Raw genomic sequence first — 53,230 nt, forward strand, 5'->3', positions numbered from 1 at the left:
CTTACGAGCGTATGCCGCAGCTCGACGGCACGCGCAAATGGCACTGCGTAAAATCGCAAGATACAGAAAATAAAGAGAAAATATATGATTACCTGACTCGAAGAGGTGGGCAGGACCCCGATCTCTGGATCGTCGAGTTGGATATCGCAGACGGCGAACGCTTCATCGACCCGAATTAAGATTCCTGATTGACTTGCAAGCTTTGCAAGTTAAGGGGCCGTCGCAGAGGCGTAGGCGGCCTGGAAGGCATTTCGGTCTTTCGGGCTAGCACGCAGACGGGGAATCGTCGGCAGGTCCGAGCGTGATCCGGATGCTCCAGATCGCAAGGAGCGTTCACGGTCAGATCTGTGTCTGAAGGTTCACCGCATTTGACCAAGGCAAAATGCGAAGCAAAGTTCAGTGGGCGAGCGCGATGGCGCTGGCCGCTACGGCGTTTACCGCTTTGTTGAGCGCCCAGGGTTCGGGCGCAGAGGCCTCGGACATGATTCCGAGTCCCGCCAAACAGGAACCCGCAGTGGAGTTCGTTTCCAAGCCCGTAGTACAGCCTCTCGCAACTGACGAGGACGCTGGCACGGACGAGACCAGCGAATCATCTGCAACCGATATGCAGCCGACGGCCAGTTCCTTGCTGCAGCTCGTTTCCGAACAGAGCATGCCGGGCAAGCTCGGCCGAGAAATGCGCTGCCTTGCCGGAGCTATCTATTTCGAGGCCCGCGGGGAGACCCTTGAAGGTCAGCTGGCCGTGGGCCGCGTGATTGTGAACCGTGCCGCCTCTAGTCGGTTCCCCGACAGCTATTGCGGCGTGGTCTATCAGCGGTCACAGTTCTCTTTCGTGCGGGGCCGCTCGATGCCGAAGATACGCGAGCGCTCCGAGGCATGGCGCCGGGCCGTGGCCATCGCGCAGATTGCGAAGGCGGATAGCTGGGTCAGCCCGGCCAAGGGCGCGCTCTTCTTCCACGCGGCACGCATTTCGCCGAACTGGCGCCTCACGCGCGTGGGGCGCATCGACAATCACATTTTCTACCGTTGATGAACGGGCGGGGCGGCCGATTGGTTCCTCGCCCCGACAATCAGTCGCGCAGCTGAACCCAGACCGGCGCGTGATCGCTGGCCTTTTCCCGGCCGCGATGCGACTTGTCGACGCCGCAGGCTACGAGTCGATCAGCGAGTTCGGGTGAAAGCAGCGCGTGGTCGATGCGAAAGCCGTGGTCGCGCTGCCATGCACCGGCCTGGTAGTCCCAGTACGTCCACACCCCGCCGCGGGGATTGTGTGTCGCCAGGGCATCGGTCCAACCGTCTCCCAGCAGACGGAAATAGGCATCGCGCGATTCCGGCTGCATCAGCGCATCGGCGGCCATGGCCTTGGGCGACCAGACGTCGTGGTCCGTGGGGATCACGTTGTAGTCGCCGGTGACGATGGCAGGGACCTCTTCTGCCTTGATGGTATGCATCCTGCGGCGCAACCGCTCCATCCAGCGCAGCTTGTAGTCGAATTTCGGGCCGGGCACCGGGTTGCCGTTGGGCAGGTAGATGCAGACCACGCGCAGGCCGAAAACGTCGGCTTCCAGATAGCGCGAGTGATCGTCCTCGGGTTCGCCGTCCAGACCGCGCTGCACTTCAACCGGCTGTTCGCCGTCGGCAAGGATGGCGACGCCGTTGAAGCTCTTCTGGCCGTGCCAGATGCCCTTGTACCCGAGCTTTTCGAACTCGGCGATCGGGAAGCCTTCGTCCTGGGACTTGATTTCCTGCAGGCAGGCAACCGCGGGCCGGGTCTCTTCCAGCCATTCGAGCAGTCGGGGCAGGCGTGCCTTCACGCCGTTGATATTGAACGACGCGATTTTTCTCACACCGAGAAACTCGACCCGCATCCGCAGCCGGCAGCGGCGTTCGGGTTCTCGACCCGGAAAGCGGCACCGCCAAGCGATTCGACGAAATCGACGACGCAGCCATCAACGAGATCGAGGCTCATCGGATCGACAACGAGGCGGACGCCATCGGTCTCCGCGACAAGATCGTCGCAATCGGGGGCATCGGCCAGTCCGAACTTGTACTGGAAGCCCGAGCACCCGCCGCCTTCCACCGAAAGACGCAGGATTGCCGGCTTGCCCTGCTTTTCCGCAATTGCCGCGACACGGGCGGCTGCCGACGGGCTGAGAGTGATGCTTTGTTGGTCCATGGCCCGGATGTAAGCGCCTCTGCTCCACGCGGCAAGGCGGGAGGGCAGCTTGTGGGCCAGCGATCGGGCGGCGTCAGGCCGTCCTGATGTAGTCGCGCATGGCGGCCGCTTCCGACTCCATGGCATCGATCCGGTATTTCACCAGATCGCCGATCGACACGAAACCAATCATTTTTTCGTCTTCCACGACCGGAAGGTGGCGGATGCGCCGCCGGGTCATCAGAGCCAGTGCACTGAGGACCGGAGTGTGCGGTCCCACGGTCACCGCTGGCTTGGTCATGACGTCCCCGACGGGCATGTCGAGCATGTCGGGGCCGAATTCGCGCAGCCGGTAGATCACGTCACGTTCCGAGAACATGCCGGCGATCGAGCCGTTTTCCATGACCGGCAATGCGCCGATACGGCGTTCGGCCAGAATGGCGGCAGCGTCACGCACGGTGGTGGAGACGTCGCATGTTAGAGTGGCGTCGCGACCTTCGATGAGGCGCCCAATGGTCATCTTCGAACTCTCCCTGTTTGTGCTTGAACCTGACCGCAGGATCAGACTTGCGCAAAATACCACAAGCCCCGCAGATCCGCCACTTCGTCCCGCATTGCGCGCGTCGTGTCAGGATGGACTTGCGAGGCAGGCCGATAATCCTCACATGGGGGGCATGGTCCCCCGCTCGCCTCTCGACGATCCGAAGAACGCTGCGCACGCCTGGGCACGGTATTTACGCATCATGCGGTGGATGATGCTTGCCACGGTGGGGCTCGTGGCAGTGGCGGTGATCGTGCTTTACCGCTCCAACGGGATGGTCTCGGTGCATTTCTATATCGCCACCGCTCTGGGGATCGGTTTCACGATGCTTCTGACGTCGGCGCTGATGGGCCTGGTGTTTCTTTCGAGCGGAACCGGACACGACGATTGCATTGTCGATCCGCTGGAGGAAGAGGACTCTCTGAGGTAGCCGCGGTCCGGCTCAGTCCTGCTTAGGCCTGAGGCGATATTCCTCGACGGGCTGGCCGCCGATAAGGTGCTGCTGGATGATCTGTTCGAGCGCGTCTTCGTCGCAGGAATGGTACCAGACTCCGTCCGGCCAGACGACTGCCACCGGTCCTGCGGCGCAAATGCGCAGGCAATCGGCCTTGGTCCTTGCGACGCCGCCCCGGCCATCCAGTCCCAATTGCTTGAGGCGTTTCTTGAGATATTTCCACGCCGCTCGGCCCTTTTCGGGAGAGCAGCATTCGCCTTTCTGCGGCTCGGCACAGATGAAGATGTGCCGGTGAATGCCATTACCGCCAGCCTTGGCGAGGGCATCCTGCGCCCTTACGATGTCGGAGGCTGAATTTGTCACGGCCTCAGCATCCAGGGTTTTACCGCAGCGGCAAAGCTTTCGGGTAGCGCGGCCGGGCCTTCAGCGCCGACAGTCACCAGAACCGTGCGGGCGAAGACGACAGGCCTTCCGTCCTGTGTGACGACTTGCACCACCTGGTGGCTGGTACGGCCGACCCGTTCCATGGCGCAGGCGATCTCTACGCTGTCTGGATAGGATGCTTCGCCGAGATATTCGATGGCCACGCTCGCGACCATCGACGTCTTGCCCACCAGGAGGTCGCGATAACCGCAGGCGTGGTAGAAACGGACGCGCGAATCTTCCAGCAGACCTGCCATGGACACGTTGTTGATGTGCATGTTGACGTCGAGGTCGCCGAACCGCGGCTCCGACCGGCATGTGAAGGGATAGCGCGCAGGATCGAGCAGCGCAGGATCGGGTTTCGCCATGAATAGCGACGTAGGCAGGGCCGACCCGCAGGTCCAGCCTGGAATCGTATTGCTCAGCCCTTCTTGCCGACGATCCGGGAAATCTCGGCGGCCACGAGACGCTCGACCAGCGGCGGCAGGTTCTTGTCGAGCCACTCCGCCAGTGCCGGACGCAGCAGTTCGCGCGTCAGGTCCTCCAGCGAGGTTTCGCCGGAACGGACGATCCGGGGGGGCGCACTCGGTTCGGACAGCATGGCGAGTGCGGCAAGCGATTCGCGCATCGAATCGCGCACCTGGTCCCCGATCAGCGAGGGCTCTACTTCCGTTTTACCGGAATCTTCATTTACCTCAGCCGTTTCCGGCAACTCGAAGACGTCGTCTTCGGGCTCCGCCCCGGGGAACGGATTTTCTTCGATCACGCCGACGTTGGCGCGCCGTTGACGTTCGACGCGCGCTCCGGCCCGGTTGTCCCGGGCTATCACTTGCTTGATCGACTGGAGAATTTCCTCGACCGAAGGTTCGTCGTTCTGATGCATTCCAACTGTCCCCCTGATGCATCCTGAAAGGACGCATGCACGCCTCGCCCCGATTCGGGGACGGCGGTTACTGTTCCGGAATGTCTCCGTCCTGCACCGGCGTGTCAACGGTGCGCGTGGAGCGGGCGACTGGAGCCGGGTCGCTGTCCCAGTCGAAGATCTTGCCGCGCACCCGTTTGTAGTTGAGTTCGGGGTCGTAGAGGATGTCGCTGTCGAGATTCAGGTCGCGCGCTTCGGCCCGGCCCATTGCGGCCAGGAGGTTGAAGCCGGCCACGTAGGCATTACGCCGCGCGGTCACGAGCTGCACCTGGGCGTTGAGCGATTCCTGTTCGGCATTGAGGATGTCGAGGATCGTGCGGTTGCCGACGGAATTTTCCGCGCGAACGCCTTCGAGACTGAGGGCTGCCGCATCGACCGCGACTTTCGAGGACCGGATGACATCGTTCGCGGCGATCCATGAGGAATAGGCGGATCGCACATCCGCGATGACCGCGCGTTCGGTGGCGATCTCGTTTTCGAGCGCGGCCGAAGCCTGCGCCTGCGCCTGGCGACGCTGGGCGGCGGGTAGGCCGCCCTGGAAAATGGGAATCGAGATCTGCGCTCCGGCCTGCCCCGTGGTCTCCCTTTGCGAAAAGGCAGCCGAACTCGGTCCGCCGAGCGTATTGAAATAGTTGTTGTAGCCGCCAGACGCATAGAGGCTGACGCGGGGAAGGCGCCCAGCACCGGCCACGTCGATGTCCTTCTTCGCGGCCCGGGTTTGTTCGCGTGCGGCGATGAGGTCCGGGTTGTTGTCGAGCGCGATGTCGACGGCTTGGTCCGGCGACGACGGCAGGTTGGGCAGTGGCGGCGGTGCGGCCAGATCGTCCGGTGCCTTGCCGACGAGCCGGATGTAGGCTTCGCGCGCGGCAGCAAGGTTGGCTTCCGCAGCGCGAGCGTCGCTCTGCGCGAGAGCGAGGCGGGACTGCGATTGGGCCACGTCTGTGCGGGTCACGTCACCGATTTCGAACCGGTCGCTGGTCGCCTGCAAGTTCACGCTGAGCACATCGACGTTCTTGCGGTTCAGGCCGACGATGGCCTGGTTCTGAATCACGTCCATGTAGGCGGCAACCACCGCTGAAAAGATCTGGCTTTCTGCGCTCCGCAAGTCCGCCTGTCCCGCTTCGACCCTGATCTTGGCGGCCTTGATCCGGTTCTTGACGGCGCCGCCGGAATAGATCGGAACGCCGAGGTCGACGTTGGCCGACAGCGCCCGCTCAGGGCTGGTGAAGGAATTGGGGCTGCGCTTGACGAATTCGGTATAGGTCGCATCCGAGGAGACACTGGGCAAACCGGACGCGCGCGCTATCGGCACGTTTTCATCGGTGCCGCGCAGCTGCGCGCGTGCCGCCTGGAGGGACGGGTTGGTCTGGTAGGTCATGATCAGCGCTTCGCGCAGCGTATCTGCGTGAAGCACTGTGCCGGAGCAGGTGGCGAATAGGGCGCCGCCGGCCAGAAACCCGGCCCGACGCACGAACCGGGGCATGGTCAGAAGCTCCAGCGCTTTGGGGCCGCGAATTCGGGGAGGGCGGGGATACCGAGTTCGGCAAGCGGGAGTAGCGACACCGAGCCAGCCGCCTTGCAGCCAGTCGCCAGACGGCCGACACCCCGCACGACCAGACCAGTCACGATGCGTCCGCCTTCGGCCATCTGCTGGCAAAGGACCTCGGGAAGTTCTTCCACGGCGCCGTCGATGATTACCAGTGAATAGCCACCCTCGCCGGAAAGACTGGAAACGGCAGTGGGGTCTACGGTGTCGAGCGAACCGACCAGGGGGCGCAGCAGTGCGGCCAGGTAGCCATTTCCGTCTCCTACCAGAAGCGCCTTGTCGGCGCTCGTCGGTGCGGCTTCGGCGAGCATCTTGCCGTGGACCAGCGGAGCGGCCAGGAAGCGTCCGTTCCCGAGCGGGATCGCACGATCGATATAGGCGGCATCGCGCAGTGCTTCGGGCACGTAATCTTCCCGCGCCACCTGGGCCATCGCAGAGAGCACCCAGGGTTCGTTCACGCCGCTGGTGCGCAGCTGGCTGACGATCATGGCGTGGCGGGCGGCGGACTTGGCGGCGGCGGTCTGTTCGGCCTCTGGCGCCGACCGATCCTCGGTCAAGGTCATCTGGTGCAATTCCCTCATGCATTCGCGGACATCGAGCGCCATGCGCTTCAAGCTTCCGCAACAACGGCACTTTCTGGGGGGCCTTCTAGGCGAAGGCGGCATGGAGGCCAAGCGCTTTGACGATACCCTTGTCGATCCATGCCAGCAGTTGGACGATCACTTTGACGATCCCCGGTGCCGGGCTTATGGGAGCGGCGCGAAATTCACGTGATCCGCGTAACCGGGAGCGCTTAGTCCATGGCCGAAATGGTGACCATCCGCGAAGACGACCTGATCGAAAGTGTCGCCGACGCCCTGCAATACATCAGCTACTACCATCCGATGGATTATATCCGCGCTCTGGGTGAGGCCTACGAGGCCGAGCAGGGTCCGGCCGCCAAGGACGCCATCGCGCAGATCCTTACCAACAGCCGCATGTGCGCCGAGGGGCACCGTCCGATCTGCCAGGATACCGGCATCGTCAACGTCTTCATCGAGTGGGGCCAGAACTGCCGCCTCGAATCCGACCGCAGCTTGCAGGAGGTGGTCGACGAAGGCGTGCGCCGCGCTTACGGCAACAAGGAAAACAAGTTGCGCGCCTCGGTGCTGGCCGATCCCGCCTTCACCCGCCGCAATACCAAGGACAACACGCCTTCTGTTCTCTCAGTAAGTATGGTTCCGGGCAGCAAGGTGTCTGTCGACGTTGCGGCCAAGGGCGGCGGCTCCGAAGCCAAGTCCAAGTTCAAGATGATGAATCCCAGCGATTCGATCGTCGACTGGGTGCTCGAGATGCTGCCGCAGATGGGTGCCGGCTGGTGCCCGCCGGGCATGCTGGGCATCGGCATCGGCGGTACCGCCGAACACTGCGTCAAGCTCGCCAAGCAGAGCCTGATGGACCCGATCGACATGGGCCAGCTCAAGGAGCGTGGTCCGCAGAACGATATCGAGGCACTGCGCATCGAGATCTTCGACAAGGTCAATGCGATGGGCATCGGCGCGCAGGGGCTGGGTGGTCTTTCGACCATTCTCGACGTCAAGATCCTCGACTGGCCGTGCCACGCGGCGAACAAGCCGGTCGCGATGATCCCGAACTGTGCCGCTACCCGCCACGCGCACTTCACGCTCGACGGTTCTGGTCCGAGCTACCTCGAAAAGCCGAACCTCGCCGAATGGCCCGAGGTAGAGTGGAAGCCCAGCAAGGAAGCGATCCGCGTCGATCTCGACACGCTGACCGCCGAGGACGTGAAGAGCTGGAAGCAGGGCGACCGCCTTCTGCTCAACGGCAAGATGCTCACGGGCCGCGACGCCGCGCACAAGCGCATCCAGGACATGTTGGAGAAGGGCGAGGAGCTGCCGGTCGAGTTCAAGGGCCGCGTGATCTATTACGTTGGCCCGGTCGATCCGGTGCGCGACGAGATCGTCGGCCCGGCAGGCCCGACCACCGCGACGCGCATGGACAAGTTCATGGACATGATGCTGGAACAGGGTCTGCTCGCCTGCGTCGGCAAGGCCGAACGCGGCCCGGCGGCCACCGAGTCCATCGCCAAGCACAAGTCGGCCTATCTCATGGCTGTCGGCGGTGCGGCTTATCTCGTGGCCCGCGCGATCAAGGAAGCCAAGGTCGTCGGTTTCGAGGACCTCGGCATGGAAGCGATCTACGAGTTCACCGTAGAGGACATGCCGGTGACCGTTGCGGTCGATTCCGAAGGCAAGAACGTCCACCAGCTCGCCCCGCTGGTGTGGCAGGAAAAGATTGCCAAGGAAGGCCTGCTCGCAGACTGAGGCTATCGTTCGACCAACGACCCATGCGCGCCGACCGGCGAACTGGCGCGCATGGCTTTTTTCGGGCTATCCGGGGCGGTCATGACGGATGTAATCCATAATCCGCGTGTTCCGGCACGCCTCGTAATCCTCTCGCTCGCCGCCTTGTGGGCGTGCTATTTCATGGTCGCCACGCTGCGCGGCGCCTTCATGGGTTTCGATTTCGCGTGGCCCATCATTTCGCGCCGGCTCACGATCTGCATCCTTTCCATGCTGGTCATGGTCGCGGTGTGGCCGCTGCTGCAATTGCTCGACCGCAAGTCGAACGCCGTGCGCTTGGCCGTCGTGCTCATTGGCGCGCTGCCGCTTTCATTGTTGCTCAGCATTATCAACGAGACGATTTTCTCCGATATCGAGATGGCCCAGGCCTTCGGTAGCGAAGAAGATGCGGCAGCGATCAAGGCCGGAAAAGTCCGCATTTCCCGGGACGAGGCCGGCAACATCCTGGTGGATTTGCCAAAGATGCCTCCAGTTCCACCAAGTCCCGACGCCAGCGGAAATCCCGAGGAAGCGCCGGTGGTGGAAGACGACGGATCGGCGATCACCATCCATACGGGCAAGGTCTGGGGCAAGGATTACGGGCGCTGGGTAGCGATCGCGGACAATGCCTTCGGACGGTACTTCCTGGTGCTGGCCTGGGTCGCCCTCTATTTCGCCCTCGCCAAGGCGGAGGAAGCCCGTGCTGCCGAGAGGCGCGAAAGCGAGTATCGGCGCGCTGCCGAAGCGGCAGAGCTGCGCAGCCTTCGCTACCAGGTCAATCCGCACTTCCTCTTCAACACGCTCAACTCGCTCTCTGCGCTGGTGATGACCGGCCGCAAGGAAGATGCCGAGCACATGATACAGACGCTGTCGACGTTCTATCGGCGAACTCTTTCAGGCGACCCGACGAGCGACTTGCGGCTGGTGGACGAGATCGAACTGCAGAAACTCTATTTCGCGATCGAGGCGGTCAGGTTTCCCAATCGATTGCTGACGCAAATCGATATTGACCCGGCCGCCATCGATGCGATGGTGCCTGGCATGATCCTTCAGCCTCTTGTCGAAAATTCAGTGAAATACGCCGTCGCTGCCACCCAGCGGCCCGTAACGGTGAGCATCAAGGCCCGGCGCGAAGGCGGCCAGCTGGTCATTACCGTGGGAGACGACGGACCGGGCGCCGAACGGAGCAAGGCTGAGGGCTGCGGCATCGGATTGGCAAATGTCCGCGATCGCCTCAAGGCCCGTTTCGGTGCAGCTGGCACGCTGAAATTCGGAAAGAGGCCCGAAGGCGGGTTTGAAACGGAGTTGCGCATGCCCCTGGACCTCGGCCGTGTCTGACCCGAACCCCGGGGGCGAACCGGACGCTGCGCCCCTTCGCACCCTGATCGTCGACGACGAGCCGCTCGCTGTCGAACGCATGCAGGTGATATGTGCCGGCATCGACGGGGTGAACGTTGTCGGGACGGCCAGTGACGGGCAGGCCGCATTGCGGCTTGCCGATGCGCTTAATCCTGACCTGATGCTGCTCGACCTGACGATGCCGGAGACCGACGGGCTCACGGTCGCTCGGGAACTTTCCGGCCAGGACAATCCGCCTGCGGTGATCTTCGTCACTGCACACGACGAGTTTGCCGTCGAGGCATTCGATCTCGATGCCGTGGACTATGTGCTCAAGCCGGTATCGCCCGATCGTCTCCAACGCGCGGTCGGGCGCGTCATTGCCCGGCGCGGCCAGCAACGGTCCGAGCAATCCAGTCACTGGCTCGAGGAATTCTGGGTCCCGCATCGATCCGAGCTCGTTCGCGTGCCTGCCAGCGATGTCCAGCGCATCGATGCCGAGCGAGACTACGTCAGGCTGCACGTCGGCGAGCAGAGTTTTCTTCTGCTACAAACGATCACCAGTCTCGAAGAACGGCTTGATCCGGAAAGATTCATTCGGATCCACCGCAGTTACATCGTGAGGCGCGATCATGTTTCGGGACTGAGACACGAAGGTCTCGGGGTCTGGTCGGTGGAAACGGCAGACGGTGATGCCCTGCGGATCGGACGCACTTATCTGCCGGCCGTAAAAAAAATGGCAGGCCGGTAAGGGCCTGCCAGTTTTTTCCGGGTCTTATTTTTTTGGGACCTGGTGAATTCAGGTGATGGGAAGGGGGCCTGTACGTTGGGATGCAAGCCTGCCCTGTGATTGGCTTCAACCGCCCAGGCGAGCGTCCGAAGTGGCCTTGTCGATGGCCGATGCCATGACGTCCTTGGCGCGGCTCTTTGCCTGGCGATAGCACTGGCGTGCATGCATGCTCGGCAGGTTCGAGCCGGTGACGCGGGTTTCGTAGCCGCAGGCATTGCGAGCGGCTGCATCGAGGCGACGCTCCAGCGTGCGCTGGCCATCGGCCGTGGTCAGGTCGAGATCCTTGTATTCGACGCGAACCTTCGATGCGTCGCCGGCACCCGCCATGGCGGGGGCAGCGGTGAGGGCGAGGCCAATCAGGGCAGCGGCGATGGGGGCATTCTTGAACATGTGATCTTTCCTCCTCTGTGAGCCGGCTGGGGGGCTGTGCGGCTCGATGAGTGTGTTGTGCACCCGTTCCCCCGCCGGTTCACGCAGGCTTCGATTGCGGCGCGTCGAAGCTCGACAAAATGCGCAGGCAGCGGACGAACGACATTTGTAGTCGATGAACGACATGAAGAAGGTCCCGGCGTCTGGGCCGGCAGGAGTCGCAATTCGCAAGGAGACGCAGAACAGGTCGCTAGCCAGTCCAGGCGGCAGACTGTACAAAGGGGGCAATGCTGGCTGTGGTTGTCGTCTTTTGTCTGGGTGTCGTGAATTTCGCCGCCCACAAGGCAGTTCTGGAAAGCGGCCATCCGATGCTGGCGCAGGTGCCTTGGCTGTTCCAGCCGCTCGGGGGTCGTCTGAGCTTGCTTGTCGAATTCGTGATGCTGTTGGGCGCCATGATCATGGCCGCAGCGGGATCGATCGGTTGGACCTGGGTCTATGCTCTCTACACCGTTCTCAACGGTTTCTCGGCGTGGCTGATCGCGAGTGGCAGGGTCTGACGGGAACCGGGCAGGCCATGCCCGGTTCTTGCTGACATGACCCGATTGGAAGAACCCGGATCCAGGATCGTCTGGCTCGTGTGCAATGCCGCAAGCGGCAGCAACAGCGAGGAGACGGTGCGCGAGGTGCGGACCGCGTTCGCGGAGGTGGGCCTCGATCTGCAGCGTGTCATTCCGTTCCCGGATGAACCAGCACCCGATAAGGGCGAGCTTGCGGAGGCCGGCGTTGATATTCTGGCCGTGTTCGGCGGAGATGGAACCGTTCACGCTGTCATGAAACAGGCCGCGCAATGGGATGGGCCGGTTCTGGTGCTGCCCGGCGGGACCATGAACCTGCTGTCAAAGCGCGTGCACGGCGACGTACCCGCACCGGAGATCGTGACCCGCCTGGCTTCGGGGCGCTGGCGCTGCACCCGGCCTCTGGTCATCAGGACCCGCTACGGCATCGCCTTGACCGGCGTTCTCGCGGGGCCGGGGGCGATCTGGAACGAGGTGCGCGAGGCGCTGCGCTCGGTCGACCTGCTGGAAGTGGTGGCGACGACCCAGGAAGCGATCCGGCATTCGACGAATGCGCCGAAGGTGCTTTGCGAGGAGGTCGACTGCGGCCGCGATGAAGGCTATGCCGCCATCACCGTGACCCCACAAGACGACGGCCTTGAAGCGAATGGCTATTACGCCGAAACGCTGGGTGATTATGCCGGGCAGGGCATCGCTCTGCTCAACCGCAATTTTCGCGACGGCCCCCATGACGAACTGGGCCTGCACGACGAGGTTCGCCTGGTTTGTCCGGAAGGGGAGCCGATGGGCCTCCTGATCGACGGTGAGCCGTTCGATGGCAGTGCGGAAGAAACGTTCGAACCCGTACCCTGCGAGATGAATCTGATCACGACCATCGACGAGGTTCGCGGCGATGCACGGTAAGGTTTCCTCGATGCCTTGCGGCCCGATCAAGCTGTTCCACCTGAGCGACATACACTTCGGACTCGAGGACCAGCGGGCAATCGACTGGGTCAGGGACTGCATCGCGCGGGAGCGGCCGGATGCCGTCGCGATCACCGGCGATCTGACGATGCGGGCGCGGCACCGGGAATTTCGGGCGGCTTGCGAGTGGATTACCGCCCTTGATGTGCCGGTCACGGTCGAGGTCGGCAATCACGACATTCCGTATTTCAACCTCTACCAGCGCTTTTTCGCGCCCTACCAGCGCTTCAAGAAGATCGAGAAGCTGGTCGAAACGCAGCTGGATCTGCCCGACCTGGCAATCGTGCCGCTGCGGACAACCACGCGGGCGCAGTACCAACGGTTTCCCTGGTCGAACGGGTGGGTCACGGAGAGGGCGCTGGACCATTGCCTCGAGGCGATCGATGCTCACCCGGAAGGCACCCGCATCCTGGTGACGGCACACCATCCTTTGACCGAGCGACGCGAACGCGACGGCAAGCTGCTGACGATCAACGGTACCAGCACGATGGAAGCTCTGGCTGGGCGCAAGGTCATGGCGATCCTTTCCGGCCATATCCATGATCCCTTCGATCTGACTGCCGATACGGCTGCGGGTCCCCTGCGCATGGTCGGGGCGGGAACGCTCTCCAGACGTATCCGCTCGACCCCTCCGAGCTTCAACGAAATCACCATCGATGGCGACACGTTGCACGTCGAGGCCCGCAACCTCGAACGGGTCGCGACGCCGGCCATGCAGATTCCCGAGGTTCCGGAAAACGCCTTGCCGCCGCGCGAGCCCGGCGAGCCGATCTCCGCCGTGGGCACCGTGCCGCCGGAGGATCCGCCGGTACATTGAGTCCGAAATTCCTGCCGGCCGGCGAAACGCGGGTCGTACGATGCCGAAAGGCCGCGCCATTGGAAGACATGGCGCGGCCTCACTGCGGATACGTCAGGGCAGGGGGCTGAACGCCCGGCGGCTTTTCCCAGAAGGTTTGCGATCAGTAGTCGTGGTCGACCGAGCCTATGCCGTTTATCTGGCTGCGCAGCGTTTCGGGCTTGCGGACCAGGGTGACGTGGCCGGCGCCATTGATTTCGACGTCGACAAGGCCGGTGGCGCCGATGGTGACATTGCCGACGCCGTCCATGCGGACGGTCGCGTCTTCGCCTTCGACCTTGGCGAGGTCGATATTTCCTGCGCCTTCGGTGGTGATGAAAACCTTGCGGACCTTGCCTTCCGCATCGAGGTTGACCGCGCCTTCCGATTTCAGCGTGAAGCGTTCCTGTTGCATTCCGACGAGCGTCACGTCACCCGGGGCATCGAGGTCCAGCCCGGTGATCTCGGGTGCCGTGATCTTCACCTTCAACCCGTGGCGCATATGCACTTGGCCGGGAACCGAGAGTCTGCCGTTTTCCCAGATCAGGCGATCAACGATGTTTGCCGGACCGGTAACCACCATTTCGGCCTTGTCGCCACGGTTGAAGCTGAGCTCCACAGGGATTTCCATGGCGAGCTGCGAGCCCGGTTCCACCGTGAAGCTGCGCGACTTGCGGGGGCCCTGGTCTTCATCGTCCTCGCCGATGGTCCAGGACCAACCATCGTGGTCGTAGAATTCTTGCCGGAACTTGTCGCCGCCGAACAGCCAGGCCGCACTGAATGCGACGATCGACAGGATCACGCCGCTGGCGAATACGATGAGCAGCTTCCTGAACATCACATGTTTCCTTTCTATCGTCTCTTCAGGCTTCGGATTGGATGGCGGGTTCGATTACGCGGTAGTGGAGGCGGCCGAACCACATGAGCGCATTGATGATCCAGATACTGACCAGCGTGAGCAGGGCGGCGGCAGCGACGGAGCCGCTCATGATGCCGAGGCCTGCCAGCAGTGCAACGAGCCAGCCACCCGGAAATCCGCTGAACGGACCGACGATGAACACGAACCCGCCGCTGATGAACACGGCAACCACGGCTACGAACAGGGCGATGACGACGCCGATGATCGGCAGAACGATGGGCAGGAGGATCAGGATGTCGATCGTCGCCAGGCCCATGAAGGCGAGAATGGCTGCCCATGCGGAAGAGGGAGATCGGTCGCTCTCCCAGTTGCGGAACCCTGCCTCGAAGCGCAGTTCGCGTGCGAGGCGGGCCGGGTTGCCGAGAGCCTCTGCGACCTCCTCTTCGCTTCTGCCCTCGGCGAGGCCGGCTTCGAAGTGCGCTTCGTAGTCGGCAACGATCTCGGCGATGTCGTCCTGAGGCATGCCCTTGAGGCCGGCCTGCAGGCGCTTGATGAATGCATTACGCGTCATGGCTGATTTCCCCTTCCTGGCTCTGGGGCTCTTCCGAAGAGGCGGCAGCGGCGCCGTCGATCAGGCCGTCGACGGCGGCGGTGAAGCCACGCCATTCTTCGACCTGTGCGGTCAGCCGTGAACGGCCGGTTTCGGTGATGCGGTAGTACTTGCGCGGCGGTCCCGAGGGCGATTCCTCGAGATAAGTGGTCACCAGCCCCTCGGACTGCATGCGGCGCATGAGCGGGTAGATAGTGCCTTCACCCATATCGACAGCATCGGCCATGCGGCTCGCGATCTCGTAGGCGTAGCTGTCACCGCGTGACAGCAGGGCAAGCACGCAAAGCCCGAGCACCCCCTTTTTCAACTGGATTTCGATTTCGGACATCGAATCAACTCCTGCGGATGAGCAGTGTATATGGCAAGCTACTGGGCGATGCAAGGTACCATGTAGAAACTGGTACATGGCAAAGCATGTATCTGTCTCAATGCAAGGTATTGGGCTGTGAGAAATTTAATTTAACGACGTAAAAACAATTAGATAGGTATGACGTGGGTCGGCACCCAGAAGACCTCTTAATTTGGATTCGAGCACGTGCCCTGCCCGCAGAGATCCCATTTTCTCATTGCTGGTGATGGTAGGCGGCGTGTCGCGGTGGGCCGATTCGCTCTGTCGGCCACAAAGTCGCTGCAAAATGGTGACAGGGTTGCCCTATCCGCATTTTCTCCGTCCAACGTGTGACGGAGGGGCATTGGTGCAGCGCCTGAGAGGAGATTGAGATGTCGGTTGCCGAGCGGAATAGGGCGGCGCTTTCGCGCGCGTTCAAAGAGCTGGAGAAGGGCAATGCAGACGCCTTCATGGCGCTTTTCTCGGAGGACATCACCTGGCGCGTGATGGGAAGCAGCTACTGGTCCAGGGAGGCGAAAGGGCTGGCAAACGTCCAGAAGGATCTCATGGGCCCGCTCTTTTCGCGGTTTGCCGCACCCTATCTCAACATACCCGAGCTGGTGATCGCCGATGGCGACCACGTCGTGGTGCTGGCGCGCGGCGACACGACGACCACGGAAGGGCAGCGCTATAACAACGACTATTGCTTCGCCTTTCGGCTCGAGGCGGGCAAGATCGTTTCGGTACGCGAGTATCTGGACACGAAGCTGGCCGATGCCGTTCTGGGTACCGGCTGAACACCGCAAGGCGCCGAACCCCGTCACGCCCTCCGCGACGAAAAAGGGGCCGCGAGTTGCCTCGCGACCCCTTTTTCGTAAGCCTTAGCTCGCGAAACGCTTAGCGCTTCGAGAACTGGAAGCTGCGGCGGGCCTTGGCGCGGCCGTACTTCTTGCGCTCAACCACACGGCTGTCGCGGGTGAGGAAGCCGGCGGCCTTGACCGTGCTGCGTAGGGCCGGCTCGTACTTGCTGAGGGCCTGCGAGATACCGTGCTTCACGGCACCGGCCTGACCCGAGAGACCGCCGCCCTTGACGGTGGCGACGACGTCGTACTGCTCTTCACGACCGGTGATCGTGAAGGGCTGCGCGATGACGAGGCGCAAGGTCGGACGGGCGAAGTAGACTTCCTGGTCGCGACCATTGACGGTCACCTTGCCACTGCCGGGCTTCAGCCAGACGCGGGCAACGGCGTCCTTGCGGCGGCCGGTGGCATAGGCGCGGCCCTGGGCGTCGATTTCCTGTTCGCGCAGCGGCGCGTTGGAAACGGGAGCAGCAACTTCGGCTTCGCCTTCGGGGGCGTTGCCGGCGATGTCCTTGAGGTCGGACAGGCTCGAAACGGTTTCGTTCTCGGACATTATGCGCCCACCTTGTTCTTACGGCTCATGGAAGCGACGTCGAGGGGCTCCGGCTGCGTACCGCCATGCGGGTGCTCGGAACCGGCATAGACGTGCAGGGCGCGCATCTGGTCACGGCCGAGCGGGCCGCGCGGGATCATGCGCTCAACGGCCTTCTCGAGCACGCGCTCGGGGAAGCGACCGGCGAGAACCTTGTCCGCGGTCACTTCCTTGATGCCGCCGGCATAGCCGGTGTGCTTGTAGTAGGTCTGCTGCTTCAGCTTGTTGCCGGTGAAGCGGACCTTTTCGGCGTTGATGACGACGACATGGTCGCCGCAATCGACGTGCGGGGTGTAGCTCGGCTTGTGCTTGCCGCGCAGCAGATCGGCGATCACAACCGCGAGGCGGCCAACCACCAGACCTTCGGCATCGATCAGATGCCACTTCTTTTCCACCTCGGCCGGCTTGATCGACCGGGTGACCTTCGTAAGCGCCTTCATGGCTGGTCTATCCCTTGTTTCGTGCGCACGCCGGGAGAATCGCATGTATCCGCGAATCTCGCACCGTGCGGGAAGGCGGCCAAATCGTCCAAATGGGCGTGTAAGTCAAGCTGGCTGCGGATTTCCATAGAGGTAATATGATACCTTAAGGTCTATCGGGCGATGGCGCCCAACCAATCGAGCGTTCCCATCGCCGCCGAATCGCAGTGCCATCCGACCACTGCAGGCTCCTCGTAAGGATGGATGTCGGCCAACCGGTCGATGGCCTGCTCCAGAAGGTCGGTGTTCGTCTTCAGCAGTGCACCGTTTTCCCGCGCCATGTCCTTCTGCCCGTTCCATGCGAACATCGAGGTCATCGCCGGCAGCACGTTTCCGCACGCGATCAGGCGTTCGTCCAGCAGCGTGTTGATCGCCGCGAGTGCGGCCTCCTCATCGGGGAAGGGGCACCAGATCAAGGCCGCGGTGGTCATGGGCCGCTCAGGAGGTTGACGGGATCGCGACGTCCGAGCGCGTGGGCCCCCCATACCGTGGCCACGACGAGCAGCGCGCCGCACAGCTGATGGGCAACCGCGAGCCACAGGGCGACGCCCGACCACACCGTAAAGATGCCCAGGATGACCTGGGTTCCGAATGCGGTGTGGATGGCGACGGAAATGATGCGCTGGCGCCGGTCGCGCAGTCTTCTGGCCATGACGACGAGAATGGTCACCACGACCCAGGCCCACCACCGGTGCACGAAATGGGTGAGGTAGGGGTCGTTGAACAAGGCGTGGATAAATCCCCCCGCCCAGTCGACGCCTTCGGGGAAGAAACGGCCTTGCATCAGCGGCCAGGCGTCGAGGCTGAACCAACCGGCGCCGGCGACATAGCCGGCCCGCATTCCCGCCACCATGGCCCCCATGAGCAACTGGAACGCCAAAACCGCCAGAGTTACAATTCCGAAGCCCGTGATATGGACCGGAGGTTCCCCTACCCGCAGGTTCTTGAGGTCCAGCGCCGTCCAGACGAGACCGCCCAGCGTCGTCAGCGCTACCAGCAGGTGGGCCGCGAGGCGGAAGTGACTGACCCGGTCTGCTGCTTCCGGCGTAAGCCCGGACGAGACCATCCACCAACCCAGGGCCCCCTGGAGACCGCCCAGCGCGAGCAGGGCGAGCAGGCGCGGCTTGTAACCCAGCGGGATCGTGCGCTTGTACCAGAACCACGCCAGGGGTAGCGCGAAGGCCAACCCGATCAGGCGTGCCAGCAGTCGATGGACCCATTCCCAGAAGTAGATGAACTTGTACTGGGCGAGCGTCATGCCGGCTGGACCGTTGATATCTAGATACTGCGGTATCTTCTTGTAATCCGCGAATTCGGCTTGCCACTGGGCATCGTTCAGCGGGGGAATGGCGCCGGTTATTGGCTTCCACTGCGTGATCGAGAGACCGGATTCGGTAAGGCGGGTGATACCGCCGACTGCGACGATCAAGACCACGAGCGCGGCCACTATCTGCAGCCAGCGGATCATGGGGGTAATGTCGTCGGTGGTACCGATGAGGGGGCGACCGTCGGTGACTTTCATGCTTTTTCGACTTTCATGGACGCGTTTCCTGCGATTTCGCGAAGCAATGTGCAAGAGGCGTCGTTTTCGAGCGTGCGATAGCGGGTTGGGCTTGAATGATGTTACAACATTACATATCTGCAGTGACATGCGCAGCGCCTTTATCGCGATTCGGGACCGGCTCGACCGTGCAGGGATTCTCCTGAGCGGCCTGTGTATGGTGCATTGCGTCTTGGGCGTAGTCCTGGTCGGCGTGCTGGGGCTGGGCGGAGGCATGCTGATGTCGCCGGCCATTCACCGCTACGGCCTGGTTTTGGCGCTTGCCGTGGGCCTCGTCTCGCTCGGCCTCGGTATTCTGCGTCACGGGCGGATCGGTCCGCTGGTACTGGGAGGTTTCGGGCTCGCCTTGATGGCGTCGGCAATCGCCGTCGGTCACGGACTGCCTGAAGCGGTGTTGACGATAGCGGGCGTCGCTCTCGTCGCCTTCGCGCACATTCGGAACTTGCACCCGGCCTGCTGAACGCTATCTGCGGGGCATGGCATCACAAACTTCGGGCGAACTTCTGCTGACCGTCAATGGCGAACCGCGCCGTATCTCGGCCGGCGCGACCATTGCCGATCTTGTCGAAAACATCGGCCTCGACCCGAGGAAGGTCGCCGTCGAACGCAATGCCGAGATTGCGCCGCGCTCGTCTCTGGCCGATGTATCGCTGGCCGACGGCGACGTGCTGGAGATTGTCCATTTCGTAGGTGGCGGCTGAGCCCGCCGTTTTTTTCCGCCTTTTTCCGAACCGCTGCGCTCCCGAAAGGATGCGAACCTTGACCGATACCCCTGCCGCCACCGCCGACACCTGGACCGTTGCCGGCCGTACTTTCACCTCGCGCCTGATCGTGGGCACCGGCAAGTACAAGGATTTCGAGCAGAACGCCGCGGCGGTGGAGGCGAGCGGGGCCGAGATCGTGACGGTGGCGGTGCGCCGCGTGAACATTTCGGATCCCAAGGCGCCGATGCTGACGGACTTCATCGATCCGAAGAAGACCACCTACCTGCCCAACACGGCCGGCTGCTTTACCGCCGACGATGCCATTCGCACGCTGCGCCTGGCCCGTGAGGCGGGGGGCTGGGATCTGGTCAAGCTGGAGGTGCTGGGCGAGGCGCGCACGCTCTATCCGGATATGCGCGAGACGCTGAAGGCTACCGAGGTTCTGGCCAAGGAAGGCTTTGCGCCGATGGTCTACTGTGTGGACGATCCGATCGCCGCCAAGCAGCTCGAGGAAGCGGGCGCGGTGGCGATCATGCCGCTGGGGGCGCCCATCGGGTCAGGTCTCGGGATTCAGAACAAGGTAACGGTGCGCCTCATCGTCGAAGGCGCGAATGTGCCGGTTCTGGTCGACGCCGGGGTCGGTACGGCATCGGATGCAGCCGTGGCGATGGAGCTGGGCTGCGACGGCGTGTTGATGAACACCGCGATCGCCGAAGCCAAGGACCCGATTCGCATGGCGAAGGCGATGAAGCTGGCGGTGGAAGCGGGCCGCGACGCCTACCTGGCCGGGCGGATGGCCACGCGGCGCTATGCCGACCCGTCGAGCCCGCTGGCCGGGCTGATCTGATCGGCGCTGCCGGGTTCGGCAAGGCGTTCAGCTGCCGCCCGGCCGGTCTTCGTCTTTGGCGATGTCCTCGCGCACGCGGCGTGCCGAACTTTCCGAGACGGGATCATACCTGCGGTCGCGCCGCATGTATCTGATCGTTGCGTAGAGGATGGCGAGCCCCAGAAGAATGGGGCCGCCGATCGTAGTAAACGCCCATAGGTATTCCATTCGCGATTTCTCCGCGCATTCGTGTGGTGTGCAGGCCTCACGCAGGCCGTGCTTTCTATCCAAATGCACTCGCGGAGGTCTTCGTTCCTCGGAAAACTCTCGTTTTCGGTGGTTAATCGATTGGTTTCCAAGTGCTTACCCTGCACGTAGGAGACAAACCTTTGCATAGTTAACAACTTCGTAACCGCCCCGATGGTTAACTGCGAATCGTGAAGGGGGGCTTCCTTCGATTCACGGTCAAGACGGTCACGGGGGTTACGACCATGACTTATGTAGGCACGGCAACTCTGACGATCAGCGAATTGCGCGAGTTTGCCAGCTTCACGTCCTGCGAGCAGCGCTACATCCGGCGCAGCCTCGACATCGGCCTCGGCCGCCAGGACGCCTTCAAGCTCTGGGCGCGCAACGAGGCCGAAGCGGCTTCGATCCGCAAGCAATATGTCGCCTACCAGGATCTCAAGGCGCTGCGCGGAATGCGGCCGGACGAGATCGGCTTCGACGATCTCGAGGTCTTCATGGGCAAGCTGGTCCGCATGGCCGCATTCGACCTTGCACAGGAAAGGCTGACCTGCTTTTCGGCCTTTCGCTTCCTCTACGAGCGGCTGCTCGGCGCCTGGGTCCGTCCCTGGCTGCCCGGCGCCTTCTGCGGGGCCGGTGCGCTGCCGCAGATCCGCCCGGACCGCCGCAAGCTGCTGCTTCACTCGATCAGCGAGGCCGCTGCCACGGCTCCCGGCTGGTCGGAGCGCGAACCGAGTTTCTATCCGGAATTCATCGAGCAGGAAGCAGCCTGAAACTTCGCAAAGCTTGTCCACGTGGACACAATGGAAATTTCAGGATAGCAAGAAAAATCAGGTAGTTATGCGTTACGCGCCGGTGAAGAACCGGCGCGTTTCTGCGTTTCTGCGTTTTGGCCGACGATGCGAAGGAGCCCGCCGATCGTGACAGGCCGGGGCCGGGTAGGAAAGCGGCGTTACGGGACAAGCACTGTCGATCCGGTGGTTTCCCGGTTCTCCAGCGCCCGGTGCGCCTCGGCGGCGTCTTCCAGCTGGTAGGTCTGGCCGATGTGCGGTGCGAGCACGCCGCTGGCGATACGGTCGAAGAGCTTTTTCGCGTTGGTGGCGAGCATTTCCGGCGTGGCGATGTAGTCGGCGAGGGTAGGGCGGGTGACGTAGAGCGAACCGCCCCGCATCAGCTCCAGCAGCGAGATCGGCGGCACCGCCCCCGACGCGTTCCCGTAGCTCACGATCATGCCCCGGCGGCGCAGGCAGGCGAGCGACGTGCTCCACGATGCCGCGCCCACTCCGTCGTAGACCACGTCGCACAGGGCGCCGGCGGTCACGGCATGGACGGCCTCCGCCAGCGCGTCGAAGGGCGCATGAAGCGAATGCTGCGCCGGGACCTGTGCCGCCTTTTCCGCGGATCCGGCATGCGCGATGACGGTTACGCCCTTGTCGACGAGCCAGGGGACGAGCAGCGATCCCACCCCGCCAGCGGCCGAATGGACGAGCGCGGTGTGGCCGCGGCCCGCGGGAAACGTGTCCTCGGCAAGATAGCAGGCGGTCAGCCCTTTCAGCATGACGGCGGCCGCCACTTCGGGGGTGATGCCCTGCGGTATGCGAATGGCCTTGTCGGCGGGGATCAGCCGGTGCGAGGCATAGGCGCCGCCGTTCTGGGTGGCGCCGACGCGCTCTCCGAGCGCAAAGCCGGAGACGCCATCGCCGATCGCGACGATACGGCCCACGCTCTCGGAACCGAGGTGTATCGGCAGGGCATCGGGATAGAGGCCTTTGCGGTAGTAGGTATCGATGAAGTTGAGGCCCACCGCCTCGGTTTCGATCAACAGGTCGCCGGGGCCGGGGGAGGGGGCCTCGAAGGCTTCCCGTTCGAGCACCTCAGGACCGCCATGGGCCCTGACGACGATGCGGTATCCTTTCGCCATTTCAGAACAAGCCTTTGAAATATTGATTTAATTTACTCTACGAAAGGTTTCCGACCGCGCCACCCGCCAGGCCCGCGAATACTGGGTCGAATCCGGATCGTCGAGAAGCTGCCCGGGCTTGAGAAAACGGTAGACTTCGTCGAGCGGTCCCGCCTTGGCGCTGTCGATCCGCTGGTACATGTCGTGCTGCGTCAATTCCCATGGGCTGTCGTACCCCATGGCGACCACGATTTCGCGCAGGGCCTTGAGCGTCTCGCGCTGGAAGCGGGCGACACGTTCGGCCTTGTCATCAACCGCAAGGCCCTTCTGGCGCCAGGCGACCTGGGTGGCGACCCCGGTAGGACACTCGCCGGTGTGACATTTCATCGACTGTACGCAGCCCAATGAGAACATGAAGGGCCGGGCGGCATTGCACCAGTCCGCACCGAGAGCGAAAGAGCGCGCCATGCCGGCGCCGGAGTGAACCTTGCCCGAGGCCCCGAGGCGGATACGATCCTTCAGCTTTGTACCGATCAGCGCGTTGCGCATCAGGATCAGCCCTTCGCGCAAGGGCATGCCGACGTTGTCGGTCAGTTCCTGCGGAGCAGCGCCGGTACCGCCCTCGGCCCCGTCGACGACGATGAAGTCCGGGGTGATGTCGGTCTCCAGCATGGCCTTGACGATGGCCATGACTTCGTGCGGCTGTCCGACGCAGAGCTTGAAGCCGGCTGGCTTTCCACCGGATAGCTCGCGCAGCCGAGCGACGAATTCGAGCAGTTCGATGGGGGTGGAGAACGCCGAGTGGCCGGGCGGTGATATGCAGTCCTCGCCGACCTCGACCTTGCGAGCCTCGGCGATCTCAGGCGTGACCTTGGCGCCGGGCAGCATGCCGCCATGGCCCGGCTTGGCCCCTTGGCTGAGCTTGATCTCGACCATCTTGACCTGGTCGTCCTGCGCGTTCTCCGCGAAGAGCTCGGGGTCGAACCGGCCATCCTTGTGGCGGCAGCCGAAATAGCCGCTGCCCAGTTCCCAGATCAGGTCGCCACCGTGCTTGCGATGATAACGGCTGATCGAGCCTTCACCGGTATCATGGGCAAATCCGCCGATCCTTGCACCCTTGTTCAAGGCCTCTATGGCATTGGCCGAAAGCGAGCCGAAGCTCATCGCCGAGATGTTGAGAAGCGCGCTGTCATAGGGCTTGGTGCAGGCATCGCCGCCCACACGCACATGCCAGGTCTGCGGCGATTGGTCGGTGGGGACGATCGAATGCCCCAGCCATTCGTATTCGTCGGAATAGACGTCGAGCTCGGTACCCATCGGATGGGTCGAGATATCGCCCTTGGCGCGGGCATAGACGAGCGCGCGCTCGTCTATCGTGAACGGGCGACCTTCGCGGTCGCTCTCGACGATGTAAGCGCGCAGGTAAGGACGCAGATCCTCGAACAGCCAGCGAATGCGGGCGATCAGCGGATAGTTGCGGCGCAAGGCATGCCGCCTCTGCACGAAATCCCACAAGGTCAGCAGCAGGATCGGGACGAGAAGGATCAGCGCCCAGCGCAGGGGGACGACGAACCAGCAGGCGGCCGTCAGAAAGACGACCGCTGCCGGAACGGCATAGCGCGGAATGATCGTCACGGCCGGATTAGCCGACGTGCTCCGCAAAGAAGGCTTCGGTCCTGCTGTCGGCGAGAGCGGCGCCCGCCTCGTCGCGACGCGAGCCGATCTCGGCGGCAAAGCCGTGGTCCAGCCCCTCGTAGTCGTGGAGCGTCACCCGGGGATGATCGTCGAGACCTTCGTGCATCGCCTTCTGGGCTTCGGGCGGCACGAACCCGTCCGCAGTGGGGACGTGCAGCATCAGCGGACGGGCGATTGCATGCTTTTCATTGAGCATCTGGTCGATGCCCACGCCGTAGTATCCGACCGTGGCATCGATGTCGGTGCGCGCCGCCACCATGTAGGCGACCTTGCCGCCCATGCAGTATCCGACAAGGCCGACCTTGGGCACGCCCTGTTCGCGGCGGATCCAGTGAATCACCGCCTCGATGTCATGGATGCCGAGGTCGAAGTCGTGCTTCATCATCAGGTCGATCGCCTGCTGGAACTCTTCGGGCTTGTCGGCATCGAGTTCGACGCCCGGCTTCTGACGCCAGAAGGCATCGGGAGCGACGGCGAGATAGCCCTTCGCCGCCCAGCCGTCGGCCTTCTTGCGAATGCCGGGATCGACGCCGAACACCTCTTGCTGCACGATGATCGCCCCGCGCGGCGTACCCTCGGGCTTCACCACATAGGCCGGGATCATGCCGTCGCCGTCGAGCGTGGGGATTTCGGTGTTCGTCGTCGCCATGTGTCTCTCCTGAATCGGTTTGGGGCTTGTTAGGCACTTGCAATGGACTTTGTGAAGCGCATGTGTCAGCTATGTCAAAGAAATCCGGCGGGAGACGCTGAATGAAAGTCAATGTCGAGGTCGAATGTTCGCCTGAAGAGGCCCGGCGTTTTCTTGGCCTGCCCGACGTAACGAGGGCCAATGAACTCTATGTCGATGCCCTTACCAATGCGATGCAGGGCGCCGGCAGCTTCGACCAACTGCACGAACTGACAAAGCAGATCGCGCCGATGGGCGAATTCGGACTGAAGATGTTCCAGAATTTCCTCGAGAACGGCATGGCGATGGCGATGAGCGGATCGAATGCCGCGTCGGGCAAGCCCAAGAAGGACGACTAGCGCGGCGGGCTTCTCCGCCCGCCATCTGCTGCACCGATCATGGCCGATACGATTTTTGCGCTTTCGAGCGGGTCTCCGCCCGCCGCCATCGCTGTCGTGAGGATCAGCGGTCCGCAGGCAGGCGAAGCGCTGGCGGCCTTGGCGGGGAAGCTTCCGCAACCACGCATGGCGAGCTACCGCACGCTGCATGTTCCACGTGGAACAGTCCTCGACCAGGCTCTGGTGCTGTGGTTTCCGGGGCCGCGGACCGCCACCGGCGAGGATCTTGCCGAACTGCACCTGCACGGGGGCAGGGCGGTCGTCACTGCCGTGGAAAACGCCCTGGCCGACCTGCCGGGCCTGCGTCGCGCCACGCCGGGAGAATTTACCCGCCGGGCCTTCGCGAACGGCCGTATCGATCTGGCCGAGGCCGAAGGGCTGGCGGATCTCTTGTCGGCAGAGACGGACCTGCAACGACGTGCGGCTTTGGCGATGGCCGGCGGCGCCTTCTCGCGGCAGGTGGAGGATTGGCGCGAGCGGGTTCTGTCCGCTTCCGCTGCCGTGGAGGCCGTGCTCGACTTCGGCGACGAGGACGACGTCGCCGATCTGCCCCCCGACTTCGTCCGGCGCCTCGAGGTTCTGAGCGGCGAAGTGTCCGACTGGCTCGCACGGCCCCGTGCCGAGACGCTGCGCGAGGGGTTCCGGGTCGTCCTGGCCGGGCCTCCCAATGCGGGCAAGAGCACCTTGTTCAATGCCCTCGTCGAGGACGAGGCAGCCATCACCGCGCCGCTGGCAGGCACCACGCGTGACGTCCTGACACGTGCGGTCGCCATCGGGGGGGTGCCGTTCGTCTTCGCCGATACGGCCGGGCTGCGCGACCAGTCCGGCGACGAGATCGAAGTGATCGGCATTGCCCGCGCCCGCGCGGCGCTCGACAGGGCCGATCTGGTGCTCTGGCTCGGGCCCGAAGGAGAGGGACCCCAGGGCAGCTGGGAAATCGCGGCCCAGTGCGACCGGGCCGGTGCGGATGGCAAGGCGACGCCGCGCCATCGGGTCTCTGCAGTGACAGGGGAGGGGCTCGATGCCCTGCGCCGGGATCTGGTGGAGACGGCCAGGAACGCCATGCCCCGGCCCGGCGATGCAGCGCTGAGCCAGCGCCAGCATGCCTTGTTGGTCCAGGCGGGGAATGCATTGCGCGACGCGCGGCAGGAGAGCGATCCGCTGCTGGTCGCGGAGTCCTTGCGGCTGGTGCGCGTCGCCTTCGACGCTCTGGTTGGCCGGGCGACGACCGAAGACATGCTCGATGCCCTTTTCGGGCGTTTCTGCATCGGAAAATGAGCCACGTTTCACGTGAAACATGACAAGGCGCTTTGACGGAAATTCCGGCGTGGAGTAAGGGCCGCCCATGCATTCCTTCGATGTGATCGTGATCGGCGGCGGCCATGCCGGCTGCGAGGCGGCTGCCGCCGCAGCGCGCATGGGCGCGCGTGTCGCGCTCGTCAGCTTCGATCTCGAGGCCATCGGCGCGATGAGCTGCAACCCCGCGATCGGTGGTCTCGGCAAAGGGCACCTCGTGCGCGAGGTCGATGCCTTCGACGGGCTGATCGGACGCGCTGCCGATGCCGGCGCCATCCACTATCGCATGCTCAACCGCTCGAAGGGCAGTGCGGTCCAGGGGCCTCGCGTCCAGGCCGACCGCCGGCTGTTCAAGGCCGCCATACACCAGCTTCTGAAAGGTCAGGGCGACCTGACACTCGTCGCCGGCGAGGCGGCCGCGCTCGTGCTCGAAGGGGGCAGGGCGGTCGGCATCGACCTTGCCGACGGTACGCGCCTCACCGCCAGCGCCGTGGTCCTGTGCACCGGCACCTTCCTTGGCGGCACGCTGTTCCGCGGCGAGGAGCGGATCGTCGGCGGACGCATCGGCGAAGCCTCGGCCCAGAAGCTGGCGGCGCAGATGCGCGAGGCCGGGTTGCCGATGGCGCGGCTCAAGACCGGAACTCCGCCGCGCCTCGATGGGCGCACCATCGACTGGGCTCGGCTTGGTGAACAGCCGTCGGACGGCGAATTCTGGACCATGTCCGCCATGGGCGGGCGTCGGGTCAATCCGCAGGTGTTCTGTGCGATCACTCGGACCAACCTGCGCAGCCACGATGTCATTCGCGCCAACCTGCACCGATCGCCGCTCTTTTCGGGAGCCATCGGCGCGCAGGGGCCGCGCTATTGCCCGTCGATCGAGGACAAGATCCACCGCTTCGCCGACCGCGACGGTCACCAGATTTTCCTCGAGCCGGAGGGCCTCGACACCCACCTCGTCTATCCCAACGGGATCAGCACGTCGCTGCCGGCCGACGTCCAGCTCGAGATGCTGCGTACGATGGAAGGGCTGGAGACAGTCGAGATGGTCGTGCCGGGCTATGCGGTCGAGTACGATCACATCGACCCGCGCGCGCTGCGCCCGAGCCTCGAATTGCGCGACATTCCCGGTCTCTATTGTGCCGGCCAGATCAACGGCACGACCGGATACGAGGAAGCGGCGGCGCAAGGCCTCGTCGCGGGTATGCATGCCGCCGCCGATGTGCTGGGCCGTGAGGCTCCGGCCATCGACCGGGCAAACAGCTACATGGCTGTGATGATCGACGACCTGACCCTGCACGGGGTCAGCGAACCCTATCGGATGCTCACCGCCCGCGCCGAATATCGCCTGCGCCTGCGCGCCAATAACGCGACAAGCCGGCTGACGCCGCTGGCGATCGCCGTTGGCGCCGCGGGGCCGGAACGCCGGGCGTGGTTCACGCAGCGCGAGGAGGCGAGGGCGGCCTTGGCCGAGGCATTCGACCGACCGGTCTCGGCCAACGATCTCGCCAATGCCGGGCTTCCCGTGCGGACCGATGCAGGCCGCTTGCCGCTGCGCGAGTGGCTGCGTTTCGGCGGGGTCGATCTGGCAGGGCTGTCCCCTTGGCTGGACGAAGCCCTCGTCTCCGACCACGCTCTTGCCGAGGAGATGGCCGAGGATGCCGCCTATGCGCCCTACCTCGAAAGGCAGGAGCGCGAACTTCGCGACCTGCGGGCGAGCGAGGCTTTGCCGCTGGGAGACCATTTCCCCTACGAGGCCATACCCGGGCTCTCCCGCGAAATGGTCGAGCGGCTGACCCGTGCGCGTCCAGCCACGCTGGCCGCGGCGGGCCGCATCCCCGGGATCACGCCTGCAGCGCTTGCCGCGTTGCTCGTCCATGCGCGTCGGGAGGCTGCGTGATCGAATCCGAAGCAGAGGCGAGGGCCTGGCTGGGCTCCCTGCCCGAATGCGATGCAGCGGCGTGGGAACGTCTGGAACTGCTTTGCGTCCTGCTGGCCGAAGAGAACACACGCCAGAACCTCGTGTCTGCCGCCAGCCTCGGCCAGGTCTGGCTTCGGCATATCGTCGACAGTGCGCAGCTGCTTCCGCATGTTCCACGTGAAACAAAAGGCCCCTGGCTCGACCTCGGGACCGGGGCTGGCTTTCCCGGACTGGTGATTGCCGCGCTGAAGCCGCAGTGCGAGGTGATCATGGTCGAATCGCGAACACGGCGAATCGAATGGCTCGAGCGCGCGCGAATCGCGATGGGGCTGGATAAGGCGCAAATAATCGGCCAACGTCTGGAAATGGTCGAGACACGTCCCGTTTCGGTCATTTCGGCGCGTGCATTTGCACCTTTGGAGCGGTTGTTGGCGTTATCAGCGCGATTTTCCACAAGTGACACCGTCTGGCTGTTGCCCAAAGGGCGGTCTGCACAGCAAGAATTGGATGACCTTCGAAAGTGGCGGCATGTGTTCCACGTGGAACAGTCCCTGACGGACCCGCAGGCAGGCGTTATTGTCGGCACATTGGCCGGCAGGAAGGACAAGACCAAGTGATCCGGATTGCCATTGCCAACCAGAAAGGTGGGGTCGGAAAAACGACGACCGCCATCAATGTCTCGACAGCGCTGGCAGCGACTGGCTGGAAGACGCTGATGATCGACCTCGATCCGCAGGGCAATGCCTCGACCGGGATCGGCGTCTCCGCATCCGAGCGCGGAGCTTCGTCCTACGACGTGCTGGTGGACCGGGCGCCGGTTTCCGAATGCGCAATGCAGACGAAAATTCCCGGCCTCGACCTGCTGCCGGCGACGGTCGACTTGTCCGGCGCGGAAGTCGAACTGGTCAACGAGGACGATCGCGCCCACCGCCTGCAAGACGCCCTGCGTGGTGATCTTGGCTACGATGTCTGCCTGATCGACTGTCCGCCGTCGCTGGGCCTGCTCACGCTCAATGCCCTGACCGCCGCCGATACCCTGCTGGTTCCCCTGCAGTGCGAGTTCTTCGCGCTGGAAGGCCTCAGCCAGCTTCTCCAGACGGTCGAGCGGGTGCAGCAGCGGTTCAATCCCGAGCTGGGGATCATCGGTATCGCGCTTACCATGTTCGACAGGCGCAACCGCTTGACCGACCAGGTTGCCGAAGACGTACGCTCATGCCTGGGCAAGCTCGTCTTCGAGACGACTATTCCGCGTAACGTGCGCTTGTCCGAAGCGCCCAGCCACGGGGTTCCGGCGCTGATCTACGATCATGCTTGCGCCGGCAGTCGCGCCTACATGGCACTGGCACGCGAACTGATCACTCGACTGCCCGAGAAGAGGAAAGCCGCATGAGCGACGAATCGGTCGTCCGCATTAATGCCCCGGCGGGGCAAGCGCAGGGTGGGTCCCGCCAGAAGGCGAAGGGGCTCGGGCGCGGCCTCGGTGCGCTGCTGGGCGAATCGCGGCGCGAGGAGCCCGTTGCGCCGACGGCGGGCGAGGGGGCTTCCGCGCCGTCGCGTGCGGGCGGACTGAAGACGCTGGCCATTGCCGACATTACCCCGCACCCCGATCAGCCGCGCCGGATCTTCGACGAGAACGCGCTGGAGGAACTGGCGGCCTCGATCTCCCAGCGCGGCGTCATCCAGCCGATCATAGTGCGGCCGATGGACAACGGCCGCTATCAGCTCGTGGCCGGCGAACGCCGCTGGCGCGCGGCGCAAAAGGCCCGCCTCCACGAGATTCCGGCGCTGGTGCGCGATTTGTCCGAGCGCGATGTCATGGCGCTGGCGCTGATCGAGAACCTGCAGCGCGAAGACCTCAATCCCATCGAGGAGGCCCACGCCTACAACCGGCTCTCCGAGCTGGAGGGCATGACCCAGGCCGAGATCGCCCGCATGGTCGACAAGAGCCGCAGCCATGTCGCCAACTTCCAGCGGCTGCTCGCGCTGCCGCAGGGCGTGATCGAACTTGTCGAGAAGGGCGACCTTTCGATGGGACATGCCCGCGCGCTGATCGGTTGCGACGATGCCGAGGAAATCGCCGAGGCCGCGGTTGCCAGGCAGATGTCCGTGCGCGAAGTCGAGAAGCAGGTGCGCAAGAAGCAACGGGGCGACGCCGCGCCGCGGCGGGCCCGGACTGCGCGCGATCCGGCCGAAGACGCCGATATCGCGGCCGTGCAGAGCCACCTGGAAGAATTTCTCGGGCTGCCGGTCAAGATCAATGCCGATGCCGATCCCAAGTCGGGCGCGGTCACCATCCGCTACACCACGCTCGATCAGCTCGACCTGATCTGCCAGAGGCTCACCGGCGGCGCGATCTAGACGGGTTCCCGGCCCGGCCGCGCCGCGCTGGCGGCGGCTGATGGCTTGCTATCGCGCTGAATAAAAAGGAAAAGCTTGGCTCATCCCTTGTAGAGGGCGGCAAGGCGCGGCCCGTAGCGCTCCCGCAACTTGTGCCGGCGGATCTTGAGGCTGGGAGTCATTTCCTCATTCTCGATCGCGAAGGGCTCGTCGGCGAATTCGAAACGGCGGACTTTCTCGATCACCGACAGATGCTCGTTGACGCGGTCGACCGCCGTGCGCACGGCGCTGCGGAAATCGGAATCGTTCTGCAGCTCCGCCACATTCGCGGACTTGCCACGGGCGTCGGCCCACTGCTGCGCCCATTCCGCGTCCGGCACGATCAGGCCGACAATGTAGGGCCGCCGGTCGCCGGACACCATGGCCTGGGCGATCTCGGGCTGCAGGGTCAGCATCGATTCGACCTTCTGCGGCGAGATGTTGTCGCCCTTGTCGTTGACGATCATGTCCTTCTTGCGGTCGGTAATGCAAATGCGGCCGCGGTCATCGAAGTGGCCGATGTCGCCCGTGTGCAGCCAGGTGCCGGAACCGGTCTCGAACTTGAGCACGTTGGCGCTGGCCGCCTCGTTCTGCCAGTAGCCGGACATGACCAGTTCGCCCTGCACGAGGATTTCCCCGTCCTCGGCAATGCGCACGTCGACCCCGCGCAGCGGCGGCCCGACGGTATCGAACTTGACCCCCGCCGCAGGGCGGTTGCAGCTGATGACCGGGCCGGCCTCGGTCTGCCCGTATCCCTGCAGCAGGGTAAGGCCCATGGCGTCGAAAAACGTGCCGATTTCCGGATTGAGCGGTGCGCCACCAGAAACCATGGCCTTCATCCGCCCCCCGAATTTCGCGCGTACCTTGGGCCGCAGCGTGTGTTCCAAGGCGAATTCGAGGAACCGGTCCGTTAGCCGGCGTTCGCCCCTTTCCTTGCGCGCGGCGAGGCCCAGGGCCGCATCGAGCAGGCGCTTGGCAGTCCCGCCCTGCTTTTCGATCTGCTTGATGATCCGCGTCCGCAGAACTTCGAAAAGGCGCGGGACGACGACCATGATGGTAGGGCGCGTCTCCTCGATATTGGCGGCCAGCTTGTCGAGACCTTCCGCGTAATAGATCTGGGCGCCGAGCCCGATCGGCAGAAATTGTCCGCCAGTGTGCTCGTAGGCGTGGCTGAGCGGCAGGAACGACAGGAAGGTCTCGTCATCGGCCCAGCCGAAGTCCTCATGGATGATCCGCGCGGCTCCCGCGACGTTGGAAAGCAGCATTCCGTGATGCTGGCGCACCCCGCGCGGAGCCCCGCCGGTACCGCTGGTGTAGATGATGCAGGCGAGGTGATCGCGCTCCATGCACACCAGCCGCGCCTCGACATCGGCCCGGGCCTGCTGGGGATCGCCCGTCAGCATCTCGTCCCAGTCGTACATCGCGAAAGTGCCGCCCTGCATGGGCGCGGGGGCTTCCATAGCAATGACGTGGCGGCACATGTCGGTTTGCACGATGGCGGGCAGCAGCACCTTCGCGAGCTTCGCACTGGAAACGATGGCCGCCCGGGCCCCCGAGTTTTCGAGGATATGGACGTGATCGCGGGTTGTATTGGTGGTGTAGGTGGGCACCGTCACGCAGCCGGCCGCCATGATCGCGAGATCGGCCAGGCACCATTCCGGGCGGTTTTCCGCCACGATCAGCACGCGATCGCCCGGTTCCAGTCCGAGACGGCGCAGGGAGTCGGCCAGCAGGCAGACCCGCCTGGCGGCTTCGGCCCAGCTTATCGAAACCCATTGTCCGTCTTGCTTGGCCCAGAGCATGGGCGCGTCGCCGCGTGCCTCGGCCCGCTTCAGGAACAGCGAAACGAGATTCGGGCTATTGTCGAATTCGGCGAGGTCCATGGCGCCTGTCTGCATCCCCCTTTCTTGTTACACCCGAACGTCTAGGCGGGGGGGAAAGTTGCGGCAACCTTGGTATGGGCGCCTCCTACCCGGTGCCGACCGCCTCCGCCACCGATGCGAAACCGTCGCGGCGCATCAGCTTTTCCAGCCCCTTGCAGATCGCGCGGGCGATGCCCGGACCTTCGTAGACCATGGCGCTGTAAAGCTGGACGAGGCTGGCCCCCGCCCGGATCCGGGCCCAGGCGTCGCTGGCATCGGCGATACCGCCGACTCCCACCAGCGGTACGGCTCCGCCGGTAGCCTTGCGAAAGTCCCGCAGGCGCTGCTGGGCCAGATCGCGCAGCGGGGCGCCCGAGAGACCGCCGCTCTCGCCGGCATGGCGCGAGGCGAGGGCAGGGCGGGTAATCGTGGTGTTGGAGACGATCAGCGCGCCCAAGCCCTTCTCGATGGCGATGCGGGCGATCGCATCGATGTCGGCGGGTTCGAGATCGGGGGCGACCTTGAGGAAGACGGGGGGGCGCCGGGAATCGCCGCAGGCGGCATTGCGCGCCTCGATCACGGCGTCGAGCAGGCCGGTAAGTGCCGATTCGTCCTGCAGGGCCCGCAGCCCGGGCGTGTTGGGGCTGGAGATGTTGACGGCCAGGTAGCTCGCGAGCGGCGCCATGAACCGCGCCATCGCGGCGTAGTCGGCCACGCGGTCGGGCGAATCCTTGTTGGCGCCTATGTTTATGCCCACCACGCCCGGTCGTCCGGCCCGCGCCTGCAGGCGGGCGAGAGCGGCCTGCGCACCGCCGTTGTTGAAGCCCATGCGGTTGATCACCGCGCGGTCTTCCACCAGCCGGAACAGCCGCGGTTTGGGATTGCCCGCCTGGGGCAGCGGCGTGATCGAACCCACTTCGGCGAACCCGAATCCGAGCGCGAGCAGCGCGTCGGGCACCTCGGCGTCCTTGTCGTAGCCGGCGGCCATGCCCACCGGATTGGGAAAATCGATGCCGGCGACGCGAATCGCGAGGTCTTCTCGCGCAATGCGGGCAGGCAGGCGCGCGGCCAACCTGACCGCCTTCAGCGAAAGACCATGGGCCTTTTCGGGGTCGATTCGGAAAAGGGCGGGGCGGATGAGGGGATAGAGCACGGCGCAAGCGCATACCCACTGTCGCGACACTGCTCAATTGCTTCCTGCCTCGACAATTTTGTTTCGATGGCATCCGCAATCGGTTGCATTGTGTCTGAACGGCCACGGCTTGTCGCAATTGTACAATAAATCGCCGCAACCGCAGCATACATGGGGCATGCGACCCGAAGGGCTCGTAGCGGGATGCGCACGAGTTCCTTACTTACCTTGATGGCGGTTTCCGGTTTCGGCCGGGAACCGCCTTTTTTCTGATCGGGGCTTCTCCCATCGCGAAACGCCATTTTCGGCATCGAGTTTGGAGAAAGTGCCGGGAAACCCCATTGAAACGGCGGCGGGGCTGCACTAGGTGAAATCGGAAAGAATCAATCCGATTTAACTGCGGGTCCGGAAAACGTAGCCTTATGCGCCTGTCCAGCATGGCCGATTATGCCGTTGTCATCATGTCTGCCGCCTCGCGGCACTGTGGTGGCGCGCGCGTATCGGCGGGGCAGCTCGCAGATGAAACGGGGTTGCCGGCGCCGACCGTGCAGAAACTGGTGAGCAAGCTTTCCGCAGCCGGCCTCATGCGTTCTTCGCGCGGTGTCGGGGGCGGTCTCAAGCTTGCCCGACCGCCGGCGGCGATAACGCTGGCGGACATCGTCGAGGCAGTGGAAGGGCCGATCGCGCTCACCGCCTGCCTCGATGCACAGAAAAGCGATTGTACGCTGGAGAGTGCCTGCAACGTGCGCAGCCATTGGCCCGTCGTGAACGCGGCCTTGCGCGGCGCATTGGCGAACGTGCCGCTGACCCAGCTTGCCGAGGAAGTCGAATGACCGAAGAAACCGTTCCCGAAGTACGTGATGCCGCGGCCCGCGAGGCTGCCGCGCGTGCGGCCGAATACGAGCACGGCTGGTCCTCCGACATCGAGCAGGAATTCGGGCCCAAGGGCCTGTCCGAAGACACCGTGCGCTTCATTTCGGCCAAGAAGGAAGAGCCGGAATGGATGCTCGAGTGGCGCCTCAAGGCGTACCGCCGCTGGCTGGAAATGACCCCGCCGGACTGGGCCAAGCTTTCGGTGCCGCCGATCGACTACCAGGAAGCCTACTACTGGGCCGCGCCCAAGAAGAAGGACGGGCCCAAGAGCCTCGACGAGGTCGATCCCGAAATCCTGCGCGTCTACGAGAAGCTCGGTATTCCGCTGGAGGAGCAGAAAGTGCTCGCCGGCGTGGAAGGCGCGCGCAAGGTCGCCGTCGATGCCGTGTTCGATTCGGTTTCGGTCGCCACCACCTTCCGCAAGGAGCTGGAGCAGGCGGGCGTCATCTTCCGCTCGATCTCCGAGGCGATCCGCGAATATCCCGAGCTGGTGAAGAAGTGGCTCGGCAAGGTCGTGCCGCAGCATGACAACTACTTCGCGGCCCTGAACTGCGCGGTCTTTTCGGACGGCACCTTCGTCTACGTGCCCGAAGGCGTGCGCTGTCCGATGGAGCTTTCCACCTATTTCCGCATCAATGCCGAGAATACCGGCCAGTTCGAACGCACGCTGATCGTGGCCGAGAAGGGTTCATACGTCTCCTATCTCGAAGGCTGCACCGCACCCCAGCGCGACGAGAACCAGCTTCACGCCGCCGTGGTCGAGCTGGTCGCGATGGAAGACGCCGAGATCAAGTACTCGACGGTGCAGAACTGGTACCCCGGCAACGAGGAAGGCAAGGGCGGCATCTACAACTTCGTGACCAAGCGCGGTCTGTGTCAGGGCGCGCGCTCGAAGATTTCGTGGACGCAGGTCGAAACCGGCTCGGCCATTACCTGGAAGTATCCCAGCTGCGTGCTCAACGGCGAGGATTCGGTCGGCGAGTTCTATTCGGTCGCCGTCACCAACAATTTCCAGCAGGCCGACACCGGCACCAAGATGATCCACAATGGCAAGGGCTCGCGCTCGACGATCATCTCCAAGGGCATTTCGGCCGGCAAGTCGAACAACACCTACCGCGGCCTCGTGCGCGTGGCCTCGGGTGCGGAAAACGTGCGCAACTTCACCCAGTGCGATTCGCTGCTGCTGGGCAAGGACTGCGGCGCGCACACCGTGCCTTATATCGAAGTGAAGAACCCCAGCGCGCAGATCGAGCACGAGGCGACCACGAGCAAGATCAGCGACGACCAGCTGTTCTACGCCATGCAGCGTGGTCTCGATACCGAGGAAGCCGTGGGCCTGATCGTCAATGGCTTTGCCAAGGAAGTGCTGCAGCAATTGCCGATGGAATTTGCGGTCGAGGCGCAGAAGCTGCTCGGCATCTCGCTTGAAGGGAGTGTGGGGTGATGTCGGAACGCAAGACTCTGGGCGTGAGCAGCACGTCGGCGCCCAAGGCCGATGCCCGCGCCGTGTTCAACGTCACCGGTGCGCGGCTTGAGAAGCTCAAGGAACGCGCGCGCGACCTGCGCCGTCACCCGACCGAGGCGCAGCAGGCGCTCTGGACCGAACTGTCCGGCTCGCGGCTGGGCGGTGTCCGCTTCATGCGCCAGGCGGTAGTGGGATCGGCAATTGTCGATTTCGCCTGCCCCTCGCGCTGGATCGTCGTTTCGCTTTCGGACGCGGATTCCAACGCCGAGGTCGACGCACTGCAGGACAAGAAGCTGGCCGATGTCGGTATCCGCGTCCTGCGGTTTAGCGATGCCCAGGTGCTCACCGATATCGACCCCGTGGTGAAGGCCATCAACACCGAAGTGAACAAGCCGTTCGACAAGCGCGCCGCGCGTCGCGGCCAGACTGCCAACACGCCCGCTCCTGCATTCGAGGGGGCCGAAGGATGACCATGCTCAAGATCGACAATCTTCAGGCCAACGTGGCCGACAAGCCCATCCTCAAGGGCCTTTCGCTCGCGATCAATCCGGGCGAGATCCACGCCATCATGGGGCCGAACGGCGCGGGCAAGTCGACGCTCGGCTACACGCTCGGCGGTCGCCCCGGCTACGAGGTCACCGGCGGTTCGGTGGAGTTCGCCGGGCAGAACCTGCTCGACCTCGAACCGCACGAGCGCGCGGCTGCCGGGCTGTTCCTCGGCTTCCAGTACCCGGTCGAGATTCCCGGCGTGTCCTTCGTCCAGTTCCTGCGCGAGGCGGCCAATGCCCAGCGCAAGGGGCGCGGCGAGGAACCCTATTCGGGCGGCGAATTCCTCAAGCTGGCCAAGGAAAAGGCCGGCCTGCTCAAGATGGACATGGACATGCTCAAGCGTGCCGTGAACGTCGGCTTCTCCGGCGGCGAGAAGAAGCGCGCCGAGATGGTGCAGATGGGCATTCTCGATCCCAAGCTGGCGATCCTCGACGAGACCGATTCCGGTCTCGACATCGACGCGCTGCGCGTGGTCGGCGAAGGCATCAACTCGATCATGCGCGCGCCCGACAAGGCCGTGCTGCTGATCACCCACTACCAGCGGCTGCTCGACTACGTGAAGCCGGACTTCGTGCACGTCCTTGCGGGCGGCCGCATCGTCAAGTCGGGCGGTCCGGAACTTGCGCACCAGCTCGAGGATGAAGGCTACGAGGCGGTGGTCGCGTGAGTGAAGTAGCCGCCCTCCCGACGCGGAAGGACGAAGACTTCCGCTATTCCGATATCGACGCGCTGGGCACGCTCTGGCCTGTCGTGCGCGAGGACATCGCCGTTGCCGATGGCGCCGAGGATACGCTGCAGATCGTCCTCGACGGTTCGGACGCCGTCGCGCGCCATATTTCCATTTCGGTCGGCAAGGGCGCCACGTTCGATCTGCGCGTGCTCTCCGCCGGTCCCGTGTACGGGCGCATCGCTCTCGACGTCACGCTGGCCGAAGGCGCCGACTTCACGCTCGGGGCCGCGCAGCTCGCGACCGGAACCGAAACGCTTGAAATCGTCACTGACGTCCATCACGCGGGACCGAACGCGACCTCCGCGCAGGTCGTGCGCACGGTGCTCGCGGACCATGCCACCGGCACCTATCTCGGCCGTATTGCCGTGGCGCGCGGCGCGGACGGGACCGATGCCGAACAGTCGGTGCGGGCCATGCTGCTCGACCGCACAGCAACGGCCAATGCCCGGCCCGAACTCGAAATTTTCGCCGATGACGTCAAGGCGGCGCACGGCTGCGCGGTCGGTGAACTCGACGCCGACGGCCTGTTCTACCTGATGAGCCGCGGGCTGCCGCCGGCAGAGGCCAAGCGGCTCATGCTGCAGGCCTTCATCGCCGAAGCCTTCACCGGCGCACCGGACGAGGAAGCGCTGAGCGAAGCGGCGCTGGCGCGGCTGGGCACCCTGGTGGAGACGGGCCTGTGACCACGGCGACGCTGACCCTGAAGGACCAGTTCCCCGGTCTCGCCGGCGGCTGGCATTATCTCGATACGGCGGCGACGGCGCAGAAGCCGCAAGCGGTGATCGATGCGACGGTCAATGCGCTGGGCCGCGACTATGCGACGGTGCATCGCGGCGTCTATGCGCGCTCGGCCGACATGACGCTGGCTTTCGAGGCGGCGCGGCGGCGCACCGCGGCCTTCGTCAATGGCGCCGAGGACGAGATCGTTTTCACCCGCGGCGCGACCGAGGCGATCAACCTAGTGGCGCAGACCTGGGGTGTCGAAAACCTCGAGGCGGGCGACCGCGTGCTGCTCTCGACGCTTGAGCACCATTCGAACATCGTGCCCTGGCAGATGCTGGGCGAGCGGACCGGCGTGGAAATCGACGTCTGCCCGCTGACCGCCGACGGCCGGATCGATCTCGATGCCGCCGAGCGCATGCTGACCCCGGCGCACAAGCTGGTTGCACTTGCGCATGTGTCCAATGTGCTCGGCTCGGTGCTCGACGTGCGCCGCGCGGCGGATCTCGCCCATGGGGTGAGCGCAAGGTTGCTGGTCGACGGCTGCCAGGCCGCGCCGCGCATCGCGCTCGACGTTCAGGCCATGGACTGCGACTTCTACGTCTTTTCCGCGCACAAGCTCTATGGCCCGACGGGTGTCGGCGTGCTGTGGGCGCGCAAGGACATCCTCGATGCCATGCCGCCCTGGCACGGTGGCGGCGCGATGATCGACCGCGTGACTTTCGAGAAGACGACATACGCCCCGGCGCCGCAGCGCTTCGAGGCGGGCACGCCGATGATCGTCGAAGTGCTCGGCATGGCCAGGGCGATGGACTGGCTAACCGACGTCGGGCTTGACCGCGCCGAGCGGCACGAGCGCGAGCTCGCCGCAAAGCTGCGCGAGGAACTGGGCAAGCGCAACGACGTGACCCTGTTCGGGCCCGCGGACTCGGTCGGAATCGTCAGTTTCGCGCTCGACGGGGTTCACCCGCACGATCTCGGCACCATATTGGACGAAGAGGGTGTGGCGATCCGGGCAGGACACCACTGCGCGCAACCGCTGATGGACCATCTAGGCGTCCCGGCGACCGCAAGGGCCAGTTTCGGCCTCTACAACGATGACAGCGATATCGAGGCGCTCCTGAAAGGGATCGAGCGCACCAGGAGAATCTTCGGATGAGCGACGAACACCGCAAGTTCCAGGTCGAGGAAGTCGAAGCGGCCAGCCAGCCGCCGCGGGCGCGCGTGCAGGACGCGGAGAGCGCGCCGGACAAGCTCGAGCGAAAGCGCGACTACCTGGAAGGCTTCCTCTCGGAGAAACCGCAGGGCGACAATCCGGGCGAACCGGGCGGCGCGGTCTACGATGCCGTGATCGCTGCGCTCAAGGAGATCTTCGACCCGGAAATCCCGGTGAACATCTACGATCTCGGCCTGATCTACGGCGTCGAGGTTTCGCCCGAATCCTCGGTTTCGGTCATCATGACGCTGACCACGCCGCATTGTCCGGTCGCCGAATCGATGCCGGGTGAAGTCGAGTTGCGCGTGGCCGCGGTGCCGGGCGTGCGCGATTGCGAGGTGAATCTCGTCTGGGATCCGCCGTGGGACATGGCCAAGATGTCCGACGAGGCGAAGCTGGAACTGGGAATGCTATGAGCGATACGCTGGCCCCCGATACGAAGACGGAGGCTGCACCGGCCGATGTGACGGTGCGGCTGGCGGACTATGGCTACGAACCCGATGCTCGGGCGGTCGTCACGCTGCTCGATGCCTATGCCCGCGATCCGATGGGCGGCGGCGAGCCGCTCGACGATTCGGTGCGCAAGCGGCTGGTGGCAGCGCTCAATGCCTTCCCCGGCGCCTTTTCGCTGCTCGCGTTCGACGGTGCCGAGGGGGACGAACCCGTAGGCCTCGCCAATTGCTTCACCGGCTTTTCTACGTTCGCGGCCCGGCCGCTGATCAACATTCACGATCTTGCGGTCCTGCCCGGCCTGCGCGGGCGCGGAATCGGCCGTGCGCTGATGCAGGCGGTCGAGGACGAGGCCCGCGCACGCGGGGCCTGCAAGGTCACGCTCGAAGTGCTGGGCGGCAACGAACGGGCAAAGGCGCTCTACGCCGCGCTCGGCTATGCAAATTACGCGCTCGACCCCGAAGCGGGGACCGCGCAGTTCTGGGAAAAGAAGCTATGACCACGACAACCAAGCCCGTCCGGGCCCATCCGGCTGCCGTCGTTCTCACCCCGGCCGCCGAAGCGCGTATCGCCAAGCTGATGAGCCAGGCGCCCGAAGGCGCGATCGGCGTCAAGCTCTCGACCCCGCGCCGGGGCTGCTCGGGCCTTGCCTACTCGGTCGACTACGTCACCGAGGAAGAAAAGTTCGACGAGAAGATCGAGACGCCGGGCGGCACCTTCTACATCGACAGTGCCTCGGTGCTCTACCTGATCGGCAGCACGATGGACTGGCAGGAAGACGACTTCACCGCCGGCTTCGTGTTCGACAATCCCAACGCCAAGGGCGCTTGCGGCTGCGGCGAGAGCTTTACGGTCTGATAGAGGCGGATGGCGTCCGCCCCCTGCGCGAAGTTCAGTTCGCGTCTTCCAGAACCAGGTCGGCTTCGCGCGAGGCGGGGATCTGCACGATTGCCGGGGGCGTCTGGCCGCCATTGGGGCTCAGGCGGCCCTCGAGGCGCGCGCCCTGCTCGATGGTGAGCGAATCGTACGCGACATCGCCTTCGATGCGGGCCGTCTTCAGGATCACCACGTCGCGCGCGGCGATCGTGCCACGCACGAGCCCGGCCACGCGGACCGTTTCGGAGCGGATGGCGCCGGTAATCTCGCTGCCCTCGCCCTGAACCAGGGAATTGCAGGTGATGTCGCCTTCGACGCGGCCGTCGACATGAAGGTCGGCACTGGCCTCGATGTTTCCGGTGATGGCCGTGTCGCTGCCGAGCATCGAGAAAGTGGGAGTGCCGGCAGAACGGGCGCTGGGGGTGGTCCGGGCCATAGAATTAGCTGTCTTTTTGCTGAACATTGCGAGCGGCCTCGAGGAAGGGGCGCGGATTGACGGGACGGCCGTGGACGCGGACTTCGAAGTGCAGGTGCGGGCCGGTGGAACGGCCGGTGCTGCCCATCGCGCCGATCACGGTGCCGGCGGCGACCTTCTCGCCTACGTGGGCCTTGAAGCCGGAAAGGTGCGCATAGCGGGTCATCAGGCCGTTGCCGTGGCTGATCTCGATGCAGTTGCCGTAGCCATGACGGCGGCCGACAAAGCTGACCTTGCCCTTGGCGGCGGCGTAGATCGGCGAACCGCGCGGGCCGGGGAAGTCGAGACCGGCGTGGAAGGCCGCAGCGTGGGTGAACGGGTCGGAGCGATAGCCGTAGCTCGAGGACACGTAGGCGACATGCGCCGGGCTCACCTGCGGGATCGAGGCGAGGCCGTTTTCCAGCGCGTCCATGCGGGCAAGGCTGGCACCCATGCGCTGGAAGCGCGGGTCGAGGCTGCCGTCGGCCGAAGTGGCGAGGCGCATCAGCGGACCACCTTCGCCGCCCTTGGCGTTGGCGATCATCGCATTGGGATTGAGGCCGAGCTTGCGGATCGCGCTGCTGGCCGCGTCGGAGCGGCGATCCGCGTAGCGGGTCATGCGCTCGACGAAAGCGAGCTGATCGGCTTCGATCCGGGCGAGACCGCGCGCTTCGGGCACGGTGGCGCTGACCTTCTTGACCATCGCGGCGGCTTCGCCGGCGCTGTCCGAGACGGTTTCGCCTGTCTTCGCGTCATTGGGCAGGTCGCCGATATGCGCTTCCACCATCTGCTCGATGAAGTGCTGGCGACGGCGCAGGTCCTCGGTGGTTTCGCGGATGTTGTCGCGATAGGCCGCAACGCGGTTTTCCGACTTGACGACGGCCGCCTCGCGATGGAGCAGCGAGGCCTGTTCGGCCTCCGCACTTGCCTGGGCGAGCGCCGCGGCGCCGATCGTGCCCAGCCAGACGCCCAGCAGAGATGCCGTCGCTCCGGCGGCCACCATCTGCAGCCTGGAAGAAATTCTGATAAAACGGACCTGTCCTTGCGAGCGCATAATGAACTCGCGATCCGGAAAGGCGGCCCGCAGGCGCGACAAGAGCGCCCCGGCTGATGTGATGTTCAAAACGACCCCGCTTCGATTTTGCAATCTCAGTCCCGAAATGGGTGGCTAGCAGGGGAGGGGGGGCAAGGCGAATCGGCTCACCGTAAACCATTGCAGAAACAGGGTGAGTTGAAAGTTCGATGCGGTGAGTTGAGGGAACTCCACAGGTTTGGCCGGCGAGTCGAAGTCGAATCGTGTCAATCCGCAAAGGGAAAAAAGGTGGTAGACCGTCCCGTTTCGGGACGGGCCACGGCATTCCAGCGGCAGCGCCCGGCGTACCCGGAATCGATGACAAATTGCGACTTCGGTGCTAGGCGGCGAGCCATGAACGTGCAGACGACCAGTGTAGTGGACCAGGCCGAGAGGTCCTCCATCGAATCGCCCGAGGCCCTCGTGGCGGGCATGGCCCGCGAAGGGCGCGCGGCGCAGCGGGTGCTCGCGCGCCTCAGCGACGACCAGAAAGCCGAAGCCCTGCGCGCGGCCGCGCAGGCGCTGCGCGATGCGCAGCCGGCCATCCTCGAAGCCAATGCCCGCGACGTTGCCGCCGGCGAGGAAAAGGGGCTCACGGGCGCCATGCTCGATCGCCTGCGGCTCGATCCCGCGCGGCTTGCCGGGATCGCCGATGCCGTCGAACAGGTCGCGGCGCTCCCCGATCCCGTGGGCGAAGTGATCGATGCGAGCGAGCGGCCCAACGGCCTGAAGCTTAGCCGCGTGCGCATCCCGATCGGCCTGATCGGCATCATCTACGAGAGCCGGCCCAATGTGACGGCCGATGCCGCGGCCTTGTGCCTGCGTTCGGGCAACGCGGTGCTGCTGCGTGGCGGCAGCGAAGCGCTGCATTCCAACCGCGCGATCCAGGCGGCATTCGCCAGCGGGCTAGAAAGCGTGGGCATTCCCGCCGCGGCGATCCAGCTCGTCCCCACCCAGGACCGCGCCGTCGTCGGCGCCATGCTCACTGCGGCCGGTCTCATCGACATGATCGTCCCGCGTGGCGGCAAGAGCCTCGTCGCGCGCGTGCAGGCCGATGCCCGTGTGCCGGTGCTCGCCCATCTCGACGGCATTTGCCATACCTACATCCATTCCGCCGCGGATCCCGAAATGGCCAGGCAGGTCGCGCTCAACGCCAAGATGCGCCGCACAGGCATCTGCGGGGCGATGGAAACGCTGCTGCTCGACACGCAGTTTCCCGCTTCGCGCGCTGTCGTCACCGCGCTGCTCGAGGCCGGCTGCGAGCTGCGCGGGGATGCGCGGGCGCGGGCCCTCGATACCCGCATCCTGCCGGCCAGCGACGAGGACTGGGATACCGAATACCTCGATGCCGTGCTGTCCGTCGCCGTCGTCGACGGGCTCGATGCCGCGCTCGATCACATTGCCGCGCATTCCTCGCACCACACCGATGCCATCGTCACCGGAGACGACGCGGCGGCGGCGCGCTTCCTCAACGAAGTCGACAGCGCGATCGTCATGGTCAACGCCTCGAGCCAGTTCGCCGACGGCGGCGAATTCGGCCTGGGGGCCGAGATCGGCATTGCCACCGGCCGTCTCCACGCTCGCGGTCCGGTCGCCCTCGAAGGGCTGACCACCTACAAGTGGCAGGTGCGCGGCAGCGGCCAGACCCGGCCCTGAACACCATGGGATCGCAGCGGCGCTGCGGCCCGGCGGTCGGGCTGCTCGGCGGCAGTTTCAATCCCGCGCACGGCGGACACCGGCGCATTTCGCTCTTCGCCATGGAGGCGCTCGCGCTCGGCGAGGTGTGGTGGCTGGTGTCGCCGGGAAATCCGCTCAAGCCTACCGCAGGCATGGCCCCGCTGCCAGTGCGGATGGCCTCTGCGCGCAGGCAGGCGCGGCGCGCGCGTATCCGCGTGACCGCGATCGAGCGCGAGCTCGGCACGCGTTATACCGTCGACACCCTGCGCGCATTGCTGCGGCGTTATCCCCGGCGCCGTTTCGTCTGGCTGATGGGGGCAGACAACCTGGCCCAATTCCACAAGTGGAAGGATTGGCGCGCCATCGCGAAGCTGATGCCGATTGCGGTCATCGCCCGACCGGGGTATGATGCCGCTGCCCTCGCGAGCCCCGCGATGGCCTGGTTGAGGCAGTTCCGGCGGCCTGTTTCCAGTCTTCGTGGTCCGGAAAGGTGGAGCGCACCTGCGCTTGTGACATTGCGATTCGACCCCGATACGCGGTCGGCAACGGCGATACGCCAAACCGATCCGGACTGGGCCCGGACATCCGGGACGCGGCCAGCGCGTACCCTATCCCTCCGGGATGCTGTCACCCACCGCCTTGTCCCGGGAACGGCAGCGTGAACGGCCTTCCGGCCCTTTTCCCGTGCACCCGGCTTTTCCAGCATACGATTGAACGCGGCAAGATGATCCCCATCTTGTCAGTACAATCCTGAAAGGAGCAGAACCTAACTAGATGCCACAGGCACAGATACAGCCGGCCTCTACCGGCACCTCGCCCCCGGCGATGGTCGAAAGCGACGATCCGCTATTGACCCTTGTCCTGCAGTCTCTCGACGACGATCAGGCTCAGGACCTCGTGACCATCGACCTGGAAGGCAAATCCAGCATTGCGGATTTCATGGTGATCGCCTCGGGCCGTTCGACCCGGCAGGTTGCCGCCATGGCACAGAAACTCGGCGAACGCCTCAAGAAGGCCGGCTTCGGCAATCCCCGCGTGGAGGGGCTTCCGGCGGCCGACTGGGTACTCGTCGATGCGGGCGGCGTGATCGTCCACCTCTTCCGTCCGGAAGTGCGCAGCTTCTACAACCTGGAAAGGATGTGGGGCTTCGACGGACCGTCCGGCGCGGCCTGATCGCCGCGTCCGACCGCTAGGATCAGCCCGGCGCACGAGCGACCGGGCAAACGCGAGAGGAAAGCCGCGCGACAAGCGCCAGGGCGTGTCGCGCGTCTCCAAATGCTGTTGCACATCATCGCCCGCGGAAAGATAGCCCGCTCGCCCGAAGCCGAGCTGCTGGAGCGGTATGCCCGGCGGATTACTTGGCCGTTCAAGCACAGCGAATTGCCGGACACCGGCGGCAAGGTCCCGCCTCCGGCCCAGACTCCCTGTCGCGAAGTGCTCCTCGACGAGCGCGGCAAGGCCATGACCAGCGAGGAGTTCGCGGCGCTGCTCGGCCGCTGGCGCGACGAGGGCGTGCGCGAGTGCCGCTTCCTGATCGGCGCCGCCGATGGCCATGGCGACGAAGCCCGCGCCAGGGCCGACCACCTGCTGAGCTTCGGCAAGATGACCTGGCCTCACCTCATGGCCCGCGCGATGCTGGCCGAACAACTGTGGCGAGCGACGGCCATCCTCGCGGGGCATCCCTATCACCGGTCGGGATAGGGTGTCCGCATCGTTCACTATCAACCTCGTCCCGGCGAAGACTGGGACCGGCATAGCCAACATCGGACGGTGCGCGATGCCGCCTGCGTTCGCTGCCGGCGCTGGGATGACGGCGTTACGCGACGACACTTCCCTCTTCCCGCGCGACTCGCGTCCCTCTAGGTAGGGCGCTGTGAAGCCAGCCTTGCGCCTTGCCCTCATCGTCGCCGCCAGTGCCTGCGCCGTCGTCGCCACACAGGCGCTGACGCAGCAGGGCGCGCTGGCGGTGCTCGATCCGACGGCCGATGCCACCAAGGCGCAGGAAGACATGCTGGCGGCCCGGCGCGAGGGCGAGGCGGCGCGCAAGCGGGCCGAAAAGCTCGAAGCGCGGGCGCGGCAGGTGACCGAAAAGGCGGAAAAGACGGCGCGCGAGGCCGCTGCGGTGGCAGCGCGCATTCAGGAAACCGAAGCGGCGCTCGCGGCGCAACAGGCTAAGCTCGATATCATCTCTTCGCAGCAAGCGGACCTGCGGGCCCGGCTGGCGACCAAGCAGGAGCCGCTGGCGCGGCTGACGGGCTCGTTGCAGCGGCTCTCGCGCCGACCACCCTTGCTGGCCTTGCTGCGCCCCGGATCGGTGCGCGATGCAGTCTACATGCGCGCCCTGCTCGATACCGTGCTGCCCGAGGTACAGTCGCGCACCGCCGACCTGCGTGTCGCGATCGAGCGTGGACGGGCCCTGGAAAGGAGCGCGCAGGCCGCCGAGGCGGAGCTCACGAAGACCGAAGCCGAGATGCGCGAGCGGCGCCAGCGGCTCGCAGCCATCGAATCAAGTCAGCGGCTCGCCAGCCGCAAGGCCAGCGGCGTTGCCGCACGCGAAAGCGAGCGCGCCCTGGCTCTGGCGGAAAAAGCGCGCGACCTGGGCGATCTGGTCGAGGAAATGGGCAAGCAGGGGGAATTGCGCGAACGGCTTGCGGCCCTGCCCGGCCCGATCATGCGTCCCCCGCGGCCCGAGGAAGCGGAAGTGGTCGCGGCCTCGCAGTTCACGCCCCCGCCCCAGGGCCTGCCCAGCTACATGCTGCCCGTCACCGGCCGCGTCGTGACCGGCTTCGGCGAGGATGCCCCCGGACAGGCGCGCTCCTCCGGGCTGGTGCTAGCCACGCGCGCCAATGCCCAGGTGGTTTCGCCTGCGCCGGGCCGCGTCGCCTTTGCCGGGCCCTATCGTGGGTTCGACCGTATCGTCATCATCGAGCACGACGGCGGCTGGACCTCGCTGGTAACCGGGCTGGCCCGCCTCGACGTGGCGGTCGGCGAGAATGTCGTTGCCGGCTCGCCGATCGGCATGACCGGCCCGGGCCGCCCGCAGGTGATGGTCGAACTGCGCCGCGACGGGAATCCCGTTAATCCCCTGCAATATATCCGTTCGCTATAATGCACATTGCCGCTCGTCCGGCCCCACTGGCGTTTGCCGCCAAGGGCCGGTAGGATCGGCTTCGAAAACCCGCCCGGCCCGGTGCCGGAAGTGAAGTACGAGAGGCATACCGCCCGATGAAATTCGCCCCCCTCATGCGCGCCGCCTTGCTGGTATCCGCCGTGGCCGCGATTCCCGCCGCAACGTCCGGCCTCGCGGCGGTCGACGGCCGCGTCAATCACGAGTTCGACAAGCTCTTCACCATCTACGAGCTGGTGAAGCAGAACTATGTCGACCCCGTCGACGACGACAAGCTGGTCAAGGGCGCCATCGACGGCATGCTCGCCAGCCTCGATCCGCATTCCAACTATCTCGACGGGCCCTCGCTGCAGCGGCTCGAGACGATGATCGACGGCAAGTACACCGGCCTCGGCCTCTCCGTCGTGCAAGAGGACGGGGCGGTCAAGATCGTCTCGCCGTTCAAGGGCAGCCCGGCGGAAAAGGCCGGGCTCAAGGCGGGCGACTACATCACCCACATCAACGGCGTGCTCTACTACGACCGCGATCTCGACGAGGCGGTCGAGAAGATGCGCGGCCCCGCCGGCACAACGATCAAGCTGACCGTGTATCGCCCCGGACGCGACGAACCCTTCGACGTCACCGTCACGCGCGGCGTCATCGAACTGCAGCCGGTGACCTGGGAGCTCAAGGACAACGTCGGCGTCATCAGCGTGAACGAGTTCTCGCGCAATGTCGGCATCGATGTGAACAAGGCGATCGGCGACCTCAAGAAGCAGGCCGCGGTCAAGGGGGGCGGCCACCTCGTCGGCCTCGTGCTCGACCTGCGTTCGAACCCCGGCGGCTCGCTGGACGAAGCCGTGGCGCTCTCGGACCTGTTCCTCGATCACGGCGACATCGTTTCGCAGCGTGGACGCCTTGCCAGCGAGAACCAGTTCTACCGTGCCGAGACGGTGTTCAAGGGCGATGCCGCCAAGGGTCTGCCGGTGATCGTGCTGGTCGATGCCGGCTCGGCCTCGGCGTCCGAGATCGTCGCCGGCGCGCTGCAGGACCAGCACCGCGCGGTGGTGATGGGCGAGCGGACCTTCGGCAAGGGCTCGGTACAGTCCTTCATCCAGCTCGATCCCACCAGTGCAGTGAAGCTGACGACGGCGCGCTACTTCACGCCGTCCGGCCACTCGGTGCAGGAAGGCGGGATCATCCCCGACATCAAGGTGCCGCAGCTTTCCGACCCCGATGCCCGCGCCCGCGCCGAACGTGCGGTGCGCGAATCAGACCTGCGCGGCCACCTGATCAACGAGGCCGCGCTCGACGACAAGGATCTGGAAACCGACGATACGCAGGATCCGCGCTTCAAGATCTCCGCCGAGGAACTCAAGCAGAAGGGGATCGAGGACTTCCAGCTCCACTACGCGATCTCGACGCTCGAGCGTACCGGCGGCAAACCGGCTCTGGCTGCGGCCGCGAAGCCGAAGGACTGATCGGGCAGGAGACAATGGCCGTACCCGTTGCCGTTCCCATTCGGGCAGCCCGCTGGCTGGCTCTGGGCATCCCCGCAGCCTTGCTGGGAGGGGCCTATGTCAGCCAGTACGTCTTCGGGCTCTACCCTTGCGAGATGTGCTGGTGGCAGCGCTATCCGCATATGTTCGCGCTGGTCTTCGCCGCGCTGGCGTTCTTCTGGCGGCCGGTGCGGCCGCTGGTCGCGGTCGCGGGCCTTGCCATCCTGCTTTCGGGCCTGATCGGCGCGTTTCACGCCGGCGTCGAATATGGCTGGTGGCAGGGGCTGACGGCCTGCACCGCCAGTCCTTTCGCGGCCGGCAGCGATCCGCTCGACGCGATCATGAACGCGCCGGTGGTGCGCTGTGACGAGGTGCAATGGAGCCTGTTCGGGATATCGCTGGCGGGATGGAACTTCCTGTTCTCGACCGCCGGAGCGCTGGCCATCTTCACGTTGCTCGCGGCGGGCGGAAACGCAAGACGAGGAGTGCGGGCATGACGGAAACGCGAAGCGAGCGCATGCTGCGCGTCGACCAGGCCGGGGAATATGGCGCGACGCGGATCTATGCCGGGCAGATCGCGGTGATGGGGTCGCGCGCCCCGCATGCGACCGAAGTGGCTGGCATGGCGCGGCAGGAAGAGGATCACCGTGCCCGCTTCGACGCAATGATCGCCGAGCGCGGCGTGCGTCCCACTCTGCTGCAGCCGGTCTGGTCCGTGGCGGGCTATGCCCTCGGCGCGGCGACCGCGCTGATCGGTCCCGAAGCGGCCATGGCCTGCACGGCGGCGATCGAGACCGAGATCGATCGCCACTATAGCCAGCAGCTCGAGGAACTGGGCGAGGACGATCCCGAACTGGGCGAGACCATCCGCGAATTCCGCGACGACGAGCGCGAGCATCGCGACGCGGCGCTGGCGGCCGGCGCGGAAAAGGCGCCCGCCTATCCGCTGCTCTTCAACGCGATTCGTCTCGGCTGCCGCGCGGCGATCAAGCTGTCGGAACGCCTCTGAATTTCGCCAGCGAGTTGTTTTCGCGCAAGGTTTGTCCCGGCGCTTAAGCTATCGTTCAAGGCCGGACGCCCCTATAGGGAGTCCGCAAGCGTTACATTCGAACGATTGGAGCCCCCGATGCCCCGCTTTCTGACTGCCATTGCCGCCACCACCCTGGGACTGACCCTGGCGGCCGTGCCTGCCCTGGCGCAGGACGAGGAAGAGGTGACGAGCCCGGGGGGAGAGCGGGTCAACCAGCTCATCGTCTACGGCGACGATCCCTGTCCGGCATCGACCGACAACGAGATCACGGTCTGCGCGCGCAAGCCGGAAGCGGAGCGCTACCGCATTCCCAAGCCGCTGCGCGGGATCGATTCGCCCAAGTCCAAGGCCTGGACGGAAAAGGTGCAGTCCTATGAAACGGTGGGGTCGTTCGGTACGCTGAGCTGCTCACCGGTGGGTGCCGGCGGCTCGCTGGGATGCACCCAGCAGCTGATCGACAAGGCCTATGCCGAGAAGGAGAACGGCACCGACGTCAAGTTCAGCGAACTGATTGCGGAAGAACGCCAGAAGCGCCTCTCGACCATCGACGCCGAGGCGGCCGCCCAGCAGAAGCGGGTGGAAGAGGCGGAAAAGGCCTATTTCGCGCAGGACAAGAAGCAGCAGGCCGAAGATGCCGCTGCCGACGATGAAAGCGGCGCGGCAACGGTGGAAACGCCGGTAAAGGAGCCGGAAACCGAGCCCAAGTAGGCCGGACGGGTTCCAGCCACAGTCAAACGAGAGGCCGGGAGGGTTCCTCCCGGCCTTTTTCGTATCTTCCTCCCTCGCAGGTTATCCCAGCGCGATGTCGGGGGCGTCTTCCTGCTTCATGCCGACGGTGTGATAGCCGGCATCGACATGATGCGTTTCGCCGGTCACGCCCGAGGCGAGATCGGACAGGAGGTAGAGCCCGGCACCGCCGACATCGTCGATGGTGACGTTGCGGCGCAGCGGCGAGTTGAGCTCGTTCCACTTGAGGATATAGCGGAAATCCCCGATGCCGCTGGCGGCCAGCGTCTTGATCGGGCCAGCGGAAATCGCGTTGACGCGCACGCCTTCGGGGCCGCAGTCATTGGCGAGGTACTTCACCGAGCTTTCCAGCGCCGCCTTGGCCACGCCCATCACGTTGTAGTGCGGCACGACCTTTTCGGCGCCGTAGTACGTGAGCGTGAGGATCGAGCCGCCGCCTTTTCCATCAACCAGTGGCGGCATCATCGCCATTGCCCGTTTGGTGACGGCGACGAGGCTGTAGGCCGAGATGTTCATCGTCATCAGGAAGTTGTCGAGCGTGGTGTCGTAGAACTTCCCGCGCAGCTGGCTCTTGTCCGAATAGCCGATGGCGTGGACGACGAAGTCGATGGTCGGCCAGCGCTCGGCCAGCGTCGCGAAAGCCGCATCGAGCGCTTCCATCGACGAGACGTCGCAATCGATCAGGAAATCGCTGCCCAGGCTTTCGGCGAGCGGCCGCACGCGCTTTGCCAGCGCTTCGCCCTGGTATGAGAAGGCCATCTCGGCCCCCTGTTCGTGCAGCTTCTTGGCGATACCCCAGGCCAGGGACTTGTCATTGGCAAGGCCCATGATCAGGCCGCGTTTACCCTGCATCAAACCTGTCATTCGTGTTCTTCCCGTGCTTTGTTTTCGTGCGGCGCGCTGGCCGTGGAGGATCGTCCGAGCATGTCCCTCTCTTCGGGCGATTCCGCGAGTGCCGCATTCAGTTCGGCGCCCACCACCATCCCTAAGCCGACAAGCCAGAAAAAGAAAAGTGCGATCATCACCCCGGCGAGGCTTCCATAGGTCAGATCGTACACGAAAAAGTTGCGCAGGACCTTGGGTAGCATGAAGGCCACCAGCAACCACCACGCCGCTACCAGCGTCGCGCCCGGCCATTTCGGATAGAGGCGGCCTTGGTAATCGGCCGGGGTAAGCAGGTAGAACAGCATATAGATCGACCCGAACAGGGCCCCGGCGGTGATGACACTGGAAATCGCGATCTGGTCCGACAGGGTGTCGAGCTGGGGAAACAGTGCGAAGACCACTGTCTGCGTCGCGGAGATCAGCACCTGAGAGGACAGGGAAATCAGCAGCAGCAGCACCGCGCCGAAGATGAGCAGCGTCGAAAGCAGCCGGTAGCGCCAGTAGCGCTTGCGCTTGGTGGTGCCATAGGCACGGTGCAGGATGTCGCGGACGGTCTCTATCAGGCTGGTCGCCGTCCACAGGCCGAACAGGCCGCCCACCCACAGCAACCAGCCATGCCGGGCCTCCACGACGTCATGGGCAACGGGGCCGAGGACTTCCGCTACACGCGGCGGCATCGCGCGCAACACGGTATCGATCGACGCGCCGAGGCGACCCTCTTCGCCGATGGCCGAAAAGATCGCTGCGACCGCAATGAAAAAAGGAAACAGCGCCAGCAACGTCATGTAGGCGAGGTTGCCGGCATGGATGAACCCGTCGTTCCAGGCCCCGTTTGCGACACGGGTGATGATGGCGAATACCCGAGACCCCGGCCCTGCGCGCCGCTTGATCCTCACGCCCAGCCCCTCGCTTTCGAGAAGAGCCTCGCGCCGGCGTCCCTCGGGCGTGAGGTCTGGCGGGCCGGCGGGTTCTATCGGCGGATCGACGTGCACGTCCCGGTCATAGGCTCTGGTGGTCGCCGGCGCAATTTGGCCGGCGGTTTGGGCGAGTTCGCAGTGGAAATCCCGTCAAACGCCCAGCTTGCTGCGGACGTCGCGGTCGTCTTTCCAGCCTTCGAGGCGCTTGGCGAGATCCTTGTCGTCTTCGGGCAAGACGATCTCGAGCGTGATCAGCTGATCGCCGCGGGTCCCGTTCTTGCGGGTCATGCCCTTGCCCTTGAGCCGCAGGACCTTGCCCGAACTGGAGCCCGGCGGGACCGTGAGCATGACGGCGCCCGAGGCGGTCGGCGCCTTGACCTTGGCGCCGTTGACAGCCTCGTCGAGCGTGATCGGCAGGTCGAGACGCAAGTCGTCGCCTTCCTGCGTGAAGAAGGGATGCGGCTGGATCTGGATGGTGATCAGCGCGTCTCCGGGGCCGCCCGGTCCGGGGTCGCCCTTGCCGGCGAGGCGCATCTGGGTGCCGTCCTCGACGCCGGCCGGCAGCTTGAGGTCTATGGTCGAACCGTTCGAAAGGGTGATGCGCTGGTCCTTGCGCTCGGCCGCGTCGATGAGCGGAACGGAGAGGCGATAGGCCACGTTGGAACCGCGCGGCGCGGCACGGCTGCGGCCGCCCATGCCACCGAAGCCTCCGCCGCCGCCCATACCGCCGGCACCGCGCCCGCCAGCACCGCCGAAGATGCCGCCGAACAGGTCCTCGAGGTCGATACCCTCGTTGCCGCCGAAACCCCCGGAAAATCCGCGCTGGCCGCCGCCTCCGCCAAAACCGCCGCTGCCTCCGGCGCCGAAGGGCATCGTCGGATTGCCGTCGGCATCGATTTCGCCGCGGTCGAACTGGGCCCGCTTGGTCTTGTCGGACAGGAGGTCGTAGGCGCGGGTAACGTCGGAGAAACGCTCCGCCGCATTGGGATTGTCCTTGTTGGCGTCGGGGTGGAGCTCCTTCGCAAGCTTGCGATAGGCGGACTTGATGTCCTTTTCGCTCGCGCCCCGCGATACGCCGAGAGTGGTATAAGGATCTGCTGCCATAGTGACGCTTAGCTAGGTGTCCTCGGGGCTTACGGCAAGTTATGTATGCCTGTGCGCTTTCCTACTGCGTGCGCGGCGGCTATCGCTTGGGTTATGCCGCTTCGTGCCCAAGTGAATTGTTCCGGATCAAGGCGGACCGCCGCGACACGGGCGAGAAGCGATACCTTCTCCCATTCTTCCCGCAGGACAGTGTAAACCGTGTCAATCGCATCAGGAAATCGCCATGGAAAATGACCTGGCACGCGAAGTCGTTCCGCACGGCGATCCCATCGACCTGTTCAGGGCCTGGTACGACGAG

At 64.7% G+C, this 53,230-nt stretch carries 66 protein-coding genes (2 of these 66 cut by a window edge); 39 read left to right on the top strand and 27 right to left on the bottom strand.

Going from position 1 to position 53,230, the window contains the following annotated elements; all coding sequences use genetic code 11:
* Together LK12_RS21280 and LK12_RS21285 are read left to right on the top strand one after the other, a co-directional pair.
* Positions 1-179, top strand: partial view of a DUF1491 family protein gene (locus tag LK12_RS21280; RefSeq protein ID WP_039288714.1) — the 3' portion only. It extends 151 nt beyond the left edge of the window; 179 of the gene's 330 nt are visible here — the last part of the coding sequence; its start codon lies off the left edge, out of view; it ends in the stop codon at positions 177-179.
* Between the two features lie 203 nt (positions 180-382).
* The gene (locus tag LK12_RS21285) at positions 383-1,030 is read left to right on the top strand and encodes a cell wall hydrolase (RefSeq protein ID WP_039288717.1); all 648 of its coding nucleotides are present in this window, start codon (positions 383-385) and stop codon (positions 1,028-1,030) included.
* Between the two features lie 40 nt (positions 1,031-1,070).
* Here LK12_RS21285 and xth read toward each other — a convergent pair whose 3' ends face one another.
* The 3 genes from xth to LK12_RS21300 form a co-directional block, all read right to left on the bottom strand.
* Positions 1,071-1,847: an exodeoxyribonuclease III gene (gene xth, locus LK12_RS21290; RefSeq protein ID WP_231568438.1), complete on the bottom strand. Its 777-nt coding sequence runs from the start codon at positions 1,845-1,847 to the stop codon at positions 1,071-1,073.
* The gene (gene erpA / locus LK12_RS21295; protein ID WP_039288721.1) at positions 1,844-2,176 is read right to left on the bottom strand and encodes an iron-sulfur cluster insertion protein ErpA; all 333 of its coding nucleotides are present in this window, start codon (positions 2,174-2,176) and stop codon (positions 1,844-1,846) included. Before erpA ends, xth begins: the two co-directional genes overlap by 4 nt.
* A gap of 73 nt (positions 2,177-2,249) precedes the next feature.
* The gene (locus LK12_RS21300; RefSeq protein WP_039288723.1) at positions 2,250-2,675 is read right to left on the bottom strand and encodes a CBS domain-containing protein; all 426 of its coding nucleotides are present in this window, start codon (positions 2,673-2,675) and stop codon (positions 2,250-2,252) included.
* Positions 2,676-2,829: 154 nt separating this feature from the next.
* Here LK12_RS21300 and LK12_RS21305 point away from each other — a divergent pair, with 154 nt between their 5' ends.
* Positions 2,830-3,126, top strand: coding sequence for a hypothetical protein (locus LK12_RS21305; protein WP_039289695.1), 297 nt, complete (start codon positions 2,830-2,832; stop codon positions 3,124-3,126).
* Positions 3,127-3,138: 12 nt separating this feature from the next.
* Here LK12_RS21305 and LK12_RS21310 read toward each other — a convergent pair whose 3' ends face one another.
* The 5 genes from LK12_RS21310 to LK12_RS21330 form a co-directional block, all read right to left on the bottom strand.
* Positions 3,139-3,513, bottom strand: a complete 375-nt coding sequence (locus LK12_RS21310) for a (2Fe-2S) ferredoxin domain-containing protein (RefSeq protein ID WP_039288726.1) — start codon at positions 3,511-3,513, stop codon at positions 3,139-3,141.
* Positions 3,510-3,941: an acyl-CoA thioesterase gene (locus tag LK12_RS21315; protein ID WP_039288728.1), complete on the bottom strand. Its 432-nt coding sequence runs from the start codon at positions 3,939-3,941 to the stop codon at positions 3,510-3,512. Before LK12_RS21315 ends, LK12_RS21310 begins: the two co-directional genes overlap by 4 nt.
* 53 nt (positions 3,942-3,994) lie before the next feature.
* Positions 3,995-4,456: a DUF2497 domain-containing protein gene (locus tag LK12_RS21320; protein WP_039288731.1), complete on the bottom strand. Its 462-nt coding sequence runs from the start codon at positions 4,454-4,456 to the stop codon at positions 3,995-3,997.
* A gap of 67 nt (positions 4,457-4,523) precedes the next feature.
* Positions 4,524-5,978 (bottom strand): TolC family outer membrane protein, encoded by a 1,455-nt coding sequence (locus tag LK12_RS21325; protein ID WP_039288734.1) that lies wholly within the window; start codon positions 5,976-5,978, stop codon positions 4,524-4,526.
* 2 nt (positions 5,979-5,980) lie between these two features.
* Positions 5,981-6,604 (bottom strand): protein-L-isoaspartate O-methyltransferase family protein, encoded by a 624-nt coding sequence (locus LK12_RS21330; RefSeq protein WP_039289697.1) that lies wholly within the window; start codon positions 6,602-6,604, stop codon positions 5,981-5,983.
* Positions 6,605-6,841: 237 nt separating this feature from the next.
* Here LK12_RS21330 and LK12_RS21335 point away from each other — a divergent pair, with 237 nt between their 5' ends.
* From LK12_RS21335 to LK12_RS21345, 3 genes are all read left to right on the top strand, one after another.
* The gene (locus LK12_RS21335; protein WP_197063611.1) at positions 6,842-8,365 is read left to right on the top strand and encodes a fumarate hydratase; all 1,524 of its coding nucleotides are present in this window, start codon (positions 6,842-6,844) and stop codon (positions 8,363-8,365) included.
* 81 nt (positions 8,366-8,446) lie between these two features.
* Entirely contained in the window at positions 8,447-9,721 is a 1,275-nt protein-coding gene (locus LK12_RS21340) for a sensor histidine kinase (protein ID WP_039289702.1), read from the top strand.
* On the top strand, positions 9,714-10,472 hold the full coding sequence (locus LK12_RS21345) for a LytR/AlgR family response regulator transcription factor (protein ID WP_039288736.1): 759 nt from the start codon (positions 9,714-9,716) through the stop codon (positions 10,470-10,472). Before LK12_RS21340 ends, LK12_RS21345 begins: the two co-directional genes overlap by 8 nt.
* Positions 10,473-10,577: 105 nt before the next feature.
* Here LK12_RS21345 and LK12_RS21350 read toward each other — a convergent pair whose 3' ends face one another.
* On the bottom strand, positions 10,578-10,901 hold the full coding sequence (locus LK12_RS21350; RefSeq protein ID WP_039288738.1) for a UrcA family protein: 324 nt from the start codon (positions 10,899-10,901) through the stop codon (positions 10,578-10,580).
* Positions 10,902-11,167: 266 nt separating this feature from the next.
* Here LK12_RS21350 and LK12_RS21355 point away from each other — a divergent pair, with 266 nt between their 5' ends.
* From LK12_RS21355 to LK12_RS21365, 3 genes are read left to right on the top strand one after another with little or no spacing between them, the layout of a single operon-like run.
* Entirely contained in the window at positions 11,168-11,437 is a 270-nt protein-coding gene (locus LK12_RS21355) for a hypothetical protein (protein ID WP_039288740.1), read from the top strand.
* 36 nt (positions 11,438-11,473) lie between these two features.
* Positions 11,474-12,358 (top strand): diacylglycerol/lipid kinase family protein, encoded by an 885-nt coding sequence (locus LK12_RS21360; protein WP_039288743.1) that lies wholly within the window; start codon positions 11,474-11,476, stop codon positions 12,356-12,358.
* A complete protein-coding gene (locus tag LK12_RS21365) occupies positions 12,348-13,235 on the top strand; it encodes a metallophosphoesterase family protein (protein WP_231568439.1) in 888 nt (295 codons plus the stop codon). The genes LK12_RS21360 and LK12_RS21365 overlap by 11 nt, the downstream gene beginning before the upstream one ends.
* Before the next feature lie 142 nt (positions 13,236-13,377).
* On the opposite strand, the gene LK12_RS21370 is transcribed toward LK12_RS21365, so the two are convergent.
* The 3 genes from LK12_RS21370 to LK12_RS21380 are packed head-to-tail and all read right to left on the bottom strand — an operon-like array spanning position 13,378 to position 15,050.
* Complete coding sequence (locus LK12_RS21370) at positions 13,378-14,091, bottom strand: GIN domain-containing protein (RefSeq protein ID WP_039288749.1); 714 nt, start codon at positions 14,089-14,091, stop codon at positions 13,378-13,380.
* A gap of 25 nt (positions 14,092-14,116) precedes the next feature.
* Complete coding sequence (locus LK12_RS21375; RefSeq protein WP_039288752.1) at positions 14,117-14,683, bottom strand: DUF1700 domain-containing protein; 567 nt, start codon at positions 14,681-14,683, stop codon at positions 14,117-14,119.
* On the bottom strand, positions 14,673-15,050 hold the full coding sequence (locus tag LK12_RS21380) for a PadR family transcriptional regulator (protein ID WP_039288754.1): 378 nt from the start codon (positions 15,048-15,050) through the stop codon (positions 14,673-14,675). The genes LK12_RS21375 and LK12_RS21380 overlap by 11 nt, the downstream gene beginning before the upstream one ends.
* 392 nt (positions 15,051-15,442) lie before the next feature.
* Here LK12_RS21380 and LK12_RS21385 point away from each other — a divergent pair, with 392 nt between their 5' ends.
* A complete protein-coding gene (locus LK12_RS21385; protein ID WP_039288757.1) occupies positions 15,443-15,847 on the top strand; it encodes a nuclear transport factor 2 family protein in 405 nt (134 codons plus the stop codon).
* A 100-nt stretch (positions 15,848-15,947) separates the two neighbouring features.
* Here LK12_RS21385 and rpsI read toward each other — a convergent pair whose 3' ends face one another.
* The 4 genes from rpsI to LK12_RS21405 all read right to left on the bottom strand — a co-directional run bounded on the left by rpsI (position 15,948) and on the right by LK12_RS21405 (position 18,503).
* The gene (gene rpsI, locus LK12_RS21390; RefSeq protein ID WP_039288760.1) at positions 15,948-16,463 is read right to left on the bottom strand and encodes a 30S ribosomal protein S9; all 516 of its coding nucleotides are present in this window, start codon (positions 16,461-16,463) and stop codon (positions 15,948-15,950) included.
* Positions 16,463-16,942 (bottom strand): 50S ribosomal protein L13, encoded by a 480-nt coding sequence (gene rplM / locus LK12_RS21395; protein ID WP_039288762.1) that lies wholly within the window; start codon positions 16,940-16,942, stop codon positions 16,463-16,465. Before rplM ends, rpsI begins: the two co-directional genes overlap by 1 nt.
* A gap of 152 nt (positions 16,943-17,094) precedes the next feature.
* A complete protein-coding gene (gene cutA / locus LK12_RS21400) occupies positions 17,095-17,412 on the bottom strand; it encodes a divalent-cation tolerance protein CutA (RefSeq protein ID WP_039288765.1) in 318 nt (105 codons plus the stop codon).
* Positions 17,409-18,503 carry a COX15/CtaA family protein gene (locus LK12_RS21405; RefSeq protein WP_082010675.1) on the bottom strand — a complete coding sequence of 365 codons (1,095 nt, stop codon included), beginning with the start codon at positions 18,501-18,503 and terminating at the stop codon, positions 17,409-17,411. Before LK12_RS21405 ends, cutA begins: the two co-directional genes overlap by 4 nt.
* Positions 18,504-18,630: 127 nt before the next feature.
* Between LK12_RS21405 and LK12_RS21410 the strand changes: the two genes are divergently transcribed.
* From LK12_RS21410 to LK12_RS21420, 3 genes are read left to right on the top strand one after another with little or no spacing between them, the layout of a single operon-like run.
* Positions 18,631-19,002, top strand: coding sequence for a MerC domain-containing protein (locus LK12_RS21410; RefSeq protein ID WP_039288768.1), 372 nt, complete (start codon positions 18,631-18,633; stop codon positions 19,000-19,002).
* 16 nt (positions 19,003-19,018) lie between these two features.
* On the top strand, positions 19,019-19,243 hold the full coding sequence (thiS, locus tag LK12_RS21415) for a sulfur carrier protein ThiS (protein ID WP_039288770.1): 225 nt from the start codon (positions 19,019-19,021) through the stop codon (positions 19,241-19,243).
* A gap of 49 nt (positions 19,244-19,292) precedes the next feature.
* Positions 19,293-20,093 (top strand): bifunctional sulfur carrier protein/thiazole synthase protein, encoded by an 801-nt coding sequence (locus tag LK12_RS21420; RefSeq protein WP_197063612.1) that lies wholly within the window; start codon positions 19,293-19,295, stop codon positions 20,091-20,093.
* 27 nt (positions 20,094-20,120) lie between these two features.
* On the opposite strand, the gene LK12_RS21425 is transcribed toward LK12_RS21420, so the two are convergent.
* Complete coding sequence (locus tag LK12_RS21425) at positions 20,121-20,300, bottom strand: hypothetical protein (protein ID WP_039288773.1); 180 nt, start codon at positions 20,298-20,300, stop codon at positions 20,121-20,123.
* 263 nt (positions 20,301-20,563) lie between these two features.
* On the opposite strand from LK12_RS21425, the gene LK12_RS21430 reads away from it, so the two are divergent.
* Positions 20,564-21,091, top strand: coding sequence for a hypothetical protein (locus LK12_RS21430; protein WP_039289710.1), 528 nt, complete (start codon positions 20,564-20,566; stop codon positions 21,089-21,091).
* Between the two features lie 179 nt (positions 21,092-21,270).
* Here the strand turns inward: LK12_RS21430 and LK12_RS21435 are convergent, their stop codons facing one another.
* Genes LK12_RS21435 through LK12_RS21445 form a run of 3 tightly spaced genes read right to left on the bottom strand, consistent with a single transcriptional unit; the run spans position 21,271 to position 24,562 of the window.
* The gene (locus tag LK12_RS21435; protein WP_197063613.1) at positions 21,271-22,239 is read right to left on the bottom strand and encodes a quinone oxidoreductase family protein; all 969 of its coding nucleotides are present in this window, start codon (positions 22,237-22,239) and stop codon (positions 21,271-21,273) included.
* 27 nt (positions 22,240-22,266) lie between these two features.
* Complete coding sequence (locus LK12_RS21440) at positions 22,267-23,853, bottom strand: FMN-binding glutamate synthase family protein (protein WP_039288775.1); 1,587 nt, start codon at positions 23,851-23,853, stop codon at positions 22,267-22,269.
* Positions 23,854-23,860: 7 nt separating this feature from the next.
* Complete coding sequence (locus LK12_RS21445; RefSeq protein ID WP_039288778.1) at positions 23,861-24,562, bottom strand: dienelactone hydrolase family protein; 702 nt, start codon at positions 24,560-24,562, stop codon at positions 23,861-23,863.
* Between the two features lie 101 nt (positions 24,563-24,663).
* On the opposite strand from LK12_RS21445, the gene LK12_RS21450 reads away from it, so the two are divergent.
* The 6 genes from LK12_RS21450 (at position 24,664) to LK12_RS21475 (ending at position 30,550) form a co-directional block, all read left to right on the top strand.
* Positions 24,664-24,939 carry a DUF6489 family protein gene (locus LK12_RS21450; protein ID WP_039288780.1) on the top strand — a complete coding sequence of 92 codons (276 nt, stop codon included), beginning with the start codon at positions 24,664-24,666 and terminating at the stop codon, positions 24,937-24,939.
* Positions 24,940-24,978: 39 nt separating this feature from the next.
* Positions 24,979-26,256: a tRNA uridine-5-carboxymethylaminomethyl(34) synthesis GTPase MnmE gene (gene mnmE / locus LK12_RS21455; RefSeq protein ID WP_039288783.1), complete on the top strand. Its 1,278-nt coding sequence runs from the start codon at positions 24,979-24,981 to the stop codon at positions 26,254-26,256.
* A gap of 67 nt (positions 26,257-26,323) precedes the next feature.
* A complete protein-coding gene (gene mnmG, locus LK12_RS21460) occupies positions 26,324-28,171 on the top strand; it encodes a tRNA uridine-5-carboxymethylaminomethyl(34) synthesis enzyme MnmG (protein ID WP_039288785.1) in 1,848 nt (615 codons plus the stop codon).
* Positions 28,168-28,809: a 16S rRNA (guanine(527)-N(7))-methyltransferase RsmG gene (gene rsmG, locus LK12_RS21465; RefSeq protein WP_039288788.1), complete on the top strand. Its 642-nt coding sequence runs from the start codon at positions 28,168-28,170 to the stop codon at positions 28,807-28,809. Before mnmG ends, rsmG begins: the two co-directional genes overlap by 4 nt.
* Complete coding sequence (locus LK12_RS21470; protein ID WP_039288789.1) at positions 28,806-29,582, top strand: ParA family protein; 777 nt, start codon at positions 28,806-28,808, stop codon at positions 29,580-29,582. The genes rsmG and LK12_RS21470 overlap by 4 nt, the downstream gene beginning before the upstream one ends.
* The gene (locus LK12_RS21475) at positions 29,579-30,550 is read left to right on the top strand and encodes a ParB/RepB/Spo0J family partition protein (RefSeq protein ID WP_039288792.1); all 972 of its coding nucleotides are present in this window, start codon (positions 29,579-29,581) and stop codon (positions 30,548-30,550) included. The genes LK12_RS21470 and LK12_RS21475 overlap by 4 nt, the downstream gene beginning before the upstream one ends.
* An 80-nt stretch (positions 30,551-30,630) precedes the next feature.
* On the opposite strand, the gene LK12_RS21480 is transcribed toward LK12_RS21475, so the two are convergent.
* Together LK12_RS21480 and LK12_RS21485 are read right to left on the bottom strand one after the other, a co-directional pair.
* On the bottom strand, positions 30,631-32,451 hold the full coding sequence (locus LK12_RS21480; RefSeq protein ID WP_039289715.1) for an AMP-dependent synthetase/ligase: 1,821 nt from the start codon (positions 32,449-32,451) through the stop codon (positions 30,631-30,633).
* 85 nt (positions 32,452-32,536) lie between these two features.
* Complete coding sequence (locus LK12_RS21485) at positions 32,537-33,583, bottom strand: quinone-dependent dihydroorotate dehydrogenase (protein WP_039288794.1); 1,047 nt, start codon at positions 33,581-33,583, stop codon at positions 32,537-32,539.
* A 401-nt stretch (positions 33,584-33,984) separates the two neighbouring features.
* Between LK12_RS21485 and LK12_RS21490 the strand changes: the two genes are divergently transcribed.
* The 9 genes from LK12_RS21490 to LK12_RS21530 are packed head-to-tail and all read left to right on the top strand — an operon-like array spanning position 33,985 to position 40,423.
* Positions 33,985-34,395: an SUF system Fe-S cluster assembly regulator gene (locus tag LK12_RS21490; protein WP_039288797.1), complete on the top strand. Its 411-nt coding sequence runs from the start codon at positions 33,985-33,987 to the stop codon at positions 34,393-34,395.
* Entirely contained in the window at positions 34,392-35,879 is a 1,488-nt protein-coding gene (sufB, locus tag LK12_RS21495) for a Fe-S cluster assembly protein SufB (RefSeq protein ID WP_039288799.1), read from the top strand. The genes LK12_RS21490 and sufB overlap by 4 nt, the downstream gene beginning before the upstream one ends.
* Positions 35,879-36,370, top strand: a complete 492-nt coding sequence (locus LK12_RS21500; RefSeq protein WP_039288802.1) for an endonuclease domain-containing protein — start codon at positions 35,879-35,881, stop codon at positions 36,368-36,370. The genes sufB and LK12_RS21500 overlap by 1 nt, the downstream gene beginning before the upstream one ends.
* 2 nt (positions 36,371-36,372) lie before the next feature.
* Positions 36,373-37,116, top strand: coding sequence for a Fe-S cluster assembly ATPase SufC (sufC, locus tag LK12_RS21505; protein ID WP_039288803.1), 744 nt, complete (start codon positions 36,373-36,375; stop codon positions 37,114-37,116).
* Positions 37,113-37,862: a SufD family Fe-S cluster assembly protein gene (locus LK12_RS21510; protein ID WP_039288806.1), complete on the top strand. Its 750-nt coding sequence runs from the start codon at positions 37,113-37,115 to the stop codon at positions 37,860-37,862. Before sufC ends, LK12_RS21510 begins: the two co-directional genes overlap by 4 nt.
* A complete protein-coding gene (locus tag LK12_RS21515; protein WP_039288808.1) occupies positions 37,859-39,058 on the top strand; it encodes an aminotransferase class V-fold PLP-dependent enzyme in 1,200 nt (399 codons plus the stop codon). Before LK12_RS21510 ends, LK12_RS21515 begins: the two co-directional genes overlap by 4 nt.
* Positions 39,055-39,531 (top strand): SUF system Fe-S cluster assembly protein, encoded by a 477-nt coding sequence (locus LK12_RS21520; RefSeq protein WP_039288811.1) that lies wholly within the window; start codon positions 39,055-39,057, stop codon positions 39,529-39,531. Before LK12_RS21515 ends, LK12_RS21520 begins: the two co-directional genes overlap by 4 nt.
* Positions 39,528-40,064 carry a GNAT family N-acetyltransferase gene (locus tag LK12_RS21525; RefSeq protein ID WP_039288814.1) on the top strand — a complete coding sequence of 179 codons (537 nt, stop codon included), beginning with the start codon at positions 39,528-39,530 and terminating at the stop codon, positions 40,062-40,064. The genes LK12_RS21520 and LK12_RS21525 overlap by 4 nt, the downstream gene beginning before the upstream one ends.
* On the top strand, positions 40,061-40,423 hold the full coding sequence (locus LK12_RS21530) for a HesB/IscA family protein (RefSeq protein WP_039288816.1): 363 nt from the start codon (positions 40,061-40,063) through the stop codon (positions 40,421-40,423). The genes LK12_RS21525 and LK12_RS21530 overlap by 4 nt, the downstream gene beginning before the upstream one ends.
* 34 nt (positions 40,424-40,457) lie before the next feature.
* Here the strand turns inward: LK12_RS21530 and LK12_RS21535 are convergent, their stop codons facing one another.
* Both LK12_RS21535 and LK12_RS21540 read right to left on the bottom strand, forming a co-directional pair.
* Positions 40,458-40,877, bottom strand: coding sequence for a bactofilin family protein (locus tag LK12_RS21535; RefSeq protein ID WP_039288819.1), 420 nt, complete (start codon positions 40,875-40,877; stop codon positions 40,458-40,460).
* Between the two features lie 4 nt (positions 40,878-40,881).
* Positions 40,882-42,018, bottom strand: a complete 1,137-nt coding sequence (locus tag LK12_RS21540; protein WP_156135579.1) for a M23 family metallopeptidase — start codon at positions 42,016-42,018, stop codon at positions 40,882-40,884.
* A gap of 303 nt (positions 42,019-42,321) precedes the next feature.
* On the opposite strand from LK12_RS21540, the gene LK12_RS21545 reads away from it, so the two are divergent.
* The 9 genes from LK12_RS21545 to LK12_RS21585 all read left to right on the top strand — a co-directional run bounded on the left by LK12_RS21545 (position 42,322) and on the right by LK12_RS21585 (position 49,987).
* The gene (locus LK12_RS21545; protein WP_039288821.1) at positions 42,322-43,623 is read left to right on the top strand and encodes a glutamate-5-semialdehyde dehydrogenase; all 1,302 of its coding nucleotides are present in this window, start codon (positions 42,322-42,324) and stop codon (positions 43,621-43,623) included.
* A gap of 5 nt (positions 43,624-43,628) precedes the next feature.
* Positions 43,629-44,306 carry a nicotinate-nucleotide adenylyltransferase gene (locus tag LK12_RS21550; RefSeq protein ID WP_039288824.1) on the top strand — a complete coding sequence of 226 codons (678 nt, stop codon included), beginning with the start codon at positions 43,629-43,631 and terminating at the stop codon, positions 44,304-44,306.
* A gap of 163 nt (positions 44,307-44,469) precedes the next feature.
* Complete coding sequence (gene rsfS, locus LK12_RS21555; RefSeq protein WP_039289720.1) at positions 44,470-44,817, top strand: ribosome silencing factor; 348 nt, start codon at positions 44,470-44,472, stop codon at positions 44,815-44,817.
* 102 nt (positions 44,818-44,919) lie between these two features.
* Entirely contained in the window at positions 44,920-45,345 is a 426-nt protein-coding gene (locus tag LK12_RS21560) for a 23S rRNA (pseudouridine(1915)-N(3))-methyltransferase RlmH (RefSeq protein ID WP_039288827.1), read from the top strand.
* Between the two features lie 172 nt (positions 45,346-45,517).
* A complete protein-coding gene (locus tag LK12_RS21565) occupies positions 45,518-46,753 on the top strand; it encodes a murein hydrolase activator EnvC family protein (RefSeq protein WP_039288830.1) in 1,236 nt (411 codons plus the stop codon).
* 116 nt (positions 46,754-46,869) lie between these two features.
* Positions 46,870-48,231 carry a S41 family peptidase gene (locus tag LK12_RS21570; protein WP_039288832.1) on the top strand — a complete coding sequence of 454 codons (1,362 nt, stop codon included), beginning with the start codon at positions 46,870-46,872 and terminating at the stop codon, positions 48,229-48,231.
* Between the two features lie 14 nt (positions 48,232-48,245).
* Positions 48,246-48,746 (top strand): disulfide bond formation protein B, encoded by a 501-nt coding sequence (locus LK12_RS21575; protein WP_039288835.1) that lies wholly within the window; start codon positions 48,246-48,248, stop codon positions 48,744-48,746.
* Positions 48,743-49,258, top strand: coding sequence for a demethoxyubiquinone hydroxylase family protein (locus LK12_RS21580; protein WP_039288838.1), 516 nt, complete (start codon positions 48,743-48,745; stop codon positions 49,256-49,258). Before LK12_RS21575 ends, LK12_RS21580 begins: the two co-directional genes overlap by 4 nt.
* A gap of 117 nt (positions 49,259-49,375) precedes the next feature.
* Positions 49,376-49,987: a hypothetical protein gene (locus LK12_RS21585; RefSeq protein WP_039288840.1), complete on the top strand. Its 612-nt coding sequence runs from the start codon at positions 49,376-49,378 to the stop codon at positions 49,985-49,987.
* A gap of 81 nt (positions 49,988-50,068) precedes the next feature.
* Here the strand turns inward: LK12_RS21585 and fabI are convergent, their stop codons facing one another.
* From fabI to LK12_RS21600, 3 genes are all read right to left on the bottom strand, one after another.
* Positions 50,069-50,890 carry an enoyl-ACP reductase FabI gene (fabI, locus tag LK12_RS21590; RefSeq protein WP_039288851.1) on the bottom strand — a complete coding sequence of 274 codons (822 nt, stop codon included), beginning with the start codon at positions 50,888-50,890 and terminating at the stop codon, positions 50,069-50,071.
* A complete protein-coding gene (locus LK12_RS21595; RefSeq protein ID WP_052223666.1) occupies positions 50,887-51,903 on the bottom strand; it encodes a YihY/virulence factor BrkB family protein in 1,017 nt (338 codons plus the stop codon). The genes fabI and LK12_RS21595 overlap by 4 nt, the downstream gene beginning before the upstream one ends.
* A gap of 75 nt (positions 51,904-51,978) precedes the next feature.
* Complete coding sequence (locus tag LK12_RS21600) at positions 51,979-52,932, bottom strand: DnaJ C-terminal domain-containing protein (RefSeq protein WP_039288854.1); 954 nt, start codon at positions 52,930-52,932, stop codon at positions 51,979-51,981.
* A gap of 223 nt (positions 52,933-53,155) precedes the next feature.
* On the opposite strand from LK12_RS21600, the gene pdxH reads away from it, so the two are divergent.
* On the top strand, positions 53,156-53,230 hold the 5' portion of the coding sequence (pdxH, locus tag LK12_RS21605; RefSeq protein WP_039289477.1) for a pyridoxamine 5'-phosphate oxidase. It continues 537 nt past the right edge of the window; only the first 75 of its 612 coding nucleotides appear in the window; it begins with the start codon at positions 53,156-53,158; the stop codon falls past the right edge of the window.

The sequence above is a fragment of the Novosphingobium malaysiense genome (assembly GCF_000802225.1).
In the GTDB taxonomy this organism is placed as follows: domain Bacteria; phylum Pseudomonadota; class Alphaproteobacteria; order Sphingomonadales; family Sphingomonadaceae; genus Novosphingobium; species Novosphingobium malaysiense.

Excerpts from the sequence above, each read along its gene's own strand:
- LK12_RS21285 (WP_039288717.1), top strand. The coding sequence starts at position 383 with ATGCGAAGCAAAGTTCAGTGGGCGAGCGCGATGGCGCTGGCCGCTACG.
- erpA (WP_039288721.1), bottom strand. The coding sequence starts at position 2,176 with ATGGACCAACAAAGCATCACTCTCAGCCCGTCGGCAGCCGCCCGTGTC.
- LK12_RS21300 (WP_039288723.1), bottom strand. The coding sequence starts at position 2,675 with ATGACCATTGGGCGCCTCATCGAAGGTCGCGACGCCACTCTAACATGC.
- LK12_RS21305 (WP_039289695.1), top strand. The coding sequence starts at position 2,830 with ATGGTCCCCCGCTCGCCTCTCGACGATCCGAAGAACGCTGCGCACGCC.
- LK12_RS21315 (WP_039288728.1), bottom strand. The coding sequence starts at position 3,941 with ATGGCGAAACCCGATCCTGCGCTGCTCGATCCTGCGCGCTATCCCTTC.
- LK12_RS21320 (WP_039288731.1), bottom strand. The coding sequence starts at position 4,456 with ATGCATCAGAACGACGAACCTTCGGTCGAGGAAATTCTCCAGTCGATC.
- LK12_RS21325 (WP_039288734.1), bottom strand. The coding sequence starts at position 5,978 with ATGCCCCGGTTCGTGCGTCGGGCCGGGTTTCTGGCCGGCGGCGCCCTA.
- LK12_RS21330 (WP_039289697.1), bottom strand. The coding sequence starts at position 6,604 with ATGACCTTGACCGAGGATCGGTCGGCGCCAGAGGCCGAACAGACCGCC.
- LK12_RS21335 (WP_197063611.1), top strand. The coding sequence starts at position 6,842 with ATGGCCGAAATGGTGACCATCCGCGAAGACGACCTGATCGAAAGTGTC.
- LK12_RS21340 (WP_039289702.1), top strand. The coding sequence starts at position 8,447 with ATGACGGATGTAATCCATAATCCGCGTGTTCCGGCACGCCTCGTAATC.
- LK12_RS21350 (WP_039288738.1), bottom strand. The coding sequence starts at position 10,901 with ATGTTCAAGAATGCCCCCATCGCCGCTGCCCTGATTGGCCTCGCCCTC.
- LK12_RS21355 (WP_039288740.1), top strand. The coding sequence starts at position 11,168 with ATGCTGGCTGTGGTTGTCGTCTTTTGTCTGGGTGTCGTGAATTTCGCC.
- LK12_RS21360 (WP_039288743.1), top strand. The coding sequence starts at position 11,474 with ATGACCCGATTGGAAGAACCCGGATCCAGGATCGTCTGGCTCGTGTGC.
- LK12_RS21365 (WP_231568439.1), top strand. The coding sequence starts at position 12,348 with ATGCACGGTAAGGTTTCCTCGATGCCTTGCGGCCCGATCAAGCTGTTC.
- LK12_RS21370 (WP_039288749.1), bottom strand. The coding sequence starts at position 14,091 with ATGTTCAGGAAGCTGCTCATCGTATTCGCCAGCGGCGTGATCCTGTCG.
- LK12_RS21375 (WP_039288752.1), bottom strand. The coding sequence starts at position 14,683 with ATGACGCGTAATGCATTCATCAAGCGCCTGCAGGCCGGCCTCAAGGGC.
- LK12_RS21380 (WP_039288754.1), bottom strand. The coding sequence starts at position 15,050 with ATGTCCGAAATCGAAATCCAGTTGAAAAAGGGGGTGCTCGGGCTTTGC.
- LK12_RS21385 (WP_039288757.1), top strand. The coding sequence starts at position 15,443 with ATGTCGGTTGCCGAGCGGAATAGGGCGGCGCTTTCGCGCGCGTTCAAA.
- rpsI (WP_039288760.1), bottom strand. The coding sequence starts at position 16,463 with ATGTCCGAGAACGAAACCGTTTCGAGCCTGTCCGACCTCAAGGACATC.
- rplM (WP_039288762.1), bottom strand. The coding sequence starts at position 16,942 with ATGAAGGCGCTTACGAAGGTCACCCGGTCGATCAAGCCGGCCGAGGTG.
- cutA (WP_039288765.1), bottom strand. The coding sequence starts at position 17,412 with ATGACCACCGCGGCCTTGATCTGGTGCCCCTTCCCCGATGAGGAGGCC.
- LK12_RS21405 (WP_082010675.1), bottom strand. The coding sequence starts at position 18,503 with ATGAAAGTCACCGACGGTCGCCCCCTCATCGGTACCACCGACGACATT.
- LK12_RS21410 (WP_039288768.1), top strand. The coding sequence starts at position 18,631 with ATGCGCAGCGCCTTTATCGCGATTCGGGACCGGCTCGACCGTGCAGGG.
- thiS (WP_039288770.1), top strand. The coding sequence starts at position 19,019 with ATGGCATCACAAACTTCGGGCGAACTTCTGCTGACCGTCAATGGCGAA.
- LK12_RS21420 (WP_197063612.1), top strand. The coding sequence starts at position 19,293 with ATGCGAACCTTGACCGATACCCCTGCCGCCACCGCCGACACCTGGACC.
- LK12_RS21425 (WP_039288773.1), bottom strand. The coding sequence starts at position 20,300 with ATGGAATACCTATGGGCGTTTACTACGATCGGCGGCCCCATTCTTCTG.
- LK12_RS21430 (WP_039289710.1), top strand. The coding sequence starts at position 20,564 with ATGACTTATGTAGGCACGGCAACTCTGACGATCAGCGAATTGCGCGAG.
- LK12_RS21435 (WP_197063613.1), bottom strand. The coding sequence starts at position 22,239 with ATGGCGAAAGGATACCGCATCGTCGTCAGGGCCCATGGCGGTCCTGAG.
- LK12_RS21445 (WP_039288778.1), bottom strand. The coding sequence starts at position 24,562 with ATGGCGACGACGAACACCGAAATCCCCACGCTCGACGGCGACGGCATG.
- LK12_RS21450 (WP_039288780.1), top strand. The coding sequence starts at position 24,664 with ATGAAAGTCAATGTCGAGGTCGAATGTTCGCCTGAAGAGGCCCGGCGT.
- mnmE (WP_039288783.1), top strand. The coding sequence starts at position 24,979 with ATGGCCGATACGATTTTTGCGCTTTCGAGCGGGTCTCCGCCCGCCGCC.
- mnmG (WP_039288785.1), top strand. The coding sequence starts at position 26,324 with ATGCATTCCTTCGATGTGATCGTGATCGGCGGCGGCCATGCCGGCTGC.
- LK12_RS21475 (WP_039288792.1), top strand. The coding sequence starts at position 29,579 with ATGAGCGACGAATCGGTCGTCCGCATTAATGCCCCGGCGGGGCAAGCG.
- LK12_RS21480 (WP_039289715.1), bottom strand. The coding sequence starts at position 32,451 with ATGGACCTCGCCGAATTCGACAATAGCCCGAATCTCGTTTCGCTGTTC.
- LK12_RS21490 (WP_039288797.1), top strand. The coding sequence starts at position 33,985 with ATGCGCCTGTCCAGCATGGCCGATTATGCCGTTGTCATCATGTCTGCC.
- sufB (WP_039288799.1), top strand. The coding sequence starts at position 34,392 with ATGACCGAAGAAACCGTTCCCGAAGTACGTGATGCCGCGGCCCGCGAG.
- LK12_RS21500 (WP_039288802.1), top strand. The coding sequence starts at position 35,879 with ATGTCGGAACGCAAGACTCTGGGCGTGAGCAGCACGTCGGCGCCCAAG.
- sufC (WP_039288803.1), top strand. The coding sequence starts at position 36,373 with ATGCTCAAGATCGACAATCTTCAGGCCAACGTGGCCGACAAGCCCATC.
- LK12_RS21520 (WP_039288811.1), top strand. The coding sequence starts at position 39,055 with ATGAGCGACGAACACCGCAAGTTCCAGGTCGAGGAAGTCGAAGCGGCC.
- LK12_RS21525 (WP_039288814.1), top strand. The coding sequence starts at position 39,528 with ATGAGCGATACGCTGGCCCCCGATACGAAGACGGAGGCTGCACCGGCC.
- LK12_RS21530 (WP_039288816.1), top strand. The coding sequence starts at position 40,061 with ATGACCACGACAACCAAGCCCGTCCGGGCCCATCCGGCTGCCGTCGTT.
- LK12_RS21535 (WP_039288819.1), bottom strand. The coding sequence starts at position 40,877 with ATGGCCCGGACCACCCCCAGCGCCCGTTCTGCCGGCACTCCCACTTTC.
- LK12_RS21545 (WP_039288821.1), top strand. The coding sequence starts at position 42,322 with ATGAACGTGCAGACGACCAGTGTAGTGGACCAGGCCGAGAGGTCCTCC.
- LK12_RS21550 (WP_039288824.1), top strand. The coding sequence starts at position 43,629 with ATGGGATCGCAGCGGCGCTGCGGCCCGGCGGTCGGGCTGCTCGGCGGC.
- rsfS (WP_039289720.1), top strand. The coding sequence starts at position 44,470 with ATGGTCGAAAGCGACGATCCGCTATTGACCCTTGTCCTGCAGTCTCTC.
- LK12_RS21560 (WP_039288827.1), top strand. The coding sequence starts at position 44,920 with ATGCTGTTGCACATCATCGCCCGCGGAAAGATAGCCCGCTCGCCCGAA.
- LK12_RS21570 (WP_039288832.1), top strand. The coding sequence starts at position 46,870 with ATGAAATTCGCCCCCCTCATGCGCGCCGCCTTGCTGGTATCCGCCGTG.
- LK12_RS21575 (WP_039288835.1), top strand. The coding sequence starts at position 48,246 with ATGGCCGTACCCGTTGCCGTTCCCATTCGGGCAGCCCGCTGGCTGGCT.
- LK12_RS21580 (WP_039288838.1), top strand. The coding sequence starts at position 48,743 with ATGACGGAAACGCGAAGCGAGCGCATGCTGCGCGTCGACCAGGCCGGG.
- LK12_RS21585 (WP_039288840.1), top strand. The coding sequence starts at position 49,376 with ATGCCCCGCTTTCTGACTGCCATTGCCGCCACCACCCTGGGACTGACC.
- fabI (WP_039288851.1), bottom strand. The coding sequence starts at position 50,890 with ATGACAGGTTTGATGCAGGGTAAACGCGGCCTGATCATGGGCCTTGCC.
- LK12_RS21600 (WP_039288854.1), bottom strand. The coding sequence starts at position 52,932 with ATGGCAGCAGATCCTTATACCACTCTCGGCGTATCGCGGGGCGCGAGC.